The sequence below is a fragment of the Lacinutrix algicola genome, assembly GCF_001418085.1.
Taxonomy (GTDB): Bacteria; Bacteroidota; Bacteroidia; order Flavobacteriales; family Flavobacteriaceae; genus Lacinutrix; species Lacinutrix algicola.
This window is the reverse complement of the sequence record NZ_LIQH01000039.1, coordinates 288,357-346,027: the sequence shown is the minus strand read 5'-3', so window position 1 is coordinate 346,027 and position 57,671 is coordinate 288,357. Positions and strand designations below refer to the sequence as shown.

Annotated in this window: 45 protein-coding genes and 1 tRNA gene (2 of these 46 cut by a window edge); 20 read left to right on the top strand and 26 right to left on the bottom strand. The window is 30.0% G+C overall.

The window, feature by feature from the left end; translation table 11 throughout:
• The 3 genes from ASC41_RS12495 to ASC41_RS12485 form a co-directional block, all read left to right on the top strand.
• Positions 1-326, top strand: partial view of an NAD-dependent epimerase/dehydratase family protein gene (locus ASC41_RS12495; protein WP_055436977.1) — the 3' end only. Its footprint begins 679 nt before the window's first position; 326 of the gene's 1,005 nt are visible here — the last part of the coding sequence; its start codon lies off the left edge, out of view; the stop codon is at positions 324-326.
• Between the two features lie 321 nt (positions 327-647).
• Complete coding sequence (locus ASC41_RS12490; RefSeq protein WP_055436976.1) at positions 648-1,235, top strand: hypothetical protein; 588 nt, start codon at positions 648-650, stop codon at positions 1,233-1,235.
• Positions 1,236-1,350: 115 nt separating this feature from the next.
• Complete coding sequence (locus ASC41_RS12485) at positions 1,351-1,713, top strand: VF530 family DNA-binding protein (protein WP_083477207.1); 363 nt, start codon at positions 1,351-1,353, stop codon at positions 1,711-1,713.
• A 15-nt stretch (positions 1,714-1,728) separates the two neighbouring features.
• Here the strand turns inward: ASC41_RS12485 and ASC41_RS12480 are convergent, their stop codons facing one another.
• A complete protein-coding gene (locus ASC41_RS12480) occupies positions 1,729-2,358 on the bottom strand; it encodes a LysE family translocator (protein WP_241489668.1) in 630 nt (209 codons plus the stop codon).
• Between the two features lie 103 nt (positions 2,359-2,461).
• Here ASC41_RS12480 and ASC41_RS12475 point away from each other — a divergent pair, with 103 nt between their 5' ends.
• From ASC41_RS12475 to ASC41_RS12465, 3 genes are all read left to right on the top strand, one after another.
• Entirely contained in the window at positions 2,462-3,343 is an 882-nt protein-coding gene (locus ASC41_RS12475; protein WP_055436975.1) for a LysR family transcriptional regulator, read from the top strand.
• A gap of 262 nt (positions 3,344-3,605) precedes the next feature.
• Complete coding sequence (locus ASC41_RS12470; protein ID WP_083477206.1) at positions 3,606-5,639, top strand: ATP-dependent nuclease; 2,034 nt, start codon at positions 3,606-3,608, stop codon at positions 5,637-5,639.
• 1 nt (position 5,640) lies between these two features.
• Positions 5,641-7,440, top strand: a complete 1,800-nt coding sequence (locus ASC41_RS12465; RefSeq protein WP_055436973.1) for a UvrD-helicase domain-containing protein — start codon at positions 5,641-5,643, stop codon at positions 7,438-7,440.
• A gap of 207 nt (positions 7,441-7,647) precedes the next feature.
• Here ASC41_RS12465 and ASC41_RS12460 read toward each other — a convergent pair whose 3' ends face one another.
• The 3 genes from ASC41_RS12460 to ASC41_RS12450 form a co-directional block, all read right to left on the bottom strand.
• Entirely contained in the window at positions 7,648-8,118 is a 471-nt protein-coding gene (locus ASC41_RS12460) for an ankyrin repeat domain-containing protein (RefSeq protein WP_055437081.1), read from the bottom strand.
• Positions 8,119-8,235: 117 nt separating this feature from the next.
• Positions 8,236-10,410, bottom strand: coding sequence for a catalase/peroxidase HPI (gene katG, locus ASC41_RS12455; RefSeq protein WP_055436972.1), 2,175 nt, complete (start codon positions 10,408-10,410; stop codon positions 8,236-8,238).
• Between the two features lie 229 nt (positions 10,411-10,639).
• A complete protein-coding gene (locus ASC41_RS12450; protein WP_083477205.1) occupies positions 10,640-11,236 on the bottom strand; it encodes a fasciclin domain-containing protein in 597 nt (198 codons plus the stop codon).
• Positions 11,237-11,458: 222 nt separating this feature from the next.
• Here ASC41_RS12450 and tpx point away from each other — a divergent pair, with 222 nt between their 5' ends.
• From tpx to ribB, 6 genes are all read left to right on the top strand, one after another.
• Entirely contained in the window at positions 11,459-11,965 is a 507-nt protein-coding gene (gene tpx / locus ASC41_RS12445) for a thiol peroxidase (protein ID WP_055436971.1), read from the top strand.
• Positions 11,958-12,326 (top strand): diacylglycerol kinase, encoded by a 369-nt coding sequence (locus ASC41_RS12440; protein WP_055436970.1) that lies wholly within the window; start codon positions 11,958-11,960, stop codon positions 12,324-12,326. Before tpx ends, ASC41_RS12440 begins: the two co-directional genes overlap by 8 nt.
• 96 nt (positions 12,327-12,422) lie before the next feature.
• Complete coding sequence (locus ASC41_RS12435; protein WP_055436969.1) at positions 12,423-14,870, top strand: FtsK/SpoIIIE family DNA translocase; 2,448 nt, start codon at positions 12,423-12,425, stop codon at positions 14,868-14,870.
• Between the two features lie 18 nt (positions 14,871-14,888).
• Positions 14,889-15,530 (top strand): outer membrane lipoprotein periplasmic chaperone LolA1, encoded by a 642-nt coding sequence (lolA1, locus tag ASC41_RS12430; RefSeq protein WP_055436968.1) that lies wholly within the window; start codon positions 14,889-14,891, stop codon positions 15,528-15,530.
• 9 nt (positions 15,531-15,539) lie between these two features.
• Positions 15,540-18,041, top strand: coding sequence for an LptF/LptG family permease (locus ASC41_RS17190; RefSeq protein WP_083477204.1), 2,502 nt, complete (start codon positions 15,540-15,542; stop codon positions 18,039-18,041).
• Between the two features lie 103 nt (positions 18,042-18,144).
• Positions 18,145-19,296, top strand: coding sequence for a 3,4-dihydroxy-2-butanone-4-phosphate synthase (ribB, locus tag ASC41_RS12420; RefSeq protein WP_055436967.1), 1,152 nt, complete (start codon positions 18,145-18,147; stop codon positions 19,294-19,296).
• Positions 19,297-19,447: 151 nt separating this feature from the next.
• On the opposite strand, the gene ASC41_RS12415 is transcribed toward ribB, so the two are convergent.
• The 3 genes from ASC41_RS12415 to ASC41_RS12405 all read right to left on the bottom strand — a co-directional run bounded on the left by ASC41_RS12415 (position 19,448) and on the right by ASC41_RS12405 (position 21,898).
• Positions 19,448-20,641 carry a DegT/DnrJ/EryC1/StrS family aminotransferase gene (locus ASC41_RS12415; RefSeq protein WP_055436966.1) on the bottom strand — a complete coding sequence of 398 codons (1,194 nt, stop codon included), beginning with the start codon at positions 20,639-20,641 and terminating at the stop codon, positions 19,448-19,450.
• 99 nt (positions 20,642-20,740) lie between these two features.
• Positions 20,741-21,205, bottom strand: a complete 465-nt coding sequence (locus ASC41_RS12410) for a thioredoxin family protein (protein ID WP_055436965.1) — start codon at positions 21,203-21,205, stop codon at positions 20,741-20,743.
• A gap of 63 nt (positions 21,206-21,268) precedes the next feature.
• The gene (locus ASC41_RS12405) at positions 21,269-21,898 is read right to left on the bottom strand and encodes an NAD(P)H-dependent oxidoreductase (protein WP_055436964.1); all 630 of its coding nucleotides are present in this window, start codon (positions 21,896-21,898) and stop codon (positions 21,269-21,271) included.
• 90 nt (positions 21,899-21,988) lie between these two features.
• On the opposite strand from ASC41_RS12405, the gene ASC41_RS12400 reads away from it, so the two are divergent.
• The gene (locus tag ASC41_RS12400; protein WP_055436963.1) at positions 21,989-22,378 is read left to right on the top strand and encodes an acyl-CoA thioesterase; all 390 of its coding nucleotides are present in this window, start codon (positions 21,989-21,991) and stop codon (positions 22,376-22,378) included.
• A gap of 96 nt (positions 22,379-22,474) precedes the next feature.
• A tRNA-Ser gene (locus ASC41_RS12395) sits at positions 22,475-22,559 on the top strand.
• Between the two features lie 158 nt (positions 22,560-22,717).
• On the opposite strand, the gene ASC41_RS12390 is transcribed toward ASC41_RS12395, so the two are convergent.
• Entirely contained in the window at positions 22,718-25,726 is a 3,009-nt protein-coding gene (locus ASC41_RS12390) for a DNA polymerase III subunit alpha (protein ID WP_055436962.1), read from the bottom strand.
• A complete protein-coding gene (locus ASC41_RS12385; RefSeq protein ID WP_055436961.1) occupies positions 25,726-26,940 on the bottom strand; it encodes a DNA polymerase Y family protein in 1,215 nt (404 codons plus the stop codon). Before ASC41_RS12385 ends, ASC41_RS12390 begins: the two co-directional genes overlap by 1 nt.
• A 52-nt stretch (positions 26,941-26,992) precedes the next feature.
• On the opposite strand from ASC41_RS12385, the gene ASC41_RS12380 reads away from it, so the two are divergent.
• Positions 26,993-27,766: an XRE family transcriptional regulator gene (locus tag ASC41_RS12380; protein ID WP_055436960.1), complete on the top strand. Its 774-nt coding sequence runs from the start codon at positions 26,993-26,995 to the stop codon at positions 27,764-27,766.
• A gap of 43 nt (positions 27,767-27,809) precedes the next feature.
• Here the strand turns inward: ASC41_RS12380 and ASC41_RS12375 are convergent, their stop codons facing one another.
• The 15 genes from ASC41_RS12375 to ASC41_RS12305 form a co-directional block, all read right to left on the bottom strand.
• Positions 27,810-29,252, bottom strand: coding sequence for a hypothetical protein (locus ASC41_RS12375; RefSeq protein ID WP_055436959.1), 1,443 nt, complete (start codon positions 29,250-29,252; stop codon positions 27,810-27,812).
• A 631-nt stretch (positions 29,253-29,883) separates the two neighbouring features.
• Positions 29,884-32,577: a phospholipase D-like domain-containing protein gene (locus tag ASC41_RS12370; RefSeq protein WP_055436958.1), complete on the bottom strand. Its 2,694-nt coding sequence runs from the start codon at positions 32,575-32,577 to the stop codon at positions 29,884-29,886.
• Entirely contained in the window at positions 32,574-34,151 is a 1,578-nt protein-coding gene (locus ASC41_RS12365; RefSeq protein WP_152971472.1) for a hypothetical protein, read from the bottom strand. The genes ASC41_RS12370 and ASC41_RS12365 overlap by 4 nt, the downstream gene beginning before the upstream one ends.
• A 16-nt stretch (positions 34,152-34,167) precedes the next feature.
• Positions 34,168-34,869 (bottom strand): hypothetical protein, encoded by a 702-nt coding sequence (locus tag ASC41_RS12360; RefSeq protein WP_055436956.1) that lies wholly within the window; start codon positions 34,867-34,869, stop codon positions 34,168-34,170.
• Positions 34,870-34,895: 26 nt separating this feature from the next.
• Positions 34,896-35,582, bottom strand: a complete 687-nt coding sequence (locus ASC41_RS12355) for a hypothetical protein (protein WP_152971471.1) — start codon at positions 35,580-35,582, stop codon at positions 34,896-34,898.
• 230 nt (positions 35,583-35,812) lie between these two features.
• Positions 35,813-37,813: an AAA family ATPase gene (locus ASC41_RS12350; protein ID WP_055436954.1), complete on the bottom strand. Its 2,001-nt coding sequence runs from the start codon at positions 37,811-37,813 to the stop codon at positions 35,813-35,815.
• 41 nt (positions 37,814-37,854) lie between these two features.
• The gene (locus tag ASC41_RS12345) at positions 37,855-38,640 is read right to left on the bottom strand and encodes an RNA-dependent RNA polymerase family protein (protein ID WP_055436953.1); all 786 of its coding nucleotides are present in this window, start codon (positions 38,638-38,640) and stop codon (positions 37,855-37,857) included.
• A gap of 2 nt (positions 38,641-38,642) precedes the next feature.
• Positions 38,643-39,851, bottom strand: a complete 1,209-nt coding sequence (locus tag ASC41_RS12340; RefSeq protein WP_055436952.1) for a restriction endonuclease subunit S — start codon at positions 39,849-39,851, stop codon at positions 38,643-38,645.
• On the bottom strand, positions 39,844-41,472 hold the full coding sequence (locus ASC41_RS12335; protein ID WP_055436951.1) for an HsdM family class I SAM-dependent methyltransferase: 1,629 nt from the start codon (positions 41,470-41,472) through the stop codon (positions 39,844-39,846). The genes ASC41_RS12340 and ASC41_RS12335 overlap by 8 nt, the downstream gene beginning before the upstream one ends.
• Before the next feature lie 8 nt (positions 41,473-41,480).
• A complete protein-coding gene (locus ASC41_RS12330) occupies positions 41,481-44,549 on the bottom strand; it encodes a type I restriction endonuclease subunit R (protein WP_055436950.1) in 3,069 nt (1,022 codons plus the stop codon).
• Positions 44,550-45,240: 691 nt separating this feature from the next.
• Positions 45,241-46,431 (bottom strand): primase-helicase family protein, encoded by a 1,191-nt coding sequence (locus tag ASC41_RS12325; protein ID WP_055436949.1) that lies wholly within the window; start codon positions 46,429-46,431, stop codon positions 45,241-45,243.
• 2 nt (positions 46,432-46,433) lie between these two features.
• Positions 46,434-46,766, bottom strand: a complete 333-nt coding sequence (locus tag ASC41_RS12320; RefSeq protein ID WP_055436948.1) for a hypothetical protein — start codon at positions 46,764-46,766, stop codon at positions 46,434-46,436.
• Positions 46,766-47,059 (bottom strand): helix-turn-helix domain-containing protein, encoded by a 294-nt coding sequence (locus ASC41_RS12315; protein ID WP_055436947.1) that lies wholly within the window; start codon positions 47,057-47,059, stop codon positions 46,766-46,768. The genes ASC41_RS12320 and ASC41_RS12315 overlap by 1 nt, the downstream gene beginning before the upstream one ends.
• A gap of 193 nt (positions 47,060-47,252) precedes the next feature.
• Positions 47,253-48,389, bottom strand: a complete 1,137-nt coding sequence (locus tag ASC41_RS12310; RefSeq protein ID WP_055436946.1) for a hypothetical protein — start codon at positions 48,387-48,389, stop codon at positions 47,253-47,255.
• Positions 48,390-48,392: 3 nt separating this feature from the next.
• Positions 48,393-49,637 (bottom strand): tyrosine-type recombinase/integrase, encoded by a 1,245-nt coding sequence (locus ASC41_RS12305; RefSeq protein WP_055436945.1) that lies wholly within the window; start codon positions 49,635-49,637, stop codon positions 48,393-48,395.
• Between the two features lie 389 nt (positions 49,638-50,026).
• On the opposite strand from ASC41_RS12305, the gene ASC41_RS12300 reads away from it, so the two are divergent.
• The gene (locus tag ASC41_RS12300) at positions 50,027-51,166 is read left to right on the top strand and encodes a site-specific integrase (protein ID WP_083477203.1); all 1,140 of its coding nucleotides are present in this window, start codon (positions 50,027-50,029) and stop codon (positions 51,164-51,166) included.
• 194 nt (positions 51,167-51,360) lie between these two features.
• Here the strand turns inward: ASC41_RS12300 and ASC41_RS12295 are convergent, their stop codons facing one another.
• Together ASC41_RS12295 and galE are read right to left on the bottom strand one after the other, a co-directional pair.
• Positions 51,361-52,356, bottom strand: coding sequence for a LacI family DNA-binding transcriptional regulator (locus ASC41_RS12295; RefSeq protein WP_055436944.1), 996 nt, complete (start codon positions 52,354-52,356; stop codon positions 51,361-51,363).
• A 6-nt stretch (positions 52,357-52,362) separates the two neighbouring features.
• Positions 52,363-53,394 carry a UDP-glucose 4-epimerase GalE gene (gene galE, locus ASC41_RS12290; protein ID WP_055437079.1) on the bottom strand — a complete coding sequence of 344 codons (1,032 nt, stop codon included), beginning with the start codon at positions 53,392-53,394 and terminating at the stop codon, positions 52,363-52,365.
• 200 nt (positions 53,395-53,594) lie between these two features.
• On the opposite strand from galE, the gene ASC41_RS12285 reads away from it, so the two are divergent.
• The 4 genes in view from ASC41_RS12285 to galK are tightly spaced (at most 55 nt apart) and all read left to right on the top strand, a layout consistent with a single transcriptional unit that may run on beyond the window.
• Positions 53,595-54,593 (top strand): GntR family transcriptional regulator, encoded by a 999-nt coding sequence (locus ASC41_RS12285; RefSeq protein ID WP_055436943.1) that lies wholly within the window; start codon positions 53,595-53,597, stop codon positions 54,591-54,593.
• A 55-nt stretch (positions 54,594-54,648) separates the two neighbouring features.
• Complete coding sequence (locus tag ASC41_RS12280; protein WP_055436942.1) at positions 54,649-55,500, top strand: aldose 1-epimerase; 852 nt, start codon at positions 54,649-54,651, stop codon at positions 55,498-55,500.
• Between the two features lie 28 nt (positions 55,501-55,528).
• Complete coding sequence (locus ASC41_RS12275) at positions 55,529-57,148, top strand: solute:sodium symporter family transporter (protein WP_055436941.1); 1,620 nt, start codon at positions 55,529-55,531, stop codon at positions 57,146-57,148.
• A protein-coding gene (gene galK, locus ASC41_RS12270; RefSeq protein WP_055436940.1) for a galactokinase crosses the window boundary here: on the top strand, positions 57,148-57,671 show its 5' end (the start). It continues 637 nt past the right edge of the window; only the first 524 of its 1,161 coding nucleotides appear in the window; the start codon lies at positions 57,148-57,150; its stop codon lies beyond the right edge, outside the window. The genes ASC41_RS12275 and galK overlap by 1 nt, the downstream gene beginning before the upstream one ends.

Below are 57,671 nucleotides of genomic sequence, written 5' to 3'. Positions count from 1 at the left end.
GCTATATTCTTTCCAACCCAACACACACCACATTGCAAAACAGTGTAAAAATAGCAGCAAATTTATATCCAGAACTAAAACTAAAAACACCTAAAAAAGTACCTAAATGCTTATTGTATTCCGTTGCAGGATTAATGGAATTTAGTAGTAAAATAACAGGAAAAGAACCCTTACTACAACGCCACTATTTAGATATGTTTTATGGTTTAAAACAAAATTACGACATCAATAAATCTAAAACCGTTTTAGGCTATAATCCAAAGACATCAAAACAAGCTTTAGAAGAAGCCCTTAACTACTTAAAAAATGATTGGGAGCAGAAATAAATTATTTTAAGCCACTTTGCGAAAGCAAGGTGGTTTTTTTTATATTTTTATTTTACAATTACGGTTTGTCACAAATTATGCTAACTAAACTTTAGTAACTTTGATTTTGCATATTAAAAGACACATAATGCTATTCAGATTTTCAATTGGCTTTATTTTTGATAACTTTATAAGCTTAATAACTCTACAAATTGTACATAGTATTATTAACAAAAATGGAGTTTAAAAGTTTTTGTGATCACTATTTAAAAACAGATTCAATAATTGAAAAATAGTGTAACCAAAAGACTATACCACTAGAAGAAAAACTTATTTAAAGAAATGAAAAAAATATTCCTATCAATTATATTAATTACAGCGTGTTTAAATTCAAGTTTTTCACAAGAATTACAAGACGGACAAAAAAGATGGAGTTCAAGTTCTAAATTAACAATAGACGATTTTAAAATTAAAATAGGTACCGAAGGCAATGATGCTGTTTATAGTCAATTTATAGTCACCCACTCTATTGGTGGTTTCGATTTTATGAAACGTAATCTGAATCAGAAAATTGAAAATCTATTTTTAGGTAATGCCTCTTGGATAGATACTACAAAGGTTAAGAGTATTGAAAAGCAAATTCACTTTCAGCAAATGCAATTTGATCTTACCGAAATTAGTACTAGAAAATTCAGAAAAAGAATATTAAAAAATAAACGCCAAATTTCTAAAGGTGTTGATATTGTGAATAAAATTAACAACGAAATAATATCAGAATTATCTGAAACTAGATTAGAATTAATGAGAACAACCCAAAGTGGTCGAAATGAAAAAAAGGTTACAGAATGGAAAGAAAAGATTAAATCTGAATTATTAGAATTAGACGAATTTAGATTCGAGAACAAAAAGAAAATAAAACAAAGCAAGTAGCAGCTAACCTAGTTTAAATTTACCGCGTGATAATATAACGGCTAAATAGAAACTAGAAAAACAGACCACCCTATAAACACACAAAATAAAAGCGACAACAAACCATAAACCAATAATGGACACCGAAAAAAAGAACGAATTGGATAATAAACACGCACAACCTCATGCTCTTCCAGAAACAGAGTTGCAGCCAACAGCTAATGAAAGCCAACCAACAAAACGCATAAGAAGGCAAGCCACACAAGAACAATTAGACAACCCATTTCATGGTGTAAAACTTAAACAAGTCTTAGAGCGTTTAGTAACACATTATGGCTGGGAGTATTTGGGAGAGCGCACCAATCTTCGTTGTTTTATCTTCAACCCAACTATGAAATCGAGTCTCGGTTTTTTAAGGCGCACTGCTTGGGCGCGAGAACATGTTGAGGACCTTTATTTAGAAATGGTAGAAAATAAAAGAGAAACCAATACTCACTAAAAAAGTAAACCACTTCTATCCAAAAGCAATTTGCAATCCCATTAGTACAAACACAAAACCACTAATTTTATTAAGCCATTTTCCCGAATTAGGAGCGCTTTTTATTTTATTAGAAAACGTACTTGCAAATAACGTTAATAACACATACCAAACCACACCTATTGTTGCAAACGTAAGTCCTAATAAAACAAAAGGAATAGGATCTTCTAATTTTGAAGGTGTAATAAACTGCGGAAAAAATGCTAAAAAGAATAATGCAACTTTAGGATTTAATGAGTTAGTAAAAAAACCAGCCCAAAAGTCATTTTTAGTATTATTTTTAACCGTTTCCGTGTTGTTTTCTATAGCAAATACCGATGTATCTCTATATTTCTTCACGCCTATATATACTAAATAAACTGCGCCAACATATTTAATAACCATAAAGGCTATTGCAGATTTTGCAATTAAAACCGATAAACCCAAAGCCGACAAACACGTATGTGTTAACACACCTGTATTAATACCCATTGCTGAAACTATTCCAGATTTACGTCCTTGACTAATCGATTTATTTAAAACAAAAACAGTATCCATTCCTGGTATCATTACAAAAAAAGCTGCGGTAACCAAAAAGGTTATAAAATTTTCAACACCTAACATCATTTTAAAATTTAGAATTATTAATAAACTTTACACAAAGAAAATAGGATGCTACTTATTAAAAAATACATATTTTTGATTCAGTAATGCAAAAAACGCATTTGTTATGACCACACAGCAAATAAAATATTTTTTGGTTTTAGCCGAAGAACTCCACTTTTGGAACACTGCCGAAAAAGTGTACATCTCGCAATCCTCTTTAACCAGACAAATACAAGCACTGGAAGACGAGTTGGGTTTTTTACTTTTCGAAAGAAATAAAAGAAACGTAAAACTGACTGATGCTGGTAAATTCCTGCAACAACATTGGAGCAAAACCATGAACGAGTTGGACCATATTTACCAACAAGCCAAAAAAATTAATCAAGGCGATGCTGGTGTGGTTTCTATATCCTATCCTGGTTCCATCACCTTTAGTTTGCTGCCTAATTTTCTAGACCTTATTACAACCAATTTACCAGATCTTAAATTAGAACTAGCCGAACTTACCGACGAAAACCACGAAAAACTACTCCTTAATTACCAAACAGATATTGCCTTTAGTCGCGACTCTATTTCACATATTAACATACAATCGCTTAAATTATTTACAGAACCTATTTGCATTGCAGTACCCAAAAACCATTGGTTAAATGCCGATACCGTTAACAATATAGACAAACTACAACACGAAAATTTTATACTTTCGGGTTTACACCAAACCACCTATTTTTCGTCTTTACTACGTAACTTGTTTAATCAGTATGGTTTTGAACCTAAAATTAGTATCGAATCCGATTTTGGTGGCATGATTTTAAATCTCGTGTCTAAAGGACTTGGTATTTCTATTTTACCGCATTCTTTTAAATACTCCAAATTTAATAATGTGCGTTTTATAGATTTAGAACAACAAATCGATTTGTATATCCATTGGCGGAAAAACGAAGGCAATAAAACCATTACTAAAGTTGTAGACTGTGCTAAGTTATTGGATACAACGGAGTATTAAATATAGAGATTTTTAATACAAACAGATTAAGAGGTTGCTAAATTAGTTAACGAAGTTAGCACTCGTTTTTTTGTAGAATTTTAGAAAATTGAATTTGAAAACTAGTTAGCTGAAATCCGGTATTTTTTTGTTTAGACTCATGGTTGATTTTCATTCGGTTTTTGGTAACTTCGTTTTAGCTATTAATTAATCTATTAGAAACATTTTTTGATACTAAAGAAATTAAGTTTCAAAAAAAAGTCCTTATCAAATGAGAATTTAAATGAAAATCAATAAAATACAAGTCCAAAACTTTCGTCTTTTGGATGATATAAATTGCAGTCTTGAAAACGACATCACGCTAATTGTAGGAAAGAATAATACCGGAAAAACCTCTTTTTTTGAAGCAATCAAATTGGCTACTTCTACTGATGGTAAATTTATTTTTGAGGACTTTTCCCAAAGTACTTATGCTACTTTCAAAGCTGTTCACAGCAAATACTTAGAATCTAAGAAACACGGAATTACAGAAGAATACAAAAAAACACTTGAAAAACAACTAATAGTTGATATTCCAAAAATTAAAATCAGTTTTGAAATTGAATACAATAAAGAAAATAATGAATCATTAGTTGAACTTAGTGAATTTATAACCGATTTGGAGGACGCTAGAAACGATGCTGTAATTTCTATTTCTTTTGAACCAAAAAACACTTTAAAAGTATTTCAATCATTTGAAAACAGAGAAGATAAAGCAATAAAGTTAATAGAATATCTTCATAAAAATATAACCTTATTATACCAAACAGTTTGTTATGCAATTGATAAAGAATCTGACTATACAAGAATAATAGAGGATAGTTTTAAAACTAAAATTCAAAAAGTAGTACTTTTTGAAAGTATTGAAGCAATGCGAATTTTGGATGACACAAAAGGTGATTCTAACAATGCTTTATCTCTTGGGTTTTCTAACTATTATAACCAAAGAGATAAAAATAATAAAGATGTAATTGATCTAGAAAATGCACTTACTTCCGTATCAAAAGATTTAAAAATTAAATACAATAAAGTACTTGAGGGTATTCAATCAAAGCTTAAACAATTTGGGGCACATACTGAAATTAAAATACCTGAAATTGAAATAGATTCAAAATTTGACTCTGAAAAAGTTTTAAAAAATAATATTCAGTACTTATATAAACAAAATGAGGTTAACTTACCCGAAAGCTATAATGGATTAGGTTATAGCAATCTTATCTATATGATTCTTGAATTAGCAAGTTTCATTGAAAAATTTAAAAACTCCAAAGAAGAAAAACTGTCAAATTTTCTTGTGGTATTAATAGAAGAGCCTGAAGCGCATATGCATCCACAAATGCAACAAGTGTTTATAAGTCAAGTTTTAGAAGTTGTTAAAGAGGCAAAAAAAGATACAGCTTTACAAATACAAGTTATAATTACAACTCATTCATCACATATTCTTTCAGAATCTGGAATTGAAACTGAAAAAGGGTTCAATAGAATTAGATATTTCAATAGATTTCCAACGGATTCAGGAGGATACAAAATAACAAATCAAGATTTTAATAATTTAAAAATTAAAGATTATAAACGAACTTTTAGATTTTTAAGACAATATTTAACGCTTCATAAATCTGATTTGTTTTTTGCTGATAAAGTTATTTTAGTTGAAGGAACAACTGAACGCATGCTTTTACCTCAAATGATACAGAAATCAGCAAAATCATTATGTAATGAATATGTTTCTATTTTAGAAGTTGGTGGAGCATATGCCCATTCTTTCAGGGAAATATTAGAGTTTATTAATGTAAGAACATTGATAATTACAGATATTGATTCAAGTGACGAAAATGGAGCTTGTCAAGTTAGTCCTATTGATGATAATAAATTTACTACTAATGAAACATTAAAAAAATGGTTGCCAAATAAAACAACTATTAAAGATCTTACGAATTGTACAAATGATGAAAAAACACAAGAAAATATTCGTGTAGCATATCAAACAAATGAAAATAGTTTTATTGGAAGAAGCTTTGAAGAATCATTTATTAATACTAATAAAACACTTTTACTATCTGAATTTACAAAAGATGATAAATCTAAAATTGTTGTAAAAAATCGTTTTTCTTTTTTAAAATCACATTCTTTAATGGATAAAATCCCTACTCCATCAAGCTCTAAAGTAAAAACAAATTTCACATTCGATATTATGTCATTTAATGAAGAAAAATATGGAGAATGGAAAGTTCCAGAATACATAAAAGAAGGTTTAATATGGTTATCTAAAAACGATTAGAATGACAGCTATTGAACAAATTAGAAAACATATAGAAGAAAATAAAAGTTATGTACTTGAAGCTGGCGCTGGTTCAGGAAAAACATATACTTTAATTCAGACGATAAATTACGTTTTAGAAACAAAAGGAGAAAGTATAAAATTAAATAATCAAAAAATTGTTTGTATCACTTATACTAATGTTGCAAAAAATGAAATTATTGAAAGGCTTGAAAATAATCCGTTAGTTATTGTTTCTACCATTCATGAATTTTTATGGGATTGTATCAAAAGATTCAACAAGCAACTAATAATTGAATTAGATGCATTAAATGAGTTTATGCTTTTAAATAGCAAAAAACCTGAAAATTATAAAACTAGATTAAAAGATAGAATTAAAGAAGTTACTTACGATGATAGTGGTTATAGAGATTTTGAACAAGGAAGTTTACATCATGATGATGTAATTACACTGTCTTTACAAATGTTTAAAAACTATACTGCATTAACTCATATTTTAGGTCAAAAATATCCCTATTTATTTATAGATGAATATCAAGATACAGCAATTGAAACTGTTGATGCTATTATTAATCATTTACTCGAAAGAAATAAAACAAAACTATTAGTTGGTTTTTACGGAGATTCTTATCAAAAAATCTATGATGAAGGAATTGGTTCACTACAATCCTATATCGATTCTAACAAACTTAAACTTGTAACAAAGGACGATAATTATCGTTCTTCCGAAAGTGTTGTTAAACTATTAAATAATATTCGAGATAATATAACTCAAACAATACCTGAAAGTAAAGAAAGTACTAGAGGAAGTGTTCAATTTATTAATTGTACAAATACTCCAAAGCAGCCAAAAGAAAAAGTAGCAGATTATAAAGAAAGAATTGCACCTAAAAAAGATTCTGACTATGAGAGCATAATTTCAAGTTTAGAAACAAAAGGTTGGGATTTTTCAGAATCAGGCAATGACAAAATATTAATAATCGCAAACAGTAAAGTAGCTGAAAGAGCTGGCTTCTTAAATCTTTATAAACTTTTCGTAAAAAGGTACACTCAAAGTGCAAAAGAAGCATTATTAAAGAGAGAAAATGTTTTTTCTTCATACTTTATGGGCTCTATAGACAAAAAGACTTCTAAAGAACGTGAGACTGGAATAGAACATTTAGTTTCTTTTTGGGAAGAGGGAAATTACAACAGAGTTATAAAATATTTAAAACAACAAGGTGTTTTTAGCTCATTAACTAAACATTCTGATAAAAAAGAAATAGAAAGTAAATTACAAGCATTGACTACTATAAGGATGACTGGAGCAGTTCAAGATGTTTTTAATTTTTGTCAAGAAAATAAGTTATCGCTTGCTTCTAGAAAATTACAAAAATTCATAGAACAATTAAGTGTAGATATTACAAGTATTACAGATGAAGATGAAAACAAAAGAGCAACTAAAAATAAAGAATTTTATGAATCCTTAATGCTTATAAATTATAGTGAAGTAATCTCTGTATTTAAACACATCCAAGAACAAACTTCATATTCAACTAAACACGGAACAAAAGGAGAAGAATATAGAAATGTCTTAGTGGTAATTGATGATACAAGTTGGCCAGCACAATATAATTTTGAAAAATTCTTTGATGTTACAGATCATTTAGAACAAAGAAAATTACGAACTAAAAACCTATTTTATGTCTCTTGTTCTAGGGCTAAAGAAAATTTAGTTGTTTTAGCTCTTTCTCAAATGGGAGATTCAGCAATGGTTAAAATAACCGAATGGTTTGGAAATGAAAATATACAAACACTCTAATGTTACTAAAAAACTTAAATACCATAAAAAGCTTTCACTTTGTTAAGCATATTAATTCCCAAACTCCAACAAACATCTAAAGTAAGCCCTTTCTTAAATAAATTACTATAGTTAGTTATAAAACACAACCCAAATAAAAAACTCTAACAGTTTTACAAAACCATAACTTTTTAAAGCAATAATAACAAAAAGTAAGCAAATACTTCTTTATCCCAAAAGCGCAAAAATAGCACTAAAACCTTTTGCTTCAGCATATTCTACAGCTGTTTTGTTATCATTATCTTTAATGGTAGCATCTGCTTTTTGTTCTAATAACAATTTTACAATATCTACTTTATTGTATTGTGTTGCAAAGGTTAATGCTGTGGTTCCGTTGTTATTTGTTGCATTTAAATTAGCACCATTCTCAATTAAATACTTCGCAAAAGCCACGTTTCCTTTAAAACTAACACCAATTAAAGCGGTATTTCCAGAGGCATCTTGGGCATCAATTGGTGCTTGATGTTCTACTAATGTTTTAGTAGCAGCTTCATTATCAAAATAAGTAGCTAAAATTAATGGTGTAAATCCGCGTTCGTCTTTAGCTTCTGCTAATTTAGGATTTGCTGTAAGTAATGCTTTTAAAGTAGCAGTATCTTTATTTTTTATGCTTTCGAAAAGTGTGTTTATATTTTTCATTTCTTTTATTCTTTTGTGGTTTTTATTCAATTTACCAATGGTAAATGTTTATTTTTTTGCAATAAAAAAGGAATGGATTTTAAAAATCCACTCCTTTATATTATATGTTAGTACAAATTATTTTATATCAAAACGGTTAGCGTTCATCACTTTAGTCCAAGCAGCAACAAAATCTGTTACAAAACGCTCTTTACTATCATCTTGTGCATACATTTCTGAATACGCACGTAAAATAGAGTTAGAACCAAATACTAAATCTACACGTGTTGCAGTAAATTTAACATCTCCAGTTTTACGGTTTTTAATTTCGTAAATACCGTTATCTTGAGATTTCCATTCGTAAATCATATCGGTAAGGTTTACAAAGAAATCGTTAGTTAAAGCGCCTTCGTTTTCTGTAAACACACCATGTTTTGTTCCTCCAAAGTTAGTTCCCATAACACGCATACCTCCTACTAATACTGTCATTTCTGCAGCAGTTAATCCAAGTAATTGTGTTTTATCTAGTAACATCTCTTCAGGGCTAACTACATATTCTTTCTTTTGGTAATTTCTAAAACCATCTGCAAGTGGTTCCATAGACTCAAAAGATTCTACATCTGTCATAGCCTGCGTAGCATCACCTCTACCTGAAGTAAAAGGAACACTAATTTTCATACCAGCATTTTTAATAGCTTTTTCTACACCAACATTACCAGCTAATACAATAGTATCTGCAAGGCTAATTCCAAACTCAGTAGCAATTGGCTGTAAAACCGCTAATACTTTTTCTAATTGAGCAGGCTCGTTACCTTCCCATTTATTTTGAGGCGCTAGGTTAATACGTGCGCCATTTGCGCCACCTCTAAAATCTGATCCTCTATAAGTTCTTGCACTATCCCAAGCGGTAGATACTAATTCTGAAATACTTAAATCTGTACTAGCAATTTTATCTTTTACAGCATTTACATTATAATCGTTATTTCCTTTAGGAATTGGATCTTGCCAAATTAAATCTTCTTGTGGTACATCTGGTCCAAACCAACGGTCTTTTGGTCCCATATCACGATGCGTTAATTTAAACCAAGCACGTGCAAAAGCATCAGAAAACGCATCAAAATCGTCTTTAAATTTTAATGAAATTTCGTTATAAATAGGATCCATTTTCATGGCCATATCTGCATCTGTCATCATTGGATTTAATTTTGTTGTTAAATCCTCAACATCTACAGGTTTATCTTCATCTTTAATACTTACAGGTTCCCATTGTGTAGCGCCTGCAGGACTTTTACGTAATTCCCACTCATGGTTATATAACATTTCGAAAAAACCATTATCCCATTTAGTTGGATGCGTTGTCCAAGCACCTTCTATACCACTAGTAACCGTATATCTTCCTTTTCCTGATTTATTTGGATTAGACCAACCTAAACCTTGCTCTTCTACATCTGCACTTTCTGGATCCGGGCCTAAAATGCTTGCATCTCCATTTCCGTGTGCTTTACCAACAGTATGTCCGCCAGCAGTTAAAGCAACAGTTTCCTCATCATTCATCGCCATACGCTTGAATGTTTCTCTAACTTGTAATGCTGTTTTTAATGGATCTGATTTACCATTTACACCTTCTGGGTTTACATAAATTAATCCCATTTGTACGGCTGCTAATGGATTTTCCATAGTATCTGGTTTATCAACACTACCATAACGCTCGTCGCTTGGTGCTAACCATTCTTTTTCGGCTCCCCAATACACATCTTTTTCTGGATGCCAAATATCTGTACGACCAAATGCAAAACCATAGGTTTTTAATCCCATGTTTTCGTAAGCAATAGTTCCGGCAAGAATAATTAAATCTGCCCAACTTATTGTATTACCGTATTTTTTCTTAATCGGCCAAAGTAAACGTCTTGCTTTATCTAAACTCGCATTATCTGGCCAAGAATTTAAAGGTGCAAAACGTTGGTTTCCTGTACCACCGCCGCCACGTCCATCTGCTAATCTGTAAGATCCTGCAGCATGCCATGATAATCTAATCATTAATCCACCATAATGTCCCCAATCTGCAGGCCACCAATCTTGACTATCCGTCATAAAATCATTCACGTCCTTTTTTAAAGCGGCTACATCTAATTTTTTTAATTCTTCGTGATAATCGAAATCTGCACCTAAAGGATTTGTTTTAGAATCCTGCTGGTGTAAAATATCTAAGTTTAAGGTATTAGGCCACCAATCTGTCACAGATTTTTCGGTAGTTGTAACTGCTCCTTGCATAAAAGGGCATTTGCTTGCATCTCCATTAGTAGAATGATCCATATATTTTATTTGTTTTTTATTTGATGTTTTAATTTTTGATAAAATTACTCTATTGATAGGCTGAACAATTATAAATAAAATTGATTGTTTTTATTTTAACATCAATAATACTTATAGACTATATGAATATTGTGTCCTTAAATTTAAGCAAACCTTACTTATGAAACAAAAAAAGAGTCACTTCTATAAGAAGTAACTCTTTTAAATAAACTTAGTAAATACCTAATAATTAATACTTAGGCAATAAAACTGTATCAATTACATGAATAACACCGTTAGATTGATTAACATCTGCGATTGTTACTTTTGCAGAGTTTCCGTTTTCGTCTGTAATGTAAACCTCCTTATTTTTTAACCAAGCCGTAATGGTTCCACGACTTACTGTTTTAATTTCAGCTTTACCATTTCCTTTTTTAATCATTTTTAAAATAGCTTTAGCATTCCATTTCCCAGCAACAACGTGGTATGTTAATACTGTTTGTAATGTTTTCTTGTTTTCTGCCATTAATAAAGTGTTAACTGTACCTTCTGGTAATTTTGCAAAAGCGGCATTTGTTGGTGCAAATACAGTAAACGGACCTTCGCTAGATAATGTCTCTACTAAATCTGTCGCTTTTACCGCTGCTACTAAAGTGGTATGATCTTTAGAATTAACAGCATTTTCTATAATGTTTTTACTTGGGTACATTTCTGCTCCACAAACCATAACTGTTATTTCTTTCTTCATTTTGTCCTTCTTCATCATTTTCTCTTGAGAAAATCCGTTTATAGAAGTAATAACTGCAAGTGTAAATAAAGTCGCTTTTATAAATTTTGATGCTTTCATAAATTTCGTTTTTTAAATAATTATCATATTGTTAACTCCTCTATTAACGAGATTTCTCCAATGTCGGTTTTAAGAACTCCATAGCTTTAACAAACAATTAACTGAAGCCTATAAACTAACACAATGACCAACAAGCATTTCTAATTATTAAAAAAAATTAAAACAAGGACAGTTTTAGAACATATTATTCTTAATTTTATCTTTTAATTAAAATCTTATAAAATGGCTGAAATAACTTTAAAAGGAACACATATAGAAACTAGTGGAAACTTACCAAAAACAGGAGAAAAAACACCAAATTTTTCTTTAGCAGCAAACGATTTATCAATTAAAACACTTTCAGATTTTAAAGGCACAAAGCTTGTTTTAAATATTTTTCCAAGTATCGATACTGGTACATGTGCTACATCTGTAAGAACATTTAATAAAGAAGCTTCTAAAATAGAAAATACAAAAGTTTTATGTATTTCTAGAGATTTACCTTTTGCCCAAGCACGTTTTTGTGGTGCTGAAGGTATTGAGAATGTAATAATGTTGTCCGATTTTAAAACTGGACAATTTGGAAAAGACTACGGATTAGAATTTACAACAGGTCCACTAGAAGGATTACATTCACGTGCTGTTATTGTTTTAGACGAAAATGGTATTGTAAAATACACTGAACAAGTTCAAGAAATTGTAGACGAACCGAACTATAAAGCTTCATTGAGCGCCCTTTTAGATGAATAAAAAAAAGGACTCTTTTTTAGTAAATAGAATTAAAAGTGTAGGTTTCGCCTTTAAAGGAGCCTACCTTTTAATTACTACAGAAGCCAGTTTAAAAGTACAAACTACTATTGGTCTATTAATGACTATTTTAGGCTTTTATGTTGGTCTTACCGCAACAGAATGGTGTCTTCAAATTTTAGTTATTGCAATGGTAATGGCTATTGAAGGTGTAAATACGGCTATTGAAGAAATTGCAGATTTTATACACCCAGAACACCATCCAAAAATTGGTTTAATTAAAGATTTAGCTGCTGGAGCTGTTTTTATTATGGCTGTTGCCGCGGTTGCGGTTGGTTGTATTATTTATATTCCTAAGTTTTAAACACAATTACACAGTAGAAAAAGCGTTATTTATACCCAATAAACAACAATATATCTAATTGAATTTGTTTATTTTTACGCAATCTAAAAACCAACAATGGCGAAAGCAAAATCGAAATCCAAACCTAAAACAGCAAAGAAAAAATTAAGCTTTAAAAAACCTAATTTAATACTAACAAGTCAACAAAAATTAATTTTTGGTAGCCTTTTAGTGCTTTTAGGTGTTTTAATATTTATAGCATTTTTATCTTTTTTGTTTACTGGTAAGGCAGACCAAAGTGTACTTGGCGAGCTTCCTTCTAGAGTAGTCGAAACAAAAAACTGGGCAAGCCAAAGTGGCGCTTGGATTAGTGATTTATTTATTCAACGTGGATTTGGTGTTGCATCCTTTATTTTTTCAGGACTTATATTCTTATCTGGAATTTATATTCTTTTAGACCTTAAAAAAGAGAAACTTTTCCAACATTGGTTTTGGGGAACTTTAGTGGTAATTTGGATTTCTATTCTTTTAGGATTTACAGGACCACAAACAGGTATTTTAAGTGGTACTATTGGTTTTGAATTAAACAACTTTTTACAAGATTATATTGGTAAAATAGGTATTGTACTATTATTAATTTTTGGTTTTATCACCTATTTAGCAATTAGATTTGGTTTTACACCTGAACGTATTGGAGCCTTATTAAGGAGTGCTAAAAAAGATATTAAATCTGAATTTAACGAAGCGTCTAAAGACGTTATAGTACCTATAGATAATACTTTAACAGACGAAGCTGAAGCTTTTAAATCTGCTTTTCAAGTTAAAGAAGATATTCAGCCAACAATTTCTAATCATTCTAAAATTGAAACCAAAGAAGATGCTCCTGTTCAAGAATTAAAAGTAGAAACGCCAAAGGTTGAAAAACCAAGTGTTAGCACTTCTACAATGGAAATTGAAATTCCAGAAAATGAACCTGAAGTAGAAATTGAGGTAGAAAAAGTAATTGAAGAAAAATCTGAAACCGATAATCTTTCCGATAAATTAGTAGCCGATTTTGGACCATACGATCCTACTCTAGAATTAGGAAATTATCAATTTCCTCCTTTAGATTTATTAAAGAAATATGATAACGAAGGTGTTACCATAAATCAAGAAGAGTTAGAAGCGAATAAAAATAAAATTGTAGATACTTTAAATAACTATAAAATAGGTATTTCAAGTATTAAAGCAACTATTGGACCTACAGTTACTCTTTATGAAATTGTTCCAGAAGCTGGTGTTAGAATTTCTAAAATTAAAAATTTAGAAGATGATATTGCATTATCTCTAGCCGCATTAGGAATTAGAATTATTGCTCCTATTCCAGGAAAAGGAACTATTGGTATAGAAGTGCCAAATACAAATGCAACTATTGTTTCTATGCGCTCTGTAATTGCTTCTCAAAAATTTCAGAATTCAAAAATGCACTTACCTATTGCAATAGGTAAAACAATTAGTAATGAGACTTTAGTTATTGATTTAGCAAAAATGCCTCACCTTTTAATGGCTGGTGCAACAGGACAAGGTAAATCGGTTGGATTAAATGCCGTACTAACTTCGTTATTATACAAAAAGCATCCTGCGGAAGTTAAATTCGTTTTAGTAGATCCTAAAAAAGTAGAATTAACTTTATTTAATAAAATTGAAAGACATTACCTAGCTAAACTTCCAGATGAAGCTGAAGCTATAATTACTGATAATACTAAAGTTATTCACACACTTAATTCATTGTGTATTGAAATGGATAACCGTTACGAAATGCTTAAAAATGCATTATGTCGTAACATTGTTGAGTATAATGCAAAATTTAAAGCTCGTAAATTAAATCCTAACGATGGACACGCTTATTTACCATACATTGTTCTAGTTGTAGATGAGTTTGCCGATTTAATTATGACTGCCGGTAAAGAGGTAGAAACGCCAGTTGCACGTTTAGCACAACTTGCTCGTGCCATTGGTATTCACTTAATTATTGCAACACAAAGACCATCGGTTAACGTAATTACAGGTATTATTAAAGCCAATTTCCCAGCACGTATAGCATTTAGAGTTTCTAGTAAAATAGATTCACGTACTATTTTAGATGCCGGCGGCGCAGACCAACTTATTGGTCGTGGAGATATGCTATACACACAAGGAAACGATATGATAAGAGTGCAATGTGCTTTTGTTGATACTCCTGAAGTAGAAAAAATAGTAGATTTTATTGGTGCTCAAAAGGCTTATCCAGACGCTTATTTACTTCCAGAATATGTTGGCGAAGAAGGTGGCACGAGTCTTGATATAGATATAGACGATAGAGATAAACTGTTTAGAGATGCTGCCGAAATTATTGTAACAGCTCAACAAGGTTCTGCTTCGTTATTGCAACGTAAGTTAAAGTTAGGTTACAACCGAGCAGGACGTATTATAGATCAATTAGAAGCCGCTGGAATTGTTGGTGGTTTTGAAGGTAGTAAAGCTAGACAAGTATTAGTGCCAGATTTAGTTGCTCTCGATCAATTATTATCAAACGAAGGTCAATAAAAAAATTAAAATTTTAAGATGAAAAAAGTACTACTATTATTAGCTTTAATTATTTCAAGTGTCACATTTGCGCAGAATGATGCTAAAGCAAAAACATTATTAAACGAAGTCTCTACAAAAGTAAAAGGCTACAATAATATTGCTATAGATTTTAAATATGTTTTAGAAAACACTTCCGAAAACATCAAACAAGAAACACGTGGTGATGTTAACATGCAAGGTGATAAGTACAAATTAAACATACTTGGTATTACTAGAATATTTGATGGTAATAAATTATATACAATTAGCTCTGAAGATGAAGAGGTAACTGTTTCTTCAGATAATGGAGAAGATGAAGGCACTATTACACCTAGCAAGATGTTATCGTTTTACGAAGATGGTTTTACTTATAAAATGGATATCATTCAAAAAGTAAAAGGAAGAAACATTCAATATGTAAAATTATCTCCTATGGATTCTAATGCAAGCATAAAGTATATTCTTTTAGGCATAGATGCAGAGACAAAACACATCTATAATCTTATCGAGATTGGTAAAAATGGAACTAAAACAACACTTACTGTTAATTCTTTTAAAACAAATGAGCCTATCTCGAAAACCTTGTTTACTTTTGACGAAAGTAAGTACAACGATTACTTTATAAATAAACTAGACTAAGGACAATTAGTGAAAATACTAGATAGATACATATTAACTTCTTATCTAAAAACTTTTATCAGCGTGTTTGTAATACTCATGCTGATTTTTGTATTACAGGCTATTTGGCTTTATATTAAAGAACTAGCAGGTAAAGATTTAGACTTAATAACGGTTTTAAAATTTTTATTTTACATTACTCCTACCCTAATTCCTCTAATTTTACCGCTTACAATACTGCTAGCCTCGATAATGGTTTTTGGTAATTTTGCCGAAAATTATGAATTTGCTGCAATGAAATCTACTGGTATTTCATTACAACGCGCAATGGCTAGTTTAAGTGTCTTTATATTCTTTTTAAGTATTCTTACTTTCTTTTTTAGTAATAATATAATACCTAGAGCAGAATACGAAAGTTATAATTTACGAAAAAACATTGCAAAAGTAAAGCCTGCAATGGCTATAGCCGAAGGACAGTTTAACCAAATTGTAGACAACTTCAATATTAAAGTAGCTAAGAAAACTGGTGATCGCGGACAATTTTTAGAAAACGTTGTCATCCATAAAGGACAAGCAAAAAAGCCTGGAAACCACGTTACTATTATTGCAAAAACAGGAGAACTTGTTAGTGCCGAAGATTCTGAAACTTTAAAACTTATACTTTTTGATGGTTATTATTATGATGACACGCCTCCAAACAAACATAAAGAAAAAGTAAAAAAGCCTTTTGTAAAAAGTGAATTTCTAAAATATACTATCAATTTAGATTTATCCCAACTTGGTGGTGTAGATCTAGACGAAAAGAAAACCGATAATAAGTATTCGATGCTTGCCATTGGAGATTTAAAATACACTACAGATTCTCTTATTACAGAACGCAAAAACGAATTCGAAAAATTTGGAACAACCTTATATAATAGAACCAATATTGCAACAGTAAACTTATCTGTAGAAACAAAAAAAGATACTACTTACACTAATAACGTAATAGACCTTTTTAATCTAAAACAAAAAATACAGTTGCTAGATTATGCTATAAATGCTACAACTAGTACAAAGCAAATAGTTACTGCTAAAGAAGCCAATATAAAAGGAAGTACTATTTGGTTAAACAGACATATTATTGCTCTACACGAGAAATTTGCATTAGCAATTGCTTGTATTATTTTATTTTTTGTTGGTGCTCCTTTAGGTGCATTAATTAGAAAAGGTGGTTTGGGATTACCAATGGTTATGGCAATTGTTATATTTTTAAGCTATCACTTTATTGGAATTTTTGCAAAAAATAGTGCCAAAGACGGCTCGTTTAATCCTGTGTTAGCCTCCTGGTTCTCTACCCTTATTATGCTGCCTTTGAGTATATATTTAACTTCTAGAGCCACAAAAGACAGAGGTTTACTAGATACAGATGGTCTTTTAGAACCTCTTAAAAAATTCTTTAAAATTAAAACTAAAAAGACTGAGTTTAGCACTAAAGTCTTTAATGTAAATTCTGAAGATTATAAAGTTATCCAAAACCTAAATGACAGCAAACTTATTGCTATTGTAAAAGACTACAGAAGTTTCGATTATACTGTAGAGCATAAAAATACTGCAATTTCTGTACTTACTTCTAGAGGTATTACAAGGCAAGAATTAAAAATGGCTGGGCATTTAAATAACGACTTTCTTGAAGAAGCGTCTACTTTAAAAAATGATTATGAAGAAGATTCTAAACTAGCATTTATTCTTTATTCTATAGGCTTAGTATTAATTCTTGGTGGTAGAATATTAATTAATAACAAATTAGCAATTATTGGTAATGCCATATTTGTAATAGGAATTGTTGCTTTTCTAATTTTTATATTCGCACTTTCAAAATCGTTCGCTAAGCATACTAACCTATACAAGCACTTAGGTAAAAACAATAGTATTAATGGCGTCCTATTTTCATTATTAGGTTTTCCTCTGTATTTCATTTTCTATTTTATTCAGAAAAAACAGATTAAAAAAGACTTAAACACCATTGAGTTTGGCATTAACAATAATGCTACCGAAGCAGTTGATGTTTCTAAAGCCGATAACACAATAATTAAAACTCCAATTAATCAAGAACAAAAAACGTTAATTAAAATTTCAATTGCGACTTTAATTTTTGCTTTGGTTTTAGTTGTGCTTTACTTTGTTTTTGCTAATAATAAATTACCAATATATGCTTCGGCTTCAATACAACTAAGTATTGTTTCTCTTACAGTGAGTATTTTTTACTTTATTAAGAATTTACAAATTAGAAAGGACACAATCAAGGTTAATCATAATAACAAAGCCATAGAACAGCATATAACGGAATCTAATACAGAATTAAAGGCAACTACAAGTAAAAGTCTAATAAAACTTTCTATAGGAGTTTTAATTTTAGCTATACTTCTAGTTATTCTTCATTTTGTATTTGTAAATAATAAATTACCTCTATATGCTTCTGCTGCATTGCAATTAAGCATTATATCATTTATAGTGTCTGGTTTTTACTTCATAAAAAGTAAATTATCATAACTATTAAGCTTTGATATCTCTATTAGTCAATAGAAAAATCAAATCTTGTTTAAAATAAAAAACATAATTAAGCAATATCTTTGCTATAATAAAAAGTCTTGTAATGATTACTAAAACAGAAGAAAAAGTGACATTTAAACTAAATACAATTCAAGAAGCTATTAACGATATTAAGGCTGGTAAAGTTATTATCGTTGTTGATGATGAAGACAGAGAAAATGAAGGCGATTTTTTAGCTGCAGCTGAATTAGTAACTCCTGAAATGATAAATTTCATGGCTACTCATGGACGTGGTTTAATTTGTGCTCCACTAACCGAAGACCGTTGTAAAGACTTAGGTTTACATATGATGGTAACTAACAATACAGATCCTATGGAGACTGCATTTACGGTATCGGTAGATTTAAAAGGTCAAGGTGTAACTACTGGAATTTCTGCTGCAGATCGTGCATTAACAGTTAAATCTTTGGTTAATAAAGATACTAAGCCATTTGATTTAGCAAGACCTGGACATATTTTTCCTTTAGTAGCTAAAGAAGGTGGTGTTTTACGTAGAACAGGACATACAGAAGCTGCTATAGACTTTGCGCGTTTAGCTGGCTTAGAACCTGCTGGTGTTATTGTAGAAATCATGAATGAAGATGGAACAATGGCTAGATTACCGCAACTTGTTGAAGTTGCTAAAAAGTTTGATTTAAAACTGGTTTCTATTGAAGATTTAGTAGCTTATAGAATGGATCATGATTCTTTAATAGAAAAGAAAGAAGATTTTAATATAGAAACTCGCTTTGGAAGCTTCAGACTACGAGCGTACCAGCAAACAACTAACGACCAAGTTCATATTGCTTTAACAAAAGGAGAATGGTCTACAAATGAAAAAGTATTAACTAGGGTAAATTCTACTTTAGTAAACAACGATATTTTAGGAACACTTACCAATAATGCTGATGAAAAATTAGACGATATGTTTCGTGTAATAAGTAATGAAGGAAAAGGTGCTATACTATTTATAAACCAGCAATCGCAATCATTAAACTTATTAAAGCGTTTAAGCCTTTTAAAAGAGAACCAAACAGAAGGTACAATATCTAAAGCTCCAGCAATTTCTATGGATAATAAAGATTTCGGTATAGGTGCTCAAATATTACACGATTTAAACATACACAAGCTAAAATTAATCTCTAACACGCAACAAACTAAACGTGTTGGAATGATAGGTTACGGACTAGAGATTGTTGAATATGTCGGTTACTAAACACGTCTTTTAACGGTATATTTTTATAAATAAACCCAATAGAATTTTTGAGATTCTATTGGGTTTATTGCTTTTAAGTAAATACTTTAAATAAAAAAATTCCTTTTAAACAAATGTTTAAAAGGAATTTTTAATAATTACTATATCTGTATTAAAGCGCTTTTAATATCGCTTCTTTCATTTTTTCTGCACGAAGTTTTACTTCTTCTTCACTCCAAGAAAGTTTTATAAGACATGAAATATTACGTCCAATGTAATGATCACTTTGAGTAAATTCTTTTTCACTTAGTAAACTTAAAGCGTCTTTAATATCTTTAGATAAAGGAAACAAAGATTTAGCATCTTTTAAATGGTTCCATTTTCTAACATAATGCCAATTATTATCAAAATAATTCCAACATACATCTACTCCACTATCTTTAAATCCAGCTATTGTTTTCCTGGCAGTTTCTAAATCAGGTAAAAAGAAATTTAAAAAAGCATAACTTTCTTCTCCACCTTCAGGTACTGTTCTAAAAGTAACTTCTGGAATATCAGACAACGTATCTCTTAGTGTTGTATAGTTTTTCTTCTGAACAGCTAAAAACTCGGGTAAACGCTTTATTTGTGCTAAACCAACAGCTGCATGCAATTCTGAAATCCTAAAGTTATAACCTAAAAACGGATGTGTTTCGGCTCCTCTATCATTACCTTCATGATCATGACCGTGATCACTAAAATGATCTGCATTTGTATAATATTCTTTATTGTTAGTTATTACTGCACCACCTTCTCCACAGGTAACTGTTTTTACAAAATCAAAAGAAAAACAACCTAAGTCTCCTATACTTCCTAATGGTTTGTTATTGTAACGACCTCCAATTGCTTGGCAAGCATCTTCAACTAAAAGTAAGTTGTATTTTTTACAAACCTGAGATAAAGCTGTCATTTTAGCCATACTACCGCACATTTGTACAACCATAACAGCCTTTGTTTTTGGTGTAATAGCTTCTTCAACTGCTTTAGGATCTAAACCTAAAGTATCATCAATATCAACTAAAACAGGAACTGCTCCTAGTAACAAAATAGCTTCAAAACTAGCAACAAAAGTAAATGTAGGCATAATAACTTCATCTCCTGCTCCAACACCTGCACTTGCTAAAGCAACAGAAACTGCAGAAGTTCCATTAGATACTAATTGAACATAATCACATTCCAAAGTGCTTTCTAGTTCTTTTTCTAAAGCTTTTGCCTTCCAATGCCCATTTCTCATGCCATCAAAGCCATAACGCATTAAAACACCATTATCTAATACATCTTGTAACTCTTCTCTTTCTAAATCTCCAAACCGTTCAAATCCTGGCATAAATCTATATTTTTAGTTATTCAAAAATACTTCAATTTCTAAAATAAAAAAAGCCTCTTAAAACAAAGTTTAAAAGGCTTTACTAAGAATTTAAAATATTTAATATTTACCTATATGTTCATCAATAAATGTAAAATGTCTATCTGTCTCTCTTAAAAAAGTATAGCCAGATAATTCACCTATTACACTTAAATCCTTTTTTAAAACTACTAAATTAGGGTAACCTCCTTTTTTATTATATTTTTTTACTAAAACTTTGTTTTTCTTTTTTTGTTCGGGAGTAATAATATCTATTCTTCTAGGCATATCTACCATTAGTAAAACAAAATTTTCTGCTTTGGTTTCAAATGCTTCAGTATTAAAAAAATCTTCTTTTAACATCTTACAAGGACTACACCAATCGCTTCCTGTAAAATATATTAATATTGGTTTTTTTGATGAAGCAGATTCTTTTTTTGCTAAATCAAAATCTGTTAACCAATTAAGATTTGAATAATCTTCTTCCTCTTGAGAAAAACCAAATAAAGAAGCACTTATAAAAAATAAAAAAAACAATTTCTTCATAATGAAATAGAACTTAAAAATATTACAATAATAATATAACAACAATCTTGCCATGATATTGTATTACATAATTATAATACTATCACTTAAATTTTTACGAACTTTTTTTAGTTCTGCCATAAAATCATTTTCTGCGCGATAACCAATAGGTAACACCAATACCGATTGCAAGCCTTTAGTTTTTAAGTCTAAAAACTCATCGTATTTTTTAGGATCAAAACCTTCCATCGGGCAAGCATCCACCTCTTCTAAAGCACAAACAGTTAATAAATTTCCTAATGCTAAATAGGCTTGCTTTACAGACCATTCTTTAATTTCTTTTTCCGATTTCTTTTCAAAATCATCAATTAAAAAATTCTTAAACGGGTTTAAAACAGCATCAGGTGTATTTCTAATAGATTTAACTAAACTAAAATAGTTTTCAATAAAAACTTTATCAATTCCAGTTTCAATACAAATTACTAATACTTGAGACGCTTGAGCTATTTGTTCTTGATTCATTGAACATGAAACCAAACCTTGTTGTAACTTTTTATTTTCAATCACCAACAATTTTAAAGGTTGTAAACCGTATGATGTTGCTGTTAAATTAAAAGCATTCAAAATAATATCTAATTTTTCTTTAGAAATCATTTTGTCTTTATCAAAAGATTTAGTGGCATAGCGCCATTTTAGAGCTTCTATTGTGTTCATATAAATGTATAATAACTTTATGCAAAAATAGAATTACATTCGCAATAAAGACTATAATGTCTAATAAATTAAAATGATATAACTATAGATATGAAATCTACCGAAGAATTAATCAACGAATCCGAAACAAGAATCTTTAAAGCCATTTTTCCAAACACAACAAATCACTACAATACATTATTTGGAGGAACAGCTCTATTAATGATGGATGAAGCTTCCTTTATTTGTGCTACTAGATTTAGCAGAAAAAAAGTAGTTACAATATCTACAGATAAAATAGACTTCGAAAAACCAATACCAGAAGGTACAATTATAGAGCTTGTTGCAAGAATTCATAAAGTAGGAAACACTAGTTGTACGGTAAAAGTTGACATATTTATGGAAAATATGTATAATTATGAAAGAGAATTATCAGTCACGGGATACTTTAAGTTCGTGGCAGTCAGCGCACAAATGAAACCAATCTCAATTTTAGGATAATTTTTTCAAAAAAAATACATTTTTTATTTGATAAGAACTAAAAAGGATACTATATTTGCACCCGCATACAGGCAAATAGTTTGTTGCTAATTAAAAGGAGAGTTGGCAGAGTGGTCGAATGCGGCAGTCTTGAAAACTGTTGAGGGTCATACCTCCAGGGGTTCGAATCCCTTACTCTCCGCTTAAAAGCTCGTTATCTCAATGATAACGGGCTTTTTTATTTACTGCTGACATTAAAGCTGACAGTACTTCTTTTGTACTTGTTGTATTATAATCATTAATTTTGATCAGTTCTATCTTTTTATTTATAACCTCTTCTAAGGTTTGCAATTTATTTTATCAAATATTTCTAGGATCATTAACGACTGATAATCTCCTACTCCAAACTACACTCATACTATAAAAACCAAATCGATCTGTTATTTTACCATAACATGCATAGACTCCTAATCCATTAATTGGAAATTTATCAACCACATTAGTAAAATGTACAGCATCAAAATAATCTCCATTTTTATCTACAAACGTACTTAAACGCATCAATTTACCTTGTGCTGTTTTATTAAAGCGTGTAGTGACTAAATTTCCATAAATAAGAATTGTTTTACCAATAAACTGATTCATTTGTGATGCTAACACATCATGTTTCATATCTTCATTAACTAAGTCAAAATAATTGCATAATGGAAATCCAATGAGTTCCATTTCATCATAAGCGTTTTCAATCCAGTTATTATCTAATTTTGGTAACGTAAATTGTTTATGTTCCGTTTTAAACAATTTAGATTGTACGGTGCTTTTACCTTTTGCATTCAGTTTAAAAATAGCTTGCCACAGTAACTCTACTTTTGGCTTATTAGTAAACCTAAAAGCATCGATTCTAATTAAAATAGTAAGCTGCTCAATACTAATTACAATTCTATCAATAAAATCGTCTAAAGACCTAAACAGACCATTTAATTGTCTTTCAGTCAAAAGTCTTTTAATAGTATAAGCTTCTAAGTTTTTTAAATACCCAAATCCCAAATAAATAGATGTATTAATAAGTTTATTTGGGTGATCGCTTCTGTTTACACAAGGCAAACAGATTGTTGCTCCTTGTTGCCTTGCTTCATGAAAATAATGTTCTGCACTATAAAAGCCACCACCATTATTAAGTACAGCAGTCATAAACTCCAAAGGAAAATAGCATTTTAAAAACAAACTTTGATAACTTTCAACAGCATAAGAAGCTGAATGTCCTTTTGCAAAAGCATAACCTGCAAAACTTTTAATTTGGTTCCAAACTTCAAAAATCAAGTCGTCTTTATAGCCTTTGCTCCTACAATTAGAAATAAACTTTTCTTCAACAGCTTCAAACTCTTTTTTAGATCTATACTTACCGCTCATTCCTCTTCTAAGCACATCTGCTTCACCTAAAGTTAAATCTGCAAACTGATTAGCTACTTTTAAAACATCTTCTTGATAAACCATTACTCCATAGGTTTCTGGCATAATCTTATACAAGATAGGATGTGCTTCTTTTCTTTTTTCAGGATTACGATGTCTTTTAATAAATTCCTCCTTCATTCCTGAACCAGAAACTCCTGGTCTAATTATAGAACTTGCTGCCACCAAACCAAGATAATCTTGTGTTTGTAATTGTTGCATTAATCCTCTCATAGCAGGAGATTCTACATAATATGCGCCAATTGCACCACCCGATTTAAGTAAGTTATTAATTTTAGGATCTTTTTTAAAAGCTTCCACATTGGTAATGTCTATTGGTGGTAATTCTGGTCTGTTTTGTGCAATAATTTCTAATGCCTCTTTAATTTTTGCTAAACCACGTTGTCCTAAAATATCAAATTTAAAGACACCAACATCTTCAGCTATATTCATATCAAATTGTACTGTAGAAAATCCTTTTGGAGGTAAATTTGTTGCAGAATAATAATGAACAGGTTGATCTAATATTAATATTCCTGCAGAATGCACACTTAAATGGTTTGGAAAACCTTCAATAAGTTTACCGTATTTTAAAACCAATTTTGAAATATCATCTAAAGTAGAAATGTTATAATTGTGCTTACTCAGTTTATCTATTTCTTCTTTTGGTAAACCGAAAACCTTACCTAATTCTCTAACAACCGCTCTATATTTAAAAGTACTGTATGTTGCTAATAATGCAGTATGCTTAAATCTTTTAAAAATATAAGCAGTAACATCATCACGATCTTTCCATGAAAAATCAATATCAAAATCTGGTGGTGATGCTCTAAATGGATTAATAAAGCGCTCAAAATATAAATCTAATTCAATAGGATCTACATCTGTAATACCAATAATATAAGCCACTATACTATTAGCTCCACTACCTCTACCAACATGAAAATAACCTTTACTATTAGCGTAAGACACAATATCATGATTGATAAGAAAAAAAGACACAAACTGCAACGCTTTAATAGTGTCTAATTCTGTTTTTAAACGTGCATGTACTTTTGGTGATGGATTGGCATAACGTTTTAGCAAACCTTCTTTACAAAGTTTTTCTAATAGCAAACAATCGTTTTCAAAGGAGTCTGTATATAATTTTTGATTTTGAGATGTGCGTTCGTCATCAAAACCAAAATGGATCTCACATTCATCCATCAATCTTTTTGTATTCTCTAAAATAAAAGGAAATTCAGCAACAGCTATTTTCAATTCTTCTAAAGACAACATTTTATCAGAAGGATTACACTCTTCTGTTTTTTCTAGTTTACTTAATAATGTGTTATTATCTATTGCTCTTAATAATCGGTGTGCATTAAAATCTTTTTTATCTCTTATAGTTACTTGTTGCAACAACACTATTTTATGTTGTTGTTGCTGCTTTAGAGATGAAAACCTAAGTTTACGCAAATCACTTATAGATACACCAATAAACTCATTATCAGTGAATTGACGCTTATTTTGTTGTAATACCTTCTCAAAAGGATAAATAATAGCAACGTTGGCCAACGTTGTTGCAACATCTACCAACAGTGTTGTTGCAACATCTACCAACAGCGTTGTTGCAACATCTGGCAACAGTGATTTTTGTTCAGAATGTTTAGACAAAAACTGATTTAACGCTTTAAATCCTGCATTGTTTTTTGCAATACCAACAAAGTTTTGCTCTGTACCATTTCTAAAATCGATACCAATTATTGGTTTAATATTTCGTTTTTTAGCCTGTCGTACAAAATTTAAACAAGCAGATGTGTTGTTAATATCTGTTAATGCAATAGTATCTATAGCATTAGTTTTAGCTAAATCTAAAAGTTCTATTTCAGAAAATGTTCCAAAACGTAAAGAATAATATGAATGACAGTTTAAATACATTATTGATTACGATGTGCTAATAAAATTGGTGGTTCGCCATTAAAAGGATTATCAAATCTGCCAATAGTTTTTGCTCCCATTGCAGACGCTCTCATGATGCTTAAATCTCCATATCGATTTCTTATGGTATCCATTGCGTTATAAAGACTCAACATTTCTTCGGTATCATCGAAAAGATTAATTTGATAATTACCAGTAACAATATCACTTATCTTAACACCTATTAATCTGATTAATAATCGACGTTGAAATAATTTTTCGAATAGCTCTAATACTTTAGGAATAATTACATGATCTGCGCTAGAATAAGTGATTTTAACCTGCTTTGTGTACGTATTAAAATCTGAATACCTGATTTTTACACTTAATGTTCCTGCTAGTTTATTTCCCTTTCTTAACTGAAAGGCTAAATTTTCTGCCATGGCAAAAATGGTGGTTCTAAGCTTAACCATATCTATGGTATCTTTTCCAAAAGTACGTTCTGTAGATAGCGATTTCCGTTCGTAAAAAGGAACTAAAGGTGGATTATCAATACCGTTAGCTCTTTTCCAAATCGTACGTCCATTTTTTCCTAATGCACTAATCATCATTTCTAATGGCATTTGTTGGATTACTCCAATTTTATCCACACCCAAACCTCTTAAAATTTGATATGTTTTTTCTCCAACTGAAGGAATTTTACGAATAGATAATGGTGCCAGAAAATCTTTTTCGAAACCTGAATCTATCTGTAATTGATTATTGGGTTTCGCTTCTCCTGTTGCTACTTTAGACACTATTTTATTAGTTGACAATCCAAACGAAATTGGCAATCCTGTGTCTTTAATTATTTTTTGACGTAGCTCTGAAGCATATTTATAACAGCCATAAAATTTATCCATGCCAGATAAATCGACATAAAACTCGTCTACACTCGCTTTTTCAAAAATGGGAGATTTTTCTTTGATGATCTCTGTTACTAAATGCGAATATTTAGTATAAATTGAAGCATCTCCTTTAATTACTGTTGCTTCTGGACATAAACGTCTCGCAACTTTCATAGACATACCAGAATGTACACCAAAAGTTCGTGTTTCGTAACTACATGCCGCTACTACACCTCTATCTCCTGTTCCACCAACTAACAGTGGTCGATTTTGTAAACGACTGTCTATAAGACGTTCGCAAGAGACAAAAAACGTATCTAAATCTAGATGTAAAATATTATTCTGCATGTTGCAAAATTAGCTACAAATACAATCAATTATTGCTTACATTTGTAGCAATATGAATTATATCTCAAAAAACATACAGCATTTAAGGAGTTTAAAAAAACGTTCTCAAGAAGCATTAGCTGAAGATTTAAAAGTATCTCGCTCTCGTATAAGCTCTTATGAAGAAGGCCGATCTGCTCCATCAATAGCGTTTTTAATTAGCATTTCAGATTACTTTAAAATACCAATAGATATTTTATTACGAAACGACTTAACTAAGGCTAAAGATTTTTCTTTTATAGAATTAAATAACCAACGTGTACTGTTTCCTATTACTGTAGATAGTGATAATGATAACTTAATTGAAGTTGTTCCTGTAAAAGCTTCTGCTGGATATTTAGCAGGTTATGATGATCCTGAATATATTGAGCAGCTTCAAAAAATAAAACTCCCTTTTTTACCAACAGGAAAACATAGAGCATTCCCTATAAAAGGAGATTCTATGCTGCCAATGAAAGATGGATCGTTTGTTATTGGTCGATTTGTTGAAGATAGAAGTGAGATAAAAAGCGGCAGAACTTATGTGCTTGTCACTTTAAACGATGGTATGGTTTACAAACGTGTTTATAATGACATTGATTTAAATAATTCGCTTGTATTAAAATCTGATAATAAAATTTATAATGAATACAGCGTACCTATTAATGAGGTTTTAGAGATTTGGGAATTTACCTGTAGTATAAACACACAAGAATATACTGCCGAAGAATTAAAAATTAGCAGTATTCTTGGTATGTTTAATGAATTGGGTGTTGAATTGAAGGCTTTGGAGAAGACTTTGAGTTGATCTTCATTTTTAATGCTTCGAGTTATTTGTAGCTTCCTGAGAATTAACTGATGCTCTGCATCGCATCCTTGTATAGAAAATCAGACTCTATCATTTCTATGAAATCATTAAGATTATTAAATCGCAATCCAGCTTCTGAATCTAATAATCGTTTTACATGAATTAAATCTTGATAGCTAACGCGATAAATTTCTTTTTCCCATGTCCCTACTTTCTCAAATGCGGTTGTAACATACCAAAGGTGAACCTTTTTGTGTGTCATATTTCCTGCTTTCGCTTCAGTAAGTTGTTTTAGAGCCTTTATATCTTGTGGTAACTGATTATTCAGTTCAAGCATATTTGTTTTTTGTGTTGTACGTTTAAGTTGCATAAAAACAATATTCTCATCATCCTCCATCATTACATCTACATCTCCATACTCTTGATTATCATTTAATACAGATGTCTTCCATCCTGCATTTTCATATGTGTCTTTTAAAATACCCTCTATCCTTTTACCATCTTGTGGTCTAAAGGTTTTTAAGATAGACTCTGATATTGTATAAAGTCCAGTAAATCCAGTAAGGACACTTATTGGAGAAATAATATGCTCTCCTATTTGAATAAATGGTTTTTTCCACAAACTAACTGGTAGATTAAATAGATTGAATAGATTGAATATTTCGCTTTGACTATTTAAAGAGAATACATTCATTAATTCATCAAACTCTTCTTTTTTACAATTTAATCCAGAAGCTTTAGCTGCATCGTGTAGTATATTTTTATCACTCACAAATATAAATTCTAAAGCTTTCTTCTCTTTATTAAGTAGTTCTGCAATTCCTTTAGCATAATCATTCTTTCTAGCACGTGCTATTTCATGTAAAGGTTTTTCAGAAGTTTCTAACTTACGCCAAGCTATACCATGTAGAAATGAAATAATAAAATTAAGATCTGGCAATTTATTATTCTTTAAATCTTCATTACTTATGCCTAGATCATATATTGCCTGTTTAATAGCGTATTGTCTGGCATTACCTAATTGGTTATTTTGATCTTTATTGTCATTTATATATTTAATTTTATCAGCACCTTTTAATGCATCCGTTAGATGTTCTCCAAATCTATAGTACAATCCCTCATTAACTGTATATCTATGCTCATCATATTTCCATTGCTTATTAAAAGCATCACTTCCATGAAGTTGTAAAGCATCATTATTATCAATAAAAACATTAACATTAGGCTCATAGACATATCTATGTGTTTTTTCCTTTAATAAAACATAATCATAAACCTCATTAAAAACAGCTTCACACTTTAATTTTATCGCGCCTTCTAAGTACGCTTGATGAAGAGCCATTTCATCTACTTCAATAGTTAGTAAATTATATTTATCTTGAATAAAAGCAATAAGTAAGCTTAAAGATTCGACAGCATAATGCCATCGTAATTTATCATCTGGATTTTTATAAATAAAAGCTTCAAAAGCAGCACATACTGCCATACATAACTCATGAGGAACCAATTCCAATTCCTCAAAAAAAGCCTTAACATTATTCCATTTTTGGTTTAATAAATTATTAAATTCATTCCAGATTTTAAGCTCATTTACAATAGATATTGGTAAATTCTGTTCTTCTAGTTTGCATAATCGTTTATTGTCTAAAAAGGCTAATCCTGTTTTATAGCCTTCTATAAAAAGTAATGGATTGTTATGCGCAACGTATAACTCAAATTCAAGTACTGTATTCTTTTGAGTATCTAGATAATACTCCCATAATAGGATAGCTTCATTATGGTTAAGCCATTCAGAAGATTGAGTAATTAAGAATGAATTGAAAAAAAAGGATCATAAAAAAAAGACATACCATCACTTCTTTTTCTATTTTGTGTATTTGTGTACCAAGACACAAAACTTGTAAAAGGTAATTTCCATGCGTATTTATACGCTTCTAAAAGATTACCTTTTTTATATAGAGTACGTGCTTTATTTTTTTTCTTTCTTCTAATTTATTCATTAATGATTATCAATAACTATTAAATCTATTATTCTTGATTTCAACCTTTCCTTTACATTGTCGTATTGATCTTTGATAGTAATGTGTTTCTGGATATCTATAAAGACTAATACAACATTAACGAAAACACTTAATTTTCTGTCCTACAAAAACTTTATAAAAACCTAAATAGTCAGTATTTTTTTGAGATGACCCAATTGGGCTTTCCAAATCAATTCGCATATTGCTCCTAACAGTTTTTAGTTTACAAAACCCTAACTGAGTGCTATATATTAACTCATTACATAAGTGATTTCCCATTGGAACTGACTTAATCTTATTTTGGTTAAGTTCAATTTTGAAGCTTAAATATTTAGACAACAATACATTCGTATTATGCCCTATTTGTTTAGTATATCTATCTGCTTCGATGCTTTCAATAGCCAATATCTCGAATAAATTTAAAGATAGTAAATCCTTAAAGTAGATCAATTTCGGCGACCATGTCATTGAAGACAACAATTGATCTGTTAACACTAAAAGCTTTATTTTATCTTTTAGTTTAATCTGAAATTCATTTTCTTTTAACGCTATCAAAACAGGACATAAAGCTGTTTTAATAACCTTTACTAGAATACTTGCACTGTCTAAAACACCTATATGTTTACTATCTACAAAACTATATTTAACTAAAGTAGGATCAGAAGGTTTTGAAGTCATTTTAAAGACTCCTTTACTATTCTGTATCAGAAATTGAAGTTTCTGAAGACTTGACACATCTATAAAATAACTCACTTCGTTATCGATAGAATCCATTTGGCTTTTTGTTCTCACCAATTTAAAACTACGCTCTAGTTTCGCCAATTCATCTAATTGCCTGTAACGAATTTTTACTTTGCAAATTTCCTCCTCATAGACTTCGTCCCAAAAATGTATAAGAATATGACAACCAATAAAGAAGGCGTTTAAAGTTCTTTCATCTAAAGGTATATTATTGTCGAAGCGTTTACTTATCAAATTGCAAACGGACAAAAGCGTTTTATTTATTTTTCGTTTAATGCGCTCACCTTCTTTTGTTCCAATGACATACGTTTGCGACTTAAGCTCAGGTAACTCATCCAAACCATCATCACCTGCAACCAAAGCTACTTCTTCATTATTATTTGACAACTCTTCGTTGTTGTCTCTTATTTTAAGCACATCTAAAAACTCTTCAATCATTGAGGTTATGGTTTCCGCAGAAACCTGTTCCTCTAATATTAGATTTGCTCTTTTATTATATTCAGTTTCAGACAGGATTTCTCCCTGATCTTCCGATTCTGATTTTTGCATAGGTGTAACTGTAAATGAACTACTATTTTCTTTTAGAATCTTTTCATCTTCTAAAAAATTTAAAACTAATTCAATATCTAATGCGTTAAGAATATCTAAATGTTCAAAGCTTTGTAGTTTGGCTAATCTTTCATCTGGATTCGATTTTTTTAGCACCTCATTTCTTTGAACAATAGCAAATGTGGTAAGTCGTTCCACTAAATTATCATCATATAGTGCTACTTTAAAAAGATGTTCATCATCTTCGATATTTACAACTAGCTCTATGTTACTTTTCGCAACAGAAATTTCCTCTAATATCTTATTATCGGAACTAAACAACTTTACAATTACCGATTGATTTATGTTTTTATCTAACAGTAAAGTAAGTTGTAGCCCTTTAGTTTCTGCATGTTTTAATTTAATTCGCGAAACGCTTGTTAGAACTTCTTCCGTTGATGATTGCTCAAATTCATTAATATTTAAAGCACCATTTAAAGGAATATCAATACCTAAGTCCTTAAAAAAGTCACGAGGCTTAAACGTTTTAATTACTATTACTGCTTCATCATTTTTAACTTCTCTATGGCTGATTCCAAAAGCTTCTAAAGTAGCATTAGCACTACCAAGAATAAATAATGTATGGTCTACATATTCTATTTGAAACGCTTTAGCATGTAAACGATTGATTTTCCCCAAGTCATCCTTTGGCATAACCATAGTCCAATCTGAAAATTGACAGTCATCAGATTTAAAATTTACTGGTAAACTTCCATGACTCGTATCAACTACGCAATGTATATGCTTTGGTTGTACATCGTCTATTAACTTTTGTATAAAAGCACCCGATTTGTTGTAATATGGCGCAACAATCTTAATACTTTCAGGTTGTTTCTGGATAATACTAAAGATATCATTATACAAAGAACTTGTATTATTTGTATTGTAGAATTGGAACGTACTATTATTAAATTCAGCTGTTTGTGTATCTATTTCACTAAGAGATTGCAACCATTTAGCATGTTGTTGTATCCACTGTATCTTGGTTTTATTTATACTATGACTATCTGTAGCTAAGTCTTGTATATAATTCCAAGCTTGTTTAAATATGGGCTGTGCTATTAACTTATTCTCTCCCAAATAGAATGAAGCCCAAATCTCATCATTATAAAGTAAACCACTCGAGGTTATATTGCCACTACCAACAGATAAATAACCTCTAGTCTTACCTGCTAGAAACATTATTTTTGGATGGAAAGCACCAGACTTATCCATTGCGGTAATACTGTAATTAACTTTATAATTTTTATTATTATCTGCAAGATGCGATCCTAAATATTTTTCAAGCATTGTTGCATCTACAAAGACATTAATATTAGTAATGCCAGCAGCTTTTAGCTTAGGTAAAACCAATTGCTCAAAAAATGCCAAATCCATACTATAACTGGTAATTACGCAACTGTGATATTTGTTTTTACCAGTACCAATGAGTTCTAGAATATTTGCTCTTTCTATAATCATACAGATAAAGCTTTAAGTTTTTGCTGCCCAAGTTCAGTAAGTTCAATTTTATCTCTATGGATTAGATTAAGATCTTTTAAAAAGTCTACAAGTGTATGTATTCTTGGTGATGAATAGCCATATATAAATTTATCCACATAGCGTATATTCCCTTCTTCTCTATAGAACTTGGCACTATTTTGTGTTGCACTTAATTTTCTTAAGGCAACATAGTAATGTCTATTAATGATGTAACGTGTTAGAAAATAATGACTAAAGTCCGATATGCTTAGCTGATTTTGAGATTCAATATCTGCAATTGAAACTATAAAACTACTTGCAGCATGCATATTAAAACTTTTTGCAAACTCTAAAATACTTGTGTAATGTGGCCAATTCTCTAGAAACAACTTCTGAATTGCACAAAGTATAAATACTAATTTAATATACTGATCAGGTTCTGTTCTTGCTAAGTTTATTAAGTCAACCACAGAATACTCCATAAATTGCTGCGCAATAAACAAGTCTTTTTTAGGTTGCATTCCTTCAGATTCATATAATACATCTAACTTAGACATAATGCTAGTGACTAGTTCTGCTTCATCAATCCAATTGTCATTAGATATGTCTTTAAGTATTTTTAAAAAAGAATCTAGTGCACTCGTGCACGCCACACTCCAAAACTGCTCCATCATATACAAATACCACAATTTCTCTGTGGTTGTACTTAGCATATCCCATTTCTTATCGTATAGAGATAAAGGTACTTTGAGTTGATTGTACTTTTGGATGTTATATGCTTTGTTAAAGCTCTGTAAAACCAACTTTATCGTTTCTTTTCTATAAAAAGTATCGACCTTGAGTTTTGGGTTATCCACTCCAGAAAACAATTGCCAGAATAATTTTTGCTCTTTACTTTTATTTGGAATAAGCAACATATCGAAGCCAGTTTTTAATTCTTCTAAAGTTGTCTTAGATATGCTATTATCTTCTATAGCTTTAATAAAACCAGAAAGTTGAGATGCTGTATTCTCTATAAACGCTTCTGCAAGTTGTTTTCCAGACACTTTGCTTTCATGCTCAAAATCAGTACGAATATAGAGCCCATTTGTAGAGCCTTGATCTGCCAAAATGCCTAATTGCTTTATTGAACTGATATAGTACTGACCAAGTACTCCTCTACTATTATTCCAGTACGAACCTACACTAGTACCACCTTCTTGTGTGCCTTTCTTTAAATCTATAACCTCGTCTGAAACCTCATAGATATACTGTGCTTTTGTAATACCAGGCACACCACCTTTTTGATTATGTGCAGCAACGAGTGCCAATATAAATTCTGCTCGTCTTAGATAGCTGTTTTGTTGTTTAACCGATGTATTGCCAATATGCGCTGCATACCACTGAAAAAACCAACTATAAAACGAATAATATCGAATACGCTGTGTTACATTATTAAGTCCTGGAAGCAAACAATCGAAAATACGCTCGCTTGTAAGGTTTAAACCCAATTGATCCAGCCCAGTAATAGGATAATGAGGCTTACCCATATATGGTGCTTTGACTTGATTGGTTTGTAATTGGGAGATGCTCATGGATAAGTGAATAGTTTTATTTTGGTGTCATAATGCGGATAAACTTCTGTTTACCTGTTGCTGCTGCTCCGTTTAAACCATACTTTTTAGATTTTCTATTCCACCAAGAACTTGCAGATGGATGTGGAACAGAACCAACATAAGGTAATTGGTCTTTTTGCGCTTTAGTTACATTAGACATAAAATTATGATACGCTTTACTACTTACAAAAATGATTTTGTTTGGTTTTAAAACTTCGTTAAGAACCATCAAGTTTTCTAAAGCAATTTCACTGTCTATTTCTTGTACTTTAATGGAGTCTCCTTCAACCTCAGATGGTCTTTGAAAGTAATTAAGGTATACGCATTCATCAAATAGCTTTACTTCTGAACCTATTTCTTTATATGCTATTTCAAGATTATTAAAAATCCCATGACCTTTTGCTAATGGATTGGAACTTTGATAATACTCTAAAACTTGTCTAGTATTAAACCAACCTTTATAACCTTTATTTTTTGCATCAAGTGCCTGGTAAATAACTTTTGGATTATTGTACCAATCTTCAACAGAAAACTTATTATTATAATCCTTGTGCACATAATGGCTCTCTGCTATAATAAGCGTTTTGGCACGAGCCTCATTATATTTTAAACCAATGTGAGGTAAATATGCTGGATGCAGTTTTAAATGGCTTAATTTTGATTGTAATTGATTATCGTAGACCTTTATACTATTCATCTATATTTTTTTATTACCTCATTATATTAACTAATTATTCCTAACTCACTTAAAATATCCTTCTTAAACTTACTAAAAGGGCGTTTCTCAAAATTTTTATTTTCCATATATACACCAAAAACTAGTCGATAAATGTCTTTTCTAGACAAATGGAATCCTTTAAGAATATTATCTTCAAGAATGGTTAAATACCTATCCGAATATGCTTGCTTGGTATATAACAAATCATAAAGAATATCTGTATGTGAATTATAAACTTCTTCAATTTCTAAATCCGTTAAGAAATTCTTTAAAAATCTATCACTATGTACATTCACATCTACTTTTAATCCATTCTTATAATAAGGATCAGATTTATAACTATATGAAAATTCAAAACCATCTACAACATTGTCTATATAAGGATGAATATGAGAATTAAGACTGAATTCTTTACCATGTTTGATATTACTATTACAAGTTGAACAACTTGGAATTAAATTAAAAAAAGAAAGAGATAATAAAGGATGTCTTTTTTTATCAAAATAATGATCAAATTGTGGTCTTATTATTTTCTTTTTATTTTTACTGATAACCGTAGTAGTGTAATTTCTATTACAGTAAGTACAAGTTGGCATATCTAACATTTTTGCTAGATCATAACCAGAATATCTTTTTATTGTTTTATCAATAAACCAATCGTAACTAAATACATAACCTACATCTTTCTTCAATTTAGAGTTTGATCCAATTTGACTGTTTAACCTTTTGCTTAGATTAAGAATTTGAAGAGGATCTCCAATTAATATAGTTTCTAAATCATCACTTATAAAGTTATTAAATAAACGTTTAGAATATAAATTTTCCAGATTATCAATGCGTTCATATATTAAATCAATCAAGTGCTCTAAATGAGCCTTTTTAGATTTTTTAATTTTTAACGAGTTTGGATCTATATATAACACTACTTTTTTAGTTTACTTTTTAATTTTTGCAACTCAATTATCTGTTCCTCTATTGTTTGAATCTCAAAATCAGTATTAAAAATACTATCAAACATCTCTGATAGTTTTCGTTTAACAATTGGCTCATCTATTATATTAATTAAGCTTTTGTGATATTCTACTTCAGAAACATCTCTTTTTTCATCTCTTAACCAAATAATAGTATCTTGAATTTTTTCCTTAGCAAAATCACCTAACAAACCATCTTCAACAAAAAAAGAGTCTGCTAACAAATCTGTTATATTAGCTGCAAAAGATTTTTTAGGTCTTGAAGGATTTTCATACTCTAAAAACTCAGTCTCATTTCTTTCTGAATTTCTCAATAAGTAAACAATATTTTTATTTGGTAAATCTGATAAAGTAAGAGGATCATGAGTAGTAAATATTATTTGAACATTAGGATTTCTATCTAGTTCATTAAAGAAGTATGGAATTGTTTTAATAATAGTATTAACAAATTTACGTTTCCAAACTGGATGAAATCCCAAATCTGCTTCATCTAATAATAAGATATAATTTTCTGCCTCTTTATAAACTTGAGTTTCTAAAGAAAGTTTAGTCGTTAAAAAATCATGTATTCTTGAAAAAAGATTTAACAATGCATTTTCTCCAGAACTTAATTTTTTATTTGATGGCATGTAGTTTATAAAACCATCTATTAAATTATTTTTTGGAATTATATTTTTTTGTGGTTTCTCTTTATAAAAAGAATAATAGTTTATAATGTCTATTAAAAACTCCCTTTGTAATTTTAATATTTCAATTGCAGATACACTATCAATAACTAAAACATCATTCTTAACTTTTCTTACAACTTTAATACTATCAATAGATACATAAATTTTATCAAGTAGACTTTTAATAATTTCATCTTTAAAAACCTTAACTTTATCACTTCCAAAAGAAAGAAAGCTATTGCTAACAAAATTTAAAAGCGATTCATAAGCATCTAGACCATTGCTCTCTCTTTCAAAACTTTCATATTCAAATTTACCGGCAGATAAATAGGAATTATTCTTTTCCATTTGTCTTTCAAATAAAGAAACTAAAGCTCTTAAGGTATATCTTTTTAAAATATATTTATTTACATCAATTTGATTTGAAACTCTGCCATGGCTTTTATACTCTCTAACATTTCCCCAATCATCTAATTCATTTTGTAGCTTATCTTTTATCGATCTCAAACCAGTTCTAAAAGACACTGGTATATTCAATTCTTGATCTCTCTTATGACCTCTTATAACCAATCGTGCTTCACCTAAGTCTGGGAAATCAAATAAATCTTGGAATATTTTATCTTTATTTACTACATCTGAAGACAGAAATAAAATTTGTCTTATTGCATTTTTAAATAATAATTCTTGAGCGGCAGAATAATTTGTACCTGATTGACTAGCTTCCTTATTTTCTAAATCATTTAAATCTTCTTGCAATATTTTATCAAAAGAAATATCAAAATCGTCTATATTATCAAAATCAGGATTATATTTAAAATCAAAATGTGGTGAATAATAAATAGTTTGATAATTACTATTCGTTCTTTCATAATCGATGGTAAACTCATTTGAATTTGAAATGAATTTTAAAGAAGATTTATTACCAACTTCATAGATTGAACTAACAAATCTTAATTCCTTTTCATTGTCAGTTTCAAAAAATAAATAAGTATTATTTGATGGAAGAGCAGATGGGTTTTGAATAAACAGACTTCTTAAAGAATCTAAAACAGAAGATTTCCCAGCTCCATTCTGTCCAACTATAGCATTAACGTTCAATAGTTTAGAGTCCAGTTTTGTAACATCAAAAAAACCATCTATATAGCTAGTATTAACTTTTCTACTAACAATTATTTCTTCACCATCTTTTATAAAATCATAGATAAACTTACCTCCAAGATTTATTTTCTGTTCTTCTTCAAACAAGTAATCATGAAAATCTAAATATATTGCCGCTAACCTCATAATTCTTCATATTTAAAATTCTTATACTCCACCACAATTAATTATTTTTTTAACTCTCCATTTTCAATTGTCCAACCGTTACCATTAATATCCATAATATTCCCACATCCACTTTCAATAAAAAAGATATCCTTTAAATTAACTAAATCTGTTTTCTTTATTTTTCGATGTATTAACTTCTTTTGTCTTAAAGACAATATTACCAATTGAATATTTTTATCGTCTCCATTCCAATACGAACCAAAATCATTAAATGATTTATATAATTTATTTAAAACACCAGTATTAATTTCATTCCATAATGTACCTCTAGCATCACCTTTCTGAGTATTGTTCAACAAAAGAATAAATGCTCCATTTTGCTTTTCACGCATTAATTTCAATACATCTTTTGCAATGTTTTTGTCTTTAGTATTCTTATGTTTAAACTCTATATTTAGTAACCGATTAAAGCCGTTATCTCCACTATCAAACACGCACATATCTATAGATGCAGATCTTATATGTTTGTCTCGGTTTTGTTTAATTTCCTCATAACTTTTACCAAATTTATATTTTTCTTGAGTTGGAGTTTCTATAGAGTAAAATAAATCAGGATGCGTAATCTTAAACTCTTCAATAAATAATTGTCGAAGTTCCTGCTCAGAAATTCTATCTACTTGATTAAGTTCTTTTCCTTGAATTTTCAATGGAAAAATAAGCTGTCTATTTAAATCTAAAGAGATATTTTTATTAACTATTCTTTTATCATCAAACTTCTCATAAGTCATTATAGACAATCGCTCTAAAACCTTTTTACATATTTTAATTACATCGACTTCTTTCATATCTAACTATTATACGTTTCTCCTTCCTCCGCAACCATACCCAAAGTATCATTAGTATTTACATCATGAGATTGCTTCGTGCCTCGCAATGACGCAACACTAACCTGCCCATTCATTAACATAGGTAATAACCAATCGCGAAGCTCTGAGAGTTTTTGGTTTTCTTTTTTATTGATTTCTATTTTATCTAAACCTGATCTAGTACATAAATCATATTTTTTTATGAAATGATTTGGTGGTGAAACTAATTTCAACTTTGAAACTTGTGGCACTGTTAGTTGTTGTTGTACAGAACCAGAATTTTCAAAAACTAAATTTTTTATAGATTCAAATAAGAATGCAATTTCATTAGCCTTATTAGGAGAAACTGAAATAAGCCTGATTATAGGAACAAAAGGAGTTTTTCTTAAAACACAATAACCAATTGTACCTCTGGCAGAAATAGTTATACTTTCCTTATTGATTTTAGCAGCGTTTGTATAACCATATAGACCTTCATTAGTAATACCATTTGAATATATGGGAATCGTATTTTCTTTTGTTTGTTCTTTAGTGAATGACTTTGGTTTATCTCCTCCTGCTTTTAATTCAGATATTTCAGAAAGCTCTTTTACCTCCCAACCCTCAGGAATCTCACGTTTCAAAGCTTCATTAAAAACCATTTTACCACCAGACGATTTATAAGGTTTACCATTAGCATCTGGAAAATCAAACTGTACAAACCAATAATCGTAAAGCGTTTTTGCCATCGCTTCTAATTCTTGGTTTATTTTGTTGTTCACTTCTATTTTAGCATCTAAATCGGAAAGGACTTTAGCTATTTGTTTTTGGGCTTGAAGGTTAGTAGGAATTTTAACGTCAATACTATTTAAAATACCTTGTGTAAGTAGTGGCTGACTTGAACCTATTTGTTTTTTGTTTAAATTTAATTCTCCAAATAAATAGTAATTAAAATCAAGCACTTGATTCTCTTTAGGAATACCAGCAATTGCATTATCCGAAACCCAACATTTACCCTTGGCAACATGAATACTTCCGCAATATGCCCCAACACGCCCAATTATCAATGTATCTTCATAATTCCATTGATTACAATATCCAAGAATACCATTTCCGCCATAAATTGGATATTTACCAAGTATCTTTGGTGCAATTCTACCATTCTTAAACTCAATTAAGGAACTAAGGTTTCTCAAATCTATCTTAATCATACCTCAACCCTTTCAAATTATTCTGAATTTCTTTTTCCAAACTTTTAGATTCGGCAAACAAGCTTTCTAAATTGTTTTCAAATCCATTCATTTTAGTTGCAAACTCTTCGGCAGTAATATCTATATAGTCTATTTTAACTTCAAAATATTGTCCTGCACTTAGACTGTAGTTTTTGGCTTTTATAGCATCGTAAGACACCACAACAGAGAAATCATCTTTCGATTCTTTGGCATTAAAAACCTCTATAATTTGTTGTTCTTCAGCTTCACTTAAAACGGTTTTTTGGTTACCATTACTGTCTTTTTCTTTACTTCCTAAATTAGAAGCATCCACTAATACCACATCTTTGGTATTGGTTTTATCTAAAAACAAAATGCTTACGTTGGTTCCTGTGGTTGCAAATATGTTAGATGGCATAGATACTACACCTGCTAGCATTTTACTTTCTACTAGTTTTTGTCTAATTTTTTTATCTATACCAGATTGTGCGGTTATAAAACCTGTTGGTACCACAATAGCTGCTTTTCCCTTTGCTGTTAAACTATACATGATGTGCTGTATAAATAGCAAGTAAATGGCCATAGAATCTTTCTTGCTTTTAGGAATATTAGGTATGCCTGCAAAAAAGCGTTCTTTATTGGCTTTGCTATCTAAATCTGCGCTGTAATCACTAAAATCTAGCTTAAATGGTGGGTTGGATACTATATAATCAAAATGTTCTAATTGTCCGTTATCTTGTTTGTGATACGGACTTAAAATGGTATTGCCTTGTATAATGTTTTGTATGGAATGTACCAGATTGTTTAAAATTAAATTTAAACGCAGTAATGCCGATGATTTCTGAGAAATATCTTGCGAGTAAATGGTACACTTATCTTCGCCAATGGCGTGGGCAATATTCATTAATAGCGTTCCCGATCCTGCACTAGGGTCATAACAGGTGGCATTGGTTACGTTAGTATCGGTTACCAAACAAGCTGCCATAATTTTTGCAACAGCGTGAGGTGTAAAATACTCAGCGTATTTACCGCCACTATTGGTGTTGTAATCTTTTATTAAATACTCGAAAATAGCTGCGAAAAAATCAAACTTCTGCGTGAATATATGCTCGAAACTAAAACCTACTAATTTATTGACTAAGGCTTTACAAAAGGCATCTTTATTATCGGTTACGTATTTACTTAGGTTTTCGAACAACACTACCTTTTCGCCACCTTGTGTGAGTACCGAGAAAATATCGATATTGTCTTTGGCTACACTTATTAAGGTTTCATCAAAAATATCGGCAAATTGGTCTTTGTTTTGTTGCTCGAATAACCGCGACAATAAATTTTTGGGTGCAATACGCGCGGTGTTTTCGCTAATTTGCATGGTTAGCATTTCTAAATCATCATCAGAATACTTTTTTAAAGCTTCATCAAAATTATCTGCTTTGGCTAAATCTGGTTCTAATTGTTTTAACTCGTAAACGTATTTATCGTTTAAGAATTTATATAGAAAAACTTGGGTTATTATTTTAAATTCGTTTCCGTCATTTCCTAAACCGTAATTGGCACAAACGCTTTTAAGGTCGTCTATGAGTGCTTTGGTTTGGGTTTCAAATTTTGCTGTGCTTGTCATAGTTTATTTTATGCAACGTTACCGTTGTATTCGTTCATGTATTCTTTTACTATAATGCTATTAATACGCCTAACATCGGTAGTATTAATATCTATTTTTTGTTCTTTTTTAAATTGATTGATTACTAAGCGCATCACCATTTTTTCTACATAACTCTCGTTTTCTAAAATTTTAGCGTTTTGCTGAATTTCTGTATCTACAGCTGCTTTTAAACCTTTTAAAGCATCAAACAATTTGCGTTCACTATCGGTTAGCGGATCTTTTTCCATTAATCGTTTATGGATGCGTGCATATTTAGCATCGTAATCGTATTTCGCTTTTAGTAACTGATTTTCACGTTCTAATTTTTTAGCTTTATCATAAATGGCATTTAAGGCTTTTATATTGGCTTCCATTTCTTCCTTAGTAACTTCACTTAAATTTTTCTTTTTAAACAAACGTTCTAATTCCTCTTTAAGCGATACAAAACTCGGATCTTTCTGGTCGAAATTTCCTGCCAACATTTCGCGAGTTTTTCCCAACGTATTTTTCAGTTCATCTGCCAATACCATTTCTTCTTCCTTCACTTTAGTAAAAGCGAAAATAACATCTTCTAAGGCAGTGTTTAAAATGTTTTCGGTATCTACATTATTTTCTAATGCTATTCTGGTATTTATTAATGCTAATCTATCGTTCGTTAATCGTGCTAAAACAGAAAGTGCTCTAAAGTCTAATTTTTCTAGTAATTCAAAATTACCAGATAAACGGATTAGATTATATAACTCTTTAGAATTGTTTAAAGCTTTTGCTATTTGACGTATTTCTGTACGATCGTTAATTTCAGAAATTTGATCCCCAAAAACAGTAGCATTTTCTGTATTGAATTTAAAAAGGATATCTTTTATTTCTTCAATTTCCTGTTTTATTTCCTCTGGCTTTTTAAATAGATTTGAGTAATGTTGCATCTCATCACCTAATTCACTTTGCAACTCGTTAAAATAATCTTGATTGGTTTTATCAAACTCTTTTTGAATATCAGCAAAATCAACCACATAACCATATTTATGTGTTTTGTATGTTCGATTTACACGTGTAAGCGTTTGTAATAAATTATGCGATTTAATTTTCCTGCCTATGTAAAGTTTCTTTAAACGTTTGGCATCAAAACCAGTAAGTAACATATTATACACAAATAGTAAATCGAGTTTTCCTGCTTTAAAATCGGATACCCAATCTCTTCGGTCTTGCTTGGTGCCAATATCATGTAAAATAACTTGTGCAGTATTTACTTTACTTTCCTCCTTTTTCTTGTTGCCATAACTTGTAGGTTCTTCTGCAGCATGATTGAATAAAGAAGCTGATTTGTCTGCGTAAGTTTCTTGAAAAATGTCATACATCATTTTAGCTTGATCCGATGAATCGCAAACTACCATACCACCAATGCTATTATCTCCCATAGAAATTCTAGCCTGTTCCATATCTTTTACAATATAATCTAGCATAGGTTCTACAAAACGATGATCGGCAAAGAGTTTTTTCTTATCAATATTACCTTGTAATACTTTAATGTTTTCTAAAGCTTCTTGTAATACCAACTTATAATTGGTTTCTATTTCTTCACGGATTAAACGCAAAGTATAGCCGTCTTTAATAGATAGGTTGTAGTAGTATTTATGAATGTAATCGCCAAATAAGGTTTTAGAATTATATTCTGAACCCAACAATGGTGTTCCTGTTAATCCTATTTTAATGGAATGTTTATCGGCTAAATGTAAATTTGCTAAAAATTTACCTGTAGGCTTATAACTACGGTGTACTTCATCTAAAAAGAAAACACGTTGTATGCTTAAATTGTAATCGTTATTTTTTATAACATCGGGATCGTCTTTAAACTTTTGGATATTAACAACGGTTATTTCTGCTTGCCCAGAATTGTTATGTATTACCTGAGTCGATTTAATATCTCTACTAAAAGCATCTCTACTATCTATCGTGTGTACTTTTAAACCACGTGCATTAAACTCTTTTGCCGCCTGTACTAACAAATCTATGCGATCAACAATAAAGTAGAACTTAGGTATGATGGTTTTCTGCTGAAAGTAATGTGTTAGATGCTTGACATTAAAAAACGCTAAGGCAGTTTTACCAGAACCTTGCGTATGCCAAATGATTCCTTTTTTAATACCGTTTTCCAACTTGTTTTCTATCGCTTTGGTAGCAAATAGTTGTGGATAACGCATAATGTGTTTTTCTAAGCCTTTTTCTTCCTCTACGTAAGCAAAAGCATATCGTAAAATGAATTTTAAACGGTCCCGTTGAAATAAAGATGTAGAAATAGAATTAGTTGCTGTGCTTGGGTTTTTATTGGATTGATATTCCTGTGAGTTTTTTATACTTAAAAGATTGGTGTCTTTTAAAACAAAGGTTTCATCCTCTTCTGATAAAGGTTTTAATATCGTATTTAAATCGAAGGTTTCTTCTTCTCTAAAATAATTGAATATTGGTTTTCTATAATTTGTTGTGCTGTAGAATGCACCTTCTAGCATTTGTGTATCATCCTCACTATACTTCATGTTGTTAGAAAACACCATGAGTTGTGTTAGGTTGACGAATTTTCGGAACTTCTTATTCTGAAAACGGCGTTGCATTCTATTATGTTCATCACGAACACCATTTCTATTATTTGGTTTTTTAACTTCAATAAAAACCAAAGGCATCCCATTAATTAAAAGAATGATATCTGGCCTAAAGGTTTCGTCATCCTTTTTATATGGTAATTCTGTAACTACATGGAATGAGTTGTTATCGAAATTTTCAAAATCTATAAGCTTAACACCTGACTGATCTATGAGTTTGTTATAAAAAGCACGTCCTAAATCTTCATTCTCTAAAGAAATAGAAATGTCGTCATATGTTTTTTGAATATCCTTTTCTGATAACTTAGGATTTATTTTTTGAATTTGCTCCTTAAAAATTGAACTAAAAATATTGGTGTTTTCATCCCAAACACTATTTTTCAATGATAGGTAGGTGTAACCTAGTTGAATTAAGTGTAATATAGAAGGTATTTTAACTCTTGAGTCTTCGTTGAAAATCATAGATAATCATTCGTTTAAAGCTATTATTGTTAGATATAATAATTTTAAATTTTTGTAAACGTTAATAAGGGAAGTCTAAAATAGTAATCTTTTTTATTGCAGACTTACGGTTAGCCTCATTTGTTGATTTTTTTTTTTTAAAACCAATATTCATGAAATAAACATCAGCAATCTGGTTTTTAAAAGACAATAAGTTAAATAAGAAATAACTAGTAGCATTTTATAAGCTTTATAATATAGAACAATTACTGTTGTTGCTTGTTGTTGGATATATGTGCAAAACAATGTTGATTATTTACAAACTCATAAAAATAAACACCTTACGTAAACAATTGAGAAACCTGCTGTCAACAATCACCTATTTAGCGTTGTTGCTTTGTTGTTGCCTGTTGCTTTGTTCTTATTGAAAATATAAATTAAAGTTGATTAAATTAATACTTACCAATATTTAGGAACTTACTGTTTCTCTGTTGCCAATTGATGATATAAAACTCCTATAACATAAATTTACGTTGCAGCGTTGAGAATAAGTACAAAGCATTGTAAACAACAGTAAATAGCGAACAACAACAAATCAACAACCGTTCAACACGGTGCTTTTTTACCTTGTTGAACGATTGTTGATTTACTGTTGCGTCAAATTAATGAAGCTTTAAAAGGGATTAGTAAAGAAAATACACAGAACAACGGCCTAATCAAAGTTTTCTTTTTTAAACTCATAATACCTTCCTCTTAAAGTTGTCTCTTCTATAAATGATTTTTCTCCATTCGAAAATGGTATTGCAGATATATTATAACGCTGATAAGAAGAGTTGAACTGTACTAAGCCAAATTTAGATGTTAAAACTTCGACTACTTTAAAAGATGAAACTCTAATATTATTATTTTTAAGTAATTCTACTAAATCTGAAGCAGTATAACATATCGTTTCTTTTTCGAATCTAAAAAAATCATTATTAACTATTTCTATAATTTCCTTTTCAAGACTCGTTTTATTTCCTTTAACCAATTTTGTAAGTGCAGGTGTATAAATCTCTTCTTTAGAAAACCACATTCTACTTTTTTTAGGTGTTGTTATTTTCCTACTATTTAAATGATTAAGAAAATATGGAATTTCTTTTTCTAGCTCCACTAATAACTCTGTATTTTCATCTCCAGGATTAAAAGAAGGCACTTGCCTAACCCAATACCTTATTTCTTTTTCGTCTATTATAATAAAATCTTTTTCATGATTAGAACATAAAATAAACTTTCCGAAAAATGGTGTCTCAACTTTATCCTTGCCTTTATATTCCATTTTAAAAGTTCTAGAGGTCGATAGATTTTTAATTCTTTCACTATCTTCTCTCCTATCTAAAAAGGCTTCATCTATTGCAATAATCAGCTTGGTAGCCCAATCACCATTAAATTGACTCCTAAAGTCCTCATTTTTATTAATTGTCATGTTTTTTTGAAAAATTAACTTTAACCAATTTAAAAATGTTGTCTTACCTGTATTTCTATCATCACTTACCAAACACAAAATTGGTAGAATTTGTGTTGGTTGTTGCCATAGTATGGTTAAAAAATCTAAACCAATTTTATATTGTTCGCCAAATATGTGTTTTAAAAATGATTCCGTTTTACTGAATGATCCTTCTCTTATCTCGTGACTAATTTCATGATACTCGTTGTAAAAACCTTTAATTTCCTTTTCAAAATTAGTATTACTAGGTATTGTGGCAAAACCTTTGTATTTATTGATTTTAGCAATATAATCCTTACCATAATCTGTTATAATTTCTCCTTTAGTCCACTTTACCAAAGTATTCATTGCATCACCACTTAAAAGAGGTTTATCTACAACTCTATAATAATCTGTACCAACTCTTAAATATTCCATAATTAGTTGGTTTTAGATATTAGTAGATTAAACTTTGCTCTAAATGGATCATTAGTCTTAACAAAATCGAACGTTATATTATAACCTGTGATCGTTGGATCAAGCTTATATAGTCTATCCATTTCATTTTGAATAACTAAATAATTAAATCGAACTTCTGTTTTTGAAACCTTGGAAATTAGATCTACTTTATCATCTAACCAATTAAAGAAATCTAGTGAAGTATTATCATAATTAAATTTAGCCCTAAGGCAATCAACTTGTTTCTTAATTTCTCTTACGTTGCTTTCAATTTCGCAAACAGGAAACTCTATTTTTCTTATAAATGTTCTCATTATCTTCTATATTTTAAAGATTTAACTTCTGATAATGACTTTTCTAAATTCTCTGCATTTATAACTACTCTACGTCCTATTTTATCGGCTTTAATAAAGCCTTTATTAATGTAGTTACGTACAGTTAACTCAGACACATTTAATTGCACTGCAACCTCTTTAACTGTTAGGTTCTTTTTTACTGGTTTTACCAGTTGCTTAAGAGAATTATTTATCTCTTTTAAAGGCTGTTCTAGTGCCTGCTTAATATAGGATCTTAATTCCTCTTCTGATGTAATAACAAATTTATTCATACTTATTATTTGTTAATATTAATAAATACAATTAGCGCTAATTGTCTACTACAAATATTGCACGAACGCTTTGGAGAAAAAAAGTAGTAAATGTTAAAACACCATAAACTATAAAGCGCTACAAAACAAGTGTTTACGAAGTAATTAATAACAACACTGAAGAGAAATCAGGTAGTAAAACAAAATAATTATTTTATAAAAATGCCTTTTTTATGTTATCAAGCAATAACTCGAAAGAAATCCTGTCTTTTATAGGGTCTTTTTTATAATTTTTATTGTCAGTTTTTTTATCTGCTTCTATTTTAAAACTTCTGAAGTTTTTAGAAAAAAATGAATCTTCTAAAATTAAACCATCTACATAAAATTTTTGCTTTATCCATTTTTTATAATCTTTAGAATTTTTTCTAATACTTATTTTAAAGAAGTCTTTTAAATGGTAAAATAAAAAACCCAACTCGTCCTTACTAAAACTTACACTCTGTATATCAATAGGCTCTAAATTACTCTCCTCCATTAAACTAGCAAAATGACTCCATCCTAGATAGGTCATCTTATTCTTTTTTAAAAAGTCAAAGAAAACTTTTAAGGCTGGATAGTTGTCACCCCAAACAAAAGAATTGAACTGATTTACTGGAATTGGAGCTACTGTTTCATAATAATTTTTTAGTGTCTCATTTTTATTTCTCAAAAAATTTACTTCATACTCTAGTTCAAATAACTGATCACTCTTTAGCCCAATCTCCTTATCTTTTCTACTAGTTTCCTTATAGAATTCTTTTATTTCAGTATCCAGCTCTTTAATAAAACCCACGTTTTTTTTTATATACTCTTTTGAATTCAAAAGCTTTTCGTTAAAATCAAGCAAAACTCCAATTTCAAAATTTTTAAATTCTGGTAATCTTTCAGATTTATCTATTACTGTTGTGTTAACTTCATCTATTAATTTTTCAAAAAATAAAAAACGTAGTTCGTGAGTTTTAAATAATTTGTAATCTATTTTAAAAAGAATTATTTTATCTTCAAATGTCGGAGCAGAAACAATTAAATCAAATAATGACATAGCTGTATCTAATTGAGTAGATGTCTTAAATATGGTGTTCTGTATAAAACAATTGGCAATATATTTATCATACAAGATAAAATCAGATTGAAAATTATTTATATAATTCTTCCTAACTTCAAAGAATAACTTAATAAACTCAATTTTGTCATCTTTAAATAATTCTTTTGCAAAAACAGACTTTCCCCATATCTTTAATTCTTGATCAACTTCAGCTATAACTTCATCTTCTGCTTCAGTAATGATCCTGTATTTTTCTGATATTTCCATAACCTAATTCCAAACATTTTTCATAAAATCCTTTTTATCTGTATCATGAGGTTTATAATATTTATTAAAAACCTCTAAACTTTTATGCCCAGTAAATGACATGATTACTTTATCGGGTATTTTTTTATTTTTCATTATGGTTATAAAACTTCTTCGGGCTGTATGTGATGACATTCTTTTATAAAATGGCATCATTACTTCCGTTACTTCGTTTCCTATTTTAGATATCTTTTTTACTTCATCTGTATAACCACATTCTTGGAAAACTTCTTTTATATAATCATTAAATTTTTGTTCAGAAATAACAGGTAAATTGTAATCGTACTTTATTAAGACACCTTTTGAAATACTATTTAATGGAATCTCAAGAACTTTATCTTTGTTTTTCTTATCCATTACTTTTATCATATCATTTTGCACATCGTTTTTACATACTTTAGAATAATTACTATAACGCATACCTGTAGAACAACCAAAAACGAATAAATCCCTTACCCTTTCTAACCTTGGCTTATTTTGTAAATCTTTAGCATAAATTTCTTGTACCTGATCATAATTTAATGCGATTTCATCTGTTTCAAATGCTTTAGGAGATTTAAAACCTTTAAAATCCTCATTGTAAGTATGGTTTTTTATTAGAGCCCAATTTAAAAACGTTTTTAGAAGTCCTATATTTCTTTTCAAAGTATTTGCAGAGTGTTTTTTAGTCTGTACACAATAATTAATATAAGAGTTATAGAACTCATCGTTTATTCTACTAAAGTGTAAATCTTTATTTTGTTGGTTCTGATAATCTACTAGTAAAGTCTTATTATATTCATATCTTTTTATTGTAGACAGAGAATTTGCTTTATCAGTATGATCTGATTTTTTTGATAACAGAAATAAATCATACACATCAAAAAAACTATTAGAAATAGCTTCTACTTTTTTAAAATGTTGATCGAATTCTTTTTTTGCTCCTTTTATATCAAGCTCCAAGTTAGAATTTAAATATCTATTTGTTAACTCAGTAAAAAACATAGAATATCTATCTAATTGATTTTTTATTGATCTATGATTATTTGCTTGACTTGTTCTTCCATTTATATTATTAGGAAGTCTGTTTTTAAAATCCCATTCTGAAGGTACAATACTTTCTCCAGTAGAATAAACAAATTTCTTACCTTCTTTTTTAAAATACGCTGAAAAAAATATTAAAGTAGGTTCTAATGATTTTGGTTTTCTTAAATTAAATGTAAATCTCATATGCTGACAGTTTAGCTGACAGTAAAGATATAATTAATTATGTTTATCGAGTATAAAAGGGATATAAAACACTCTAAGTAAAAGATAAACTATTTGATTAATAGGTAACTAAGTATATTTACACATAAAAGGTTCGATAACCTTACTCTCCGCAAGGAATTAATCAAATTCTACCAAAACCCTATAAACACTATGTTTATAGGGTTTTTTAATTTTATTAAATACCATATAATAGCATTTAAACACAAATTAAAAGGGGCTAATTCGGTGTCACTAAATTCTTTAAAAAAAGTTCCACCAATAATTTTAATCAACTGAATATAAGACGATTAACTCATTGTTGAATTTGTTTATTTTACCTATATTTAAGTAAATAAATATATTTCAAGATGCCACTTTCTCTATCTCTTCTATTTTACATCAAAAAAAGCAAAGCCGATTCGCTAGGAAAAACAAACATCTATTTGAGAATAACTCTTGACAAGCGAAGGTCTGAATTTAGTATTCATAGAAAAATCCATATTAACGATTGGAATTCACAAAATCAACTTGCACTTGGGAATTCGATAGAAGCTCGAGAAATCAACAGACAATTAAGTCTAATTAAGAATAAGGTTTATTCAATTCAACAAAATTTTGAACGTGAGAGCAAATTGTATTCGGCTACAAATATTCGTGATGTGCTCTTGGGTAAAGGCAAAACACAAAAGATGGTCTTAGAAATTTTTCAAGATCATAATAATAAAGTAGAAAGTCTAATTGGTAATGGTTTTGCTAAAGGAACTTCAGAACGCTATCGAACATGTAAAAAACACGTTGCTGAATTTATAAGAACGAAATACAAGAAAAAGGATATTCCCGTCCAAGATGTAAATCATCAGTTCATAACAGGATTAGAATACTATCTTAAAACAACGCGCAAGTGTTCTCATAATTCCGCTGTCAAGTATGTAACCAACTTTAAAAAAATAATACGCATTGCACATGCAAATGATTGGATTGAAAAAGACCCATTTCTTCATTGGAAATCTAAACTTAGAATAGTAGAGAGAGAATTTTTATCTAAAGAAGAAATTCAAAAAATTATGGAACACGAGTTTGTAATGCCTAGACTAGACCAAGTAAAAGATGTTTTCATTTTCTGTTGTTTTACTGGCTTGGCATACGCTGATGTGAAGAAACTTTCTAAAAACGATATTACTACAGGCATTGATGGAGAGCAATGGATAAAAACGAAAAGGTCTAAAACTGATACCAGAAGCAATATACCTATTTTGGCTATACCATTGGAAATACTTGAAAAGTATAAAAAACATCCAAGCAGTTTAAATAGAGGACTATTACTTCCTGTTTTAAGTAATCAAAAAACGAACGCTTATTTAAAAGAGATTGCAGATTTATGTAAAATAAATAAAAACCTTACCTTTCATTTAGCACGGCATACATTTGCTACGACAGTTACCTTAACCAATGGTGTTCCTATAGAATCGGTAAGCAAAATAGATAACTCCTTTCTTTTTTTTATCTGAAAGAACGTTTGTTAATACAAGATTTAAATAGAAAAACTAAAGTTTAAGGCACCAGACCGAATCTTTATTATGGAATATTAAACCATTTTGTAGGTTTTATTGAAAATTTCCTTATACTTATCCTGTTGTAAAATGTTTTCAACTTGTTGTTTAATATTAAATTGAATAAATATTTAGATATTAGTAGTTCTTGTTTACAAAAAACAAGCTGCAATAGTCTTAGTGAAAAAAGTTTTTTTATCCTCTTTCTTTATTCTCTCAAGCGCTAATTTTGCAGCCTCAACTCCAATTTCTTCAGCATTCTGATTTACAACTATTAAAGATGGGTTATAGTCAGCTTGATCTTGGTTACAAAAACCGGCCATAGCAATTTTATTATTCAATGGCTTTGGTTTTAAGTCTCTAATAACATGCATAGCCTGGACAACTGCTTGCTCTGTTACTCCAAAGACACCATCGACACTAATATCGTTTTTAAGAATAGATTTTATTTTTTTCTTTAAATCCTTAGTACTATCCGCTATTACACTAGTACTATTTATATTATGCTCCTTTATAGCATCATTAAAACCATTCGCTCTTAACTTTCCATGTTGCAAACCATCAATAAGGGAAGCCATTATAATATTCTTACATCCTTTTACCTCAATTAAATGTTTAGTCGTAGCATAAGAGGTTTTATAATCATCAATAATTACTCTATCGCAATCTATTCCTTCACAAATTCTATCGAATGTTACAACAGGAATACCTTGATCTAATAACGAGTTTATATGGCTGTAATCATTCTTAATCTCAGCTTCTTTAGATGGACAAATAATAAGACCATCTATGTAACCAGCAGACATGTTTTTAAGACTATTAGACTCTTTTTCTAAAGATTCGTAAGAAATAGAAGTAATTAGTTTATAACCGTTTTTATCCAATTGTTTTTCGATCCCAGATAAAACATTAGCATAAAATGGATTTATTATATTTGGTATTACAAGTCCAATAGTATTAGTATAGCCTTTTCTAAAACTAGCTGCAAAACTATTAGGAATATAATTACATTGTTTAGCAAAATCTCTAACTCGATCTTTAGTAGGTTTACTAATTTCTGAGCTGTCAGACAAAGACTTTGATACTGTAGAAATAGATAAATTTAATGCCTTAGACATTTCCGAAAGTGTTGTTCTTGATTGCATCATAATAGTTTATTTAGTTTCATTTCTAAGATTCTGTTCCCATGTCCATGAAGAGCTAATCATCTCTTCAAGCGCTCTATCTGCAGACCAACCTAACTTTTCTTTAGCCAAATCCGTTGAAGCGTAAAGTTGTGGTACATCTCCATCACGTCTGTCTGTTATTTCATAATTAAGCTTAGATTCTGTTACCTTTTCAAAAGTTTTTATAACATCTAAAACTGAATACCCTAATCCTGTTCCTAAATTAAAATACTCAAGAGCAGTTTCTTGTTCTTTTTTGAGCAAACGTTTTACAGCTAAAACGTGTGCTTTAGCTAAATCTACTACATGAATATAATCTCTAATTGGTGTACCATCTTTTGTAGGATAATCGTTTCCATAAACCATTAACTTATCTCTAACTCCAGCTGCTGTTTGTGTAATATACGGCATCAAATTATTAGGAATCCCATTAGGTAACTCACCAATTTCGCCAGATTCATGAGCTCCAATAGGGTTAAAATAGCGCAATGATATAGCAGAAAAATCTTGACTTGATTTAGTAAAATCATCTAAAATCTCTTCTGCTATTTTTTTAGTATTTCCATAAGGTGAAAATGGACGTTGTGTTTCGTTTTTCTCTGTAATAGGCAATGTATTTGGTGTTCCATATACTGTTGCAGATGAAGAGAAGATAAAATTATTTATATTATTTTCATTCTGAGATTCTAATACATTTAATAAAGAATATAAATTATTCTTATAATACATCAATGGTTTTTCTACAGATTCTCCAACCGCTTTATGTGCTGCAAAATGTATAACTCCTAAAGTATCTTTATGAGCCTCAAAGGCTTTACTTGTAGCTTCTTGATTTTTTAAATCTACCTTAATAAAGGTTGGCTTTACACCTGTGATTTTATGAATTCTAGAAATTGTCTTTTCAGTAGAATTTGATAAATCATCAAAAATCACAACTTCAAAATCATTTTCTATTAATTCAATAACTGTGTGAGAACCTATATATCCACAACCTCCTGTTACAATAATTTTATTTTTCATGTGTCTTTGTTTATTGTTTTTAATGATCATACGTTATTTGCTATTATTCATATTTCCTTATGAAAACCTCATGAACATGCTCATTTTTTAATAAATAGATTATACAATCTATAAAGAATGCTAATTTAATAATTATTTCGAAATAAACATACTAGTACCTACCAGTTTGTGTATTAAAAATTTTATTATATATTTGACCAATGGGAATTGTAACTATCAAAGAAAAGTCAGGTGTACCTAAGTATAAACAAATTGTAGCTTCTATAGAAGAGGCTATATTAAATGGTACCATAAAAAAAGGCGATAAACTACCTTCTTTAAACAGTATTAAAAACCAACACTCTCTTTCTAGAGACACGGTTCTTACAGCATTTAATGAGCTAAAAACTAGAGGGATAGTGCAATCCATTGTTGGTAAAGGATACTATGTAAATAGTGTAGATATTGATGTAAACAAAAAAGTGTTTTTATTGTTTGATGAGTTCAATTCTTTTAAAGAAGATCTTTACAATGCTTTCCTAACTGGTATGGGGAAAAATGTTCAGGTGGATATATTTTTTCATCATTTTAATTATGATGTCTTTAATAAATTAATTAATGATAATGCTGGAGATTATAGCTATTACGTTATTATGCCTGCAAATCTTAAAGAGACGGAAAAAGTAATAGATCGCCTTCCTAAAGATAAAGTTTACATTTTAGACCAAACACATAAGGAATTATTAAAATATCCGTCAATACATCAAAATTTTAAGAAAGATGTCTACCAAGGTCTTGAATCTGGTTTAGATAAAATAAAAAAATATAAAAAGGTAATTCTATTGTATAGTGCCTCTCGCCAACCAAAAGGAATTTTGGACGGATTTAATCTCTTTTGTACTCACCATAATATTAAAAATGAGATTATAGATACTTTAAATGATAGAGTATTATCTGACAAAGAATTATACATCATTTTAGATGATAAAAACCTAATTAGAATAATAAAAGCTATTAAAGAAAAGCAATTAATTTTAGCAAAAGATATTGGCATAATATCTTATAATGATACGCTTTTAAAAGAAATAGTCGAAGGTGGTATTACAACAATTTCAACCAACTTTAATCTTATGGGACAACGTTTGGCGGAAATGGTTTTAAAAAATGAATTTGCGCAAGTCGAAAATCCGAATAGTTTAATCTTAAGAAAATCTTTATAATAATTTGTACACAATAACGCACATAGAAAACAATAATTTAAGTTTTATACAGCTTATGAGCCCAGACAATGCTTCGAAAGCAAGTATTTGCCTTACTCAAGGTGGACGTTTAAGTGCGTTTTTATTTAATAATATTAAATTGCTTGCAGACTATAAACCTTCATCTTATAAAAATAATTACGCCTCTTCTATCCTATTTCCATTTGCAAATCGCATTAAGGATGGCAAGTATAGTTTTAATAATAAAAACTATCAATTAGAGTGTAACGAAGTAGATAAAAATAATGCATTACACGGTTTGGTTTTCAATAAAACTTTTAGTTCTATAAAAAAAGAAATAACTCCTAACCATGCCTCAATTACCATACAATATAAAAACAAAGGATTAAATGAAGGATTCCCCTATAAATTCAACTTACAATTAACTTATACTTTAAATAAAAACGGACTTGATTTAATAGTGAAAATTATAAATGAAGACGAAAAAGCGTTCCCTTTTGCTTTAGGTTGGCATCCCTATTTTTTGAGTTCAGACTTATCTAAAAGTAGTATCAATTTTAAAAGTAAACTGAAATATACTTTTGATGAACAACAAATTATTACCGGTACTAAAGATTTAGATTTTAGCCTACCTTATAATCTTAAAAACACAAAATTAGATGATGGCTATCCTCTTGATTCTAATAAGGTTGAGTTTATTACACCGGAATACAGTTTTAAAATAAAAACGTCTTCAAAAGATACCTTTTTACAAGTTTACACACCGGAAGATACTAATGTTATTGCTATAGAACCTATGACTGGTGCTGCTGATAATTTTAATAATAAAATAGGATTACAGATACTCGAACCAAAAAACAAATATAAAGTTGAATGGAACTTAATTATTGATCCCACAAAAAAATAAAACATAATACTAACTAAACTAACAAATTATGCAATTCTTAACATTTTTTGGATTTACTGTTCTTGTAGCCGTAATATCTTATCTAAAAACTAGAAATACAGACGAAAGCTCCTCTGATGGTTATTTTTTAGGAGGACGAAGCCTAACAGGTATAGTAATAGCAGGCTCGTTACTATTAACTAATTTATCTACAGAGCAAATTATAGGTTTAAACGGTCAGGCATATGAACAAGGAATATTAGTAATGGCATGGGAAACCATAGCCGCAATTACAATGGTAATTATAGCTATGTTCTTGTTACCACGTTATCTAAAAGGAGGAATTACAACAATACCACAGTTTCTTGCAAGCAGATATGATAAAACTACAAAAGCAATTGTTTCTGGGCTTTTCTTATCTGGTTATGTTACCATCTTTTTACCTGTAGTTTTATATACAGGAGCATTGGCAATAAATACAATGTTTGATATCCCTGAAGTATTTGGTATATCCAAAGGTGCATCGTTGTGGTTAACAGTTATTGCTATTGGTGTAATAGGATCTATTTATGCTGTTTTTGGAGGATTAAAAGCAGTTGCAATTTCAGACTCCATTAACGCAGTAGGTTTAATTATTGGTGGTTTAATGATTCCATATTTTGGATTGTGTTATATTGGAGATGGCGATATGTTTCTTGGTATAGATACTTTGGTCAGTGCGCATCCAGAAAAATTCGATTCTACTGGATCGGAAGATTCTTATGTCCCATTAAGTACCCTATTTACTGGTATGTTATTAGTAAATTTATTTTATTGGGGAACTAATCAAGCAATTATACAACGTGCTCTTGGTGCTAAAAATTTAGCCGAAGGACAAAAAGGACTAGTGTATGGTGCTTTTTTAAAAATATTAGGTCCTTTAATTTTAGTACTACCCGGCGTTATTGCTTTTTATATTTTTAACGGAAGCTTAGAAAAACCGGATTTAGCATACGCTGCTTTAGTAGCAGAAGTATTACCTAAACCATTAGTTGGTTTTTTTGCTGCTGTTTTATTTGGAGCCATTTTAAGTTCTTTTAACTCTGCATTAAACAGTTGTGTGACGTTATTTGGTATCGATATTTATAATGAATATATAAATAAAGAAGCTACAGAAAAACAAATAGTAAAGGCAGGTAAAACTTTTGGCATTTTTCTAGCCATATTAGCTATGATGGTAGCGCCTTTTATTGCAAATGCTGGAAGTGTTTTTGAATACTTGCAAGAAATTAATGGTACTTACTCTATTCCAATTTTAACAATAGTTGTTGTTGGTTACACTACAAAATTTGTACCTGCTATAGCTGCGAAAGTTGGTTTATTTTCTGGTGTTATTCTTTATTCTATAAGTCAGTTTTTAATAAAACCTACCTTTAATGTTGTAGAAATGGTTGATGGCGTTGAAATAGTAACAGGAAATACGTACCCACATTTCCTTCATATTATGGCAATTTTATTTGTATTGAATATTATAATAATGCTAATAATTGGTAAAATTTCACCTAGAAAAGAAGAATTTATATTAGAGTATTCAGAAGAAGTTGATATTACACCTTGGAAGTTTTTAAAACCAATGGCCATTGTTATTTGTACAGTTGTTTTAGGAATCTATATATATTTTGCGAAATAATGAATAAGAAATTAGTTAAAGAAGTAAAGCAGAGTTTTAAAGAGCACTTTAGAACAAAACCTCTTATTGTATTTTCACCAGGTAGAATTAATCTTATTGGAGAACATACAGATTATAATGATGGCTTCGCATTTCCTGCTGCAATTAATAAAGGTATAGCACTTGCAATAAGCAAAAGCACATCTAATGTTAGTAGCGTTTATGCATTAAATAAAGAAGAAATTTACGCATTTGATACTACAAAAATTAAACCTTTAGTAGATGGAGGTTGGAGAAATTATGTTATTGGTGTTGTTGCAGAATTACAAATGCTGGGCAAACAAATTGGGAGCTTTGATAGCGTTTTTGCAGGTAATATTCCTGGAGGAGCCGGTATGTCATCTTCTGCTGCCTTAGAAAATAGTTTTGTATATGGATTGAATGATTTGTTTGATTTAGGCTTAACTAAACACCAAATGATTTTAGTATCCCAAAAAGCCGAACACAATTTTGCTGGCGTAAAATGTGGCATCATGGACCAATA

Excerpts from the sequence above, each read along its gene's own strand:
- ASC41_RS12490 (WP_055436976.1), top strand. The coding sequence starts at position 648 with ATGAAAAAAATATTCCTATCAATTATATTAATTACAGCGTGTTTAAAT.
- ASC41_RS12485 (WP_083477207.1), top strand. The coding sequence starts at position 1,351 with ATGGACACCGAAAAAAAGAACGAATTGGATAATAAACACGCACAACCT.
- ASC41_RS12480 (WP_241489668.1), bottom strand. The coding sequence starts at position 2,358 with ATGATGTTAGGTGTTGAAAATTTTATAACCTTTTTGGTTACCGCAGCT.
- ASC41_RS12475 (WP_055436975.1), top strand. The coding sequence starts at position 2,462 with ATGACCACACAGCAAATAAAATATTTTTTGGTTTTAGCCGAAGAACTC.
- ASC41_RS12470 (WP_083477206.1), top strand. The coding sequence starts at position 3,606 with ATGAAAATCAATAAAATACAAGTCCAAAACTTTCGTCTTTTGGATGAT.
- ASC41_RS12465 (WP_055436973.1), top strand. The coding sequence starts at position 5,641 with ATGACAGCTATTGAACAAATTAGAAAACATATAGAAGAAAATAAAAGT.
- ASC41_RS12460 (WP_055437081.1), bottom strand. The coding sequence starts at position 8,118 with ATGAAAAATATAAACACACTTTTCGAAAGCATAAAAAATAAAGATACT.
- katG (WP_055436972.1), bottom strand. The coding sequence starts at position 10,410 with ATGGATCATTCTACTAATGGAGATGCAAGCAAATGCCCTTTTATGCAA.
- ASC41_RS12450 (WP_083477205.1), bottom strand. The coding sequence starts at position 11,236 with ATGAAAGCATCAAAATTTATAAAAGCGACTTTATTTACACTTGCAGTT.
- tpx (WP_055436971.1), top strand. The coding sequence starts at position 11,459 with ATGGCTGAAATAACTTTAAAAGGAACACATATAGAAACTAGTGGAAAC.
- ASC41_RS12440 (WP_055436970.1), top strand. The coding sequence starts at position 11,958 with ATGAATAAAAAAAAGGACTCTTTTTTAGTAAATAGAATTAAAAGTGTA.
- ASC41_RS12435 (WP_055436969.1), top strand. The coding sequence starts at position 12,423 with ATGGCGAAAGCAAAATCGAAATCCAAACCTAAAACAGCAAAGAAAAAA.
- lolA1 (WP_055436968.1), top strand. The coding sequence starts at position 14,889 with ATGAAAAAAGTACTACTATTATTAGCTTTAATTATTTCAAGTGTCACA.
- ribB (WP_055436967.1), top strand. The coding sequence starts at position 18,145 with ATGATTACTAAAACAGAAGAAAAAGTGACATTTAAACTAAATACAATT.
- ASC41_RS12415 (WP_055436966.1), bottom strand. The coding sequence starts at position 20,641 with ATGCCAGGATTTGAACGGTTTGGAGATTTAGAAAGAGAAGAGTTACAA.
- ASC41_RS12410 (WP_055436965.1), bottom strand. The coding sequence starts at position 21,205 with ATGAAGAAATTGTTTTTTTTATTTTTTATAAGTGCTTCTTTATTTGGT.
- ASC41_RS12405 (WP_055436964.1), bottom strand. The coding sequence starts at position 21,898 with ATGAACACAATAGAAGCTCTAAAATGGCGCTATGCCACTAAATCTTTT.
- ASC41_RS12400 (WP_055436963.1), top strand. The coding sequence starts at position 21,989 with ATGAAATCTACCGAAGAATTAATCAACGAATCCGAAACAAGAATCTTT.
- ASC41_RS12390 (WP_055436962.1), bottom strand. The coding sequence starts at position 25,726 with ATGTATTTAAACTGTCATTCATATTATTCTTTACGTTTTGGAACATTT.
- ASC41_RS12385 (WP_055436961.1), bottom strand. The coding sequence starts at position 26,940 with ATGCAGAATAATATTTTACATCTAGATTTAGATACGTTTTTTGTCTCT.
- ASC41_RS12380 (WP_055436960.1), top strand. The coding sequence starts at position 26,993 with ATGAATTATATCTCAAAAAACATACAGCATTTAAGGAGTTTAAAAAAA.
- ASC41_RS12375 (WP_055436959.1), bottom strand. The coding sequence starts at position 29,252 with ATGGCAGTATGTGCTGCTTTTGAAGCTTTTATTTATAAAAATCCAGAT.
- ASC41_RS12370 (WP_055436958.1), bottom strand. The coding sequence starts at position 32,577 with ATGATTATAGAAAGAGCAAATATTCTAGAACTCATTGGTACTGGTAAA.
- ASC41_RS12365 (WP_152971472.1), bottom strand. The coding sequence starts at position 34,151 with ATGAGCATCTCCCAATTACAAACCAATCAAGTCAAAGCACCATATATG.
- ASC41_RS12360 (WP_055436956.1), bottom strand. The coding sequence starts at position 34,869 with ATGAATAGTATAAAGGTCTACGATAATCAATTACAATCAAAATTAAGC.
- ASC41_RS12350 (WP_055436954.1), bottom strand. The coding sequence starts at position 37,813 with ATGAGGTTAGCGGCAATATATTTAGATTTTCATGATTACTTGTTTGAA.
- ASC41_RS12345 (WP_055436953.1), bottom strand. The coding sequence starts at position 38,640 with ATGAAAGAAGTCGATGTAATTAAAATATGTAAAAAGGTTTTAGAGCGA.
- ASC41_RS12340 (WP_055436952.1), bottom strand. The coding sequence starts at position 39,851 with ATGATTAAGATAGATTTGAGAAACCTTAGTTCCTTAATTGAGTTTAAG.
- ASC41_RS12335 (WP_055436951.1), bottom strand. The coding sequence starts at position 41,472 with ATGACAAGCACAGCAAAATTTGAAACCCAAACCAAAGCACTCATAGAC.
- ASC41_RS12330 (WP_055436950.1), bottom strand. The coding sequence starts at position 44,549 with ATGATTTTCAACGAAGACTCAAGAGTTAAAATACCTTCTATATTACAC.
- ASC41_RS12325 (WP_055436949.1), bottom strand. The coding sequence starts at position 46,431 with ATGGAATATTTAAGAGTTGGTACAGATTATTATAGAGTTGTAGATAAA.
- ASC41_RS12320 (WP_055436948.1), bottom strand. The coding sequence starts at position 46,766 with ATGAGAACATTTATAAGAAAAATAGAGTTTCCTGTTTGCGAAATTGAA.
- ASC41_RS12315 (WP_055436947.1), bottom strand. The coding sequence starts at position 47,059 with ATGAATAAATTTGTTATTACATCAGAAGAGGAATTAAGATCCTATATT.
- ASC41_RS12310 (WP_055436946.1), bottom strand. The coding sequence starts at position 48,389 with ATGGAAATATCAGAAAAATACAGGATCATTACTGAAGCAGAAGATGAA.
- ASC41_RS12305 (WP_055436945.1), bottom strand. The coding sequence starts at position 49,637 with ATGAGATTTACATTTAATTTAAGAAAACCAAAATCATTAGAACCTACT.
- ASC41_RS12300 (WP_083477203.1), top strand. The coding sequence starts at position 50,027 with ATGCCACTTTCTCTATCTCTTCTATTTTACATCAAAAAAAGCAAAGCC.
- ASC41_RS12295 (WP_055436944.1), bottom strand. The coding sequence starts at position 52,356 with ATGATGCAATCAAGAACAACACTTTCGGAAATGTCTAAGGCATTAAAT.
- galE (WP_055437079.1), bottom strand. The coding sequence starts at position 53,394 with ATGAAAAATAAAATTATTGTAACAGGAGGTTGTGGATATATAGGTTCT.
- ASC41_RS12285 (WP_055436943.1), top strand. The coding sequence starts at position 53,595 with ATGGGAATTGTAACTATCAAAGAAAAGTCAGGTGTACCTAAGTATAAA.
- ASC41_RS12280 (WP_055436942.1), top strand. The coding sequence starts at position 54,649 with ATGAGCCCAGACAATGCTTCGAAAGCAAGTATTTGCCTTACTCAAGGT.
- ASC41_RS12275 (WP_055436941.1), top strand. The coding sequence starts at position 55,529 with ATGCAATTCTTAACATTTTTTGGATTTACTGTTCTTGTAGCCGTAATA.